The organism is Achromobacter sp. 77 (genome assembly GCF_020541125.1).
GTDB classification, from domain to species: domain Bacteria; phylum Pseudomonadota; class Gammaproteobacteria; order Burkholderiales; family Burkholderiaceae_B; genus Achromobacter; species Achromobacter mucicolens.
On record NZ_CP059848.1, the window covers coordinates 4,126,363 to 4,181,803 of the forward strand.

Sequence of the window (55,441 nt, forward strand, 5' to 3'; positions counted from 1 at the left end):
ACGTAGCACCATCCCGAATCCTGGCCCTGCGCTGCGACATCGCGGACGTCAGCGCCTCGCGGTCGGCCGTGGAACGCGTCGCTACGCACTGGGGCGCCATCGACACGCTGGTAAACAACGCCGCCACGGTCACGCCAGGCGTGAAGGTCGCTGACCTGACACCTGAACAATGGCGGCTCGCGCTGGACGTGAACCTGACCGGCGCATGGCTGATGAGCAAGTGGGCGATTGCGCATATGGCGCGCAATGGCGGCGGCGTCGTGCTGAACATTGCTTCGCAATTAGGAAGCGTGGCCGCGCCAGGGCGCGGCGCCTATGGCGCGAGCAAGGCAGGCATGATCGCGCTGGCGCGCGCCATTGCAGTGGACCATGCCGCCGACGGGGTCCGTGCGCTGAGCTTGTCGCCCGGCGCGGTCTTGACCAGCCGTTTAGTGGATCGCTACGGCGGCGAACACGCTGCCAGCGCTGCGTTAGCCACCAAATATCCGGTCGGGCGACTTGGCACCGCGGAAGAGATCGCAAGGACCGCAGTTTTTCTGATCAGCGAGGATGCCTCGTTCATCACCGGCACGGACATTCGTGCCGACGGCGGCTACACCGCGCAGTAGCGCGGTCACCGTCTTATTCACGCAGTGCTTACACCACATAACAAGGGGCTTGAATCATGACGCACTCGATTACTTCCGCAACGCACACGCGCATGTCGCGCCGCAGAGCCCTGGGCCTGCTGGCCACGCTTGCCGGGTCCGTCGGGCTTGTCGCCGCCCCTGCCTTTGCGCAGGGTACTGACAACTTTCCAACGCGACCGGTCACGATCGTGGTGCCGTTCCCGGCCGGCGGCGCCACCGACCTTACCGCGCGCCTGGTAGCCGAAGGCCTGTCCAAGAAATGGGGGCAATCCGTCGTCGTCGAGAACAAGCCGGGCGCGGGCGGCAACGTTGGCTCGGAATACGTCGCGCGCGCAGCGCCCGATGGCTACACCCTTGTGCTGGGCGTCACGGGGTCGCACGGCATCAACACCTCGCTCTACAAGAACATGCGCTACGACCCGATCAAGGATTTCGAAGCCATCACGCAAGCCACGCTCTATCCCAATGCCATCATCGTCAACAATGACGTGCCGGCCAACAACCTGCAAGAACTCATCGCCCTGCTGAAAAAGCCCGATGCGCACTATTCCTATGGCTCCGACGGCAACGGCACCGCTTCGCACCTGGGGATGGAGCTGATCAAGAGCCAGGGCAAGTTCGAGCTCTCCCACATTCCCTATCGCGGCAGTGCACCAATGGTGACCGACCTGCTGGGCGGTCAGATCCAGGTAGGCATCACCGGCCTGCCCGCCGTGCAAGCCTACGCGAAGAGCGGCAAGCTGAAGATCGTGGCGCTGACCACCGCTGAGCGTTTTGCAAGCGCCCCAGACTACCCAACCGTTGCTGAGCAGGGCTTTGCGGGCTATGCCGCGCCGCCCTGGTCTGGCTTCTTTGCGCCCAAGGGCACGCCCAAGCCGCTCGTGGAGAAGATCTCGGCGGACATACGCGAAGCCATGTCCGACCCGAAGGCGAAGGAAAAGATGATCGCCGCCGGTAGCGAGTTCACGCCTAGCACGCCGGAACAGTTCCAGGCCTTCGTGCAGAAAGAAATTGCGAAGTGGGCCGAGGCGGTCAAGATCTCCGGCGCCCGCATCGACTAATGCAGCATCCCGCCCACCCCGCAAGCGCGGGGCTGGGCAATTGGGTTGGAGGGGCAGCTCATTCCGGCTCGATTCCGGCCGCCTTGATGACATTGCCCCATTTTTGAATCTCGGCAGCCTGAAACTGTCTCAACTCGTCGGGGGTCGTTGTCCACGCCTGGGTTGCCGAGTTCCTAAAGAACGCCTGCGCGCCGTCGCTGCCGACTGCCTTGACCAACAGCTGTCCAAGCTTCGCTGCCATCGGCGCGGGTGTGCCGGCCGGAACGTAAGCGGCGAACCAATAGCCCATGTCATAACCTTTGATGCCGGCCTCGTCCAGGGTGGGCAACTCTGGAAGTTGAGGCAGGCGTTCAAGGGTTGACGCGCCGAGCGGACGCAGTTTGCCCGCTTCGATCTGCGACAAGCCCGTCACGGTGTCAATCACCATCATGTCGATGTGCCCCCCCAGCAGATCGTTGAGTGCATTGGGATTGCTGTTGTAGCCGACCCAGACGATATCGGTCCCGGTCAGTTGCTTGAGCATTTCGCCTGCCATGCGGCTGGACGAATTCCCGCTGCCGAAGCTCAGTTTTCCCGGGGCTTGCCGTGCCGCGCGAATCAACTCATCGGCGGTGCGGTACGGAGAATCGGCTTTCACCACCAGAATCTGGCCGCCGCGTCCCAATCCTGTCAGCGGCGTGAAATCCCCCACCGGGTCATAGGGAAGCTTCTTGAATAGGTGCGGATTGGCGGCTTGCGTCGTATTGCTGGTGATTAACACCGTATAGCCGTCGGGGGTAGCTCGGCCAACATGCTGCGCGGCGATCATGCCGCTCGCGCCGGGTCGGTTCTCCACGACGACAGCCTGCCCCGTTTGTTGTGTCAGCGACGCTGACAATGCGCGTGCCAGCAAATCGGTCGCGCTGCCCGCGCCGAAGGGCACGACAAATGTCAGGGGTTTTGCAGGGTAATCGGCCGCTTGCGCCGGTACGGCCCAGGCAAGACCGAGAGCGGCCGACAACGACGCTGCCACGCGGATGATAAATGCAGTGATGCGGATCATGATTTTTGTCTCCTGTGATTATTCCGTGCCGGCGTCGAGGACCCGCACGTTGCGTATGCCACCGTCCGCGGTTGCGCTGTCAACGCACGCCAGCGGGTTTCGGCTGGAGATCGCGTCGGGCGCGTTTTGCCAGAAACTCGCGCACGACGGTCTTGTGTTCATCGCCGCAGAGCAAAATCGCCTGCATGGCGGCTGCAGCCTCCAGCGCCATCGGCAAGGTGGATTCGGCGGCATCCAATACCAGGCGCTTGGCCATGCGCAAGGCCTGGGGTGGGTTCGATGCGATGCGGCGGCCCAAGGCGGCGCTTGTCTCGTCTAGCGCTTCCGGCGCCACGACACGGGAAACCATGCCTAATTGCAGCGCGGTCTGGGCATCAATGAACTCGCTGGTCAGCGTTAGCTCCAACGCCTTTGCCCTCCCCACGATGCGCGTCAAGAACCAGGCGCCGCCGATGCCGGATACCAGGCCGAGCCGCAGGAAGCTCTCGGCAAACGTCGCGCGTTCGCTGGCCACACGCAGGTCGCACATAAGCGCCAGGTCGCAGCCGGCTCCAACCGCGGCGCCGTTGACCGCGGCAATGGACGGCACCTGCAGTGCTTGCATTGCATGCGTGATTCGATGCAGCGTCGATTTCAGCCGGGCGCGTAGCTCTGTGACCGACCCCTGCATCAAGTCGGATCCTCGAGCCATGTCTTTCACATTGCCGCCCGTGCAGAAGTACTTGCCATTGGCGCGCAGCAATACGCAGTGAACGTCTGGCAGCGTATTGGCCTGCTCCAGTGCCTCGGCAAGGGCCTCAGCCATGCGCACCGACATGACATTGCCTGAGTCCGGGTCATTAAGGCTCAATGTGAGAACGCCGTCGGCGACATCTTGCCGGATCAGCACATCACCCGGGACGCAGGCACTTCCCGAGACGCTGGATTCATTGGTTTTCATCGGTGTCTCCTTGGCTTATGTAGAAAATCGTTCGGGCTTACCCAGCACGCCGCTACTGAACATGGCGTCTATCTCGGCTGTGTCATAGCCGCATTCATTCAGGATTTGGCGGCTGTGCTGGCCCAGCGTTGGCGCGGCGGTGATGGGGTCGTGCGCGCTTGCCGCGTGAGCAGGCCCAGGCGCAAAGCCCGGCATGCGCACTTTTCCAGCAACAGGATGGTCAACCCAACTGTCGATTCCGCTAGCGGCGTATTCCTGCGAGCGGACGACATCGTCGTAGTTCGCTACCGGCGCACACAGGATGTCCAGTCCGGACAGCCGACTTACCCACGCTTCGGTGGCTCGCTGCCGAAACAACGGCGTCAGCACCCGGCGCAGTTCTTCGCGATGCGCGACACGGCACTCATTACTGGCAAAGCGCGGATCATGTTCCAGCTCGGCCGCCCCCAAGGCGGCGCACAGCGCCTGCCAGCGCTGGGGATGGTAGGCGGCCACCATGATCCATCCATCGAGGGTCTGGTAGGCTTCATTGGGTGCGGCGTAGGGAGCGGCGCTGCCAGCCTTGGCGGGTACAGCGTCCGAGGCGAAGAACGATGCGTACCCGATCTGCTGCAGCATCAGCGTAGCGTTGTAGAGGCTGATGTCCAGGTATTCGCCTTGGCCGCTGCGCTGTGCCGCGTTGCACGCCGCCAGAATCGCAATCGTCGCGATATAGGCAGTGACCATGTCGGCGACGGGCGTTGCGACTTTTACCGGCTCTCCGCCCGCGATGCCCAAGGTGCTCATCAAGCCGCTGGCGGCCTGGATGATGCCATCCACACCAGGCCGGCCTCGCAGCGGGCCGGTTTGGCCATACGCGGAGATCGAGCAGTACACCAATCCGCGGTTGCTGTCGGCCAGCGTGTCGTAGTCCAGCCCAAACGATTGCATGACGCCCGGCCGGTAGTTTTCGACCACCACGTCCGCACGGTTGATCAAGCGACGGGCGACTTCTCGGCCGCCGTCGGACTTCAGATCCAGCGCCATGCCGCGCTTGTTGCGATTCACGCTCAAATAGACGGCGCTTTCTCCCGCGATCCAGGGAGGGCCGATCTGCCGCCCAAGTTCCCCGCCCGGCGGCTCGATTTTGATTACTTCCGCACCCATATCTGCGAGCATCATGGTGCAGACGGGCCCCGCGAGTACGTGCGAGAAATCCACGACTCGCACACCTTGCAAGCTGCGTTTGAACATATCCTGGCTCCTGCGCGACACGGCCTGATAGGTGGTCGTGATCACTTGTCATGCGGGCAGAATAGGCAGGGCCGATCTAGCCGGCAAACGACTTTATCGGCAGGACGCTTTGACTTTTTGTAAAGAGGTCAGTGCAGGCGCGCGCGGTTCAGAGGGCGACGAGGGTGACCAGCCAATCGCGGAATAGACGCAACGCCCTGGATTGGGGCTTGCCCGTAGGCCACGCGAAGTAATACGTGTAATCCTCACGATCCAGAACGCGATCCAGCGGCGCCACCAAAGTCCCGTCTGTCAGCTCTTTCTCGATCAGGGCCTTTTGGGCAATGGCAACGCCATGACCTTCGATGGCTGCCTGGTAGGCAAGCAAGGAGGTTTCGTACTTCATGCCCTGCGCGGGGTTGACGTTGCGCAAACCAGCGGCGCGCAGCCATAGCATCCAATCGTCGGGCCGGGCCATCGAATGCAGCAAGGTTTGCGTCGCCAGTTGTTTCTTTTGCGACAGCCGCAGCGTGGGGGCCACCACAGCAACCAACTCGTTGCGCACAAGCTGCAGGGTGCGCATCCCCGGCCAGCGGCCATCGCCCAGCTGTATGCCTGCGTCGATGTCTTCGCGCTGGAAATCCAGTGGTGCGAACGACGTCATGACTTGAACGTCGATGTCTTTATGCTTCTGATGAAAACTCGCCAGTCGCGGGATGAGCCATCGTACGGCAAAGGTGGCGGGCGACCTGATGCGCAAGGTATCCCGGCCCAAGTTGCTGCCGGAAACCGCCTGCGTGGCCTCGCGCAGGGTTGCGAACAACGGAATCAAGTCCGACAGGTAGCGTGCGCCCGCCGGCGTCAACTCCAGGCGGCCGCGTATGCGTAAAAGCAGCGGCGTGCCCAGATAGCTTTCCAGCGCACGCACCTGCCTGCTGACCGCCGCAGGCGTCACGCACAATTCATCGGCTGCCTTGGATACGCTAAGCAGGCGTCCAGTGGCTTCGAACGCTCGGGCAGGATTCAGTGGCGGAAGTAGATCGCGGCGGGCCATGGCAGTGAGAGTCTTACGTTGACGCGACGCTACTATAGCGCCGAGCCTACCCTCGCGACCGTAGCCTGAATGCTTGACGCCGCCGAAAGGCACAGAAGCGGTGCCAACCGAGCCGGCGTTCAAGCGCATGATGGCGCCTCGATATCGCCAGACAAGCTGCGCGTCCGGACAACATCGCGTGTGTAGGCCTACACGACTGAGCCTGACCTCGGCATCGCGGCTAAAGTGATGACTCGAACAAGCGTCACCCCCAAAGCGTTATCCGGCCTCGGCGGGCAAGCTCGCTGGTCAAGATCTTCCGTATCACGCGCTTATGCCGCCATCGACGAGGATTCCCGATCCGGTGACATAAGCAGCGCCAGGCCCCGCCAGGAACGCGACGGCTTCGGCGACCTCGCGGGTCTTTCCGTAGCGGGCAATAGACAGACTTGGCAGGATGGAGGCGGCGAGATGACCTTCGGCGGGGTTCATGTCCGTGTCGATGGGGCCAGGACGAACCAGGTTAACGGTGATGTGACGGTGACCCAGCTCACGCGCCAGCCCACGGGTGAAGCTCTCCATCGCCGACTTGGTCGCCGCATAGACCGCGATGCCCGCGAATGGCACAGACAGGCCGGCATTGCTTCCAATCGTGATGATGCGGCCGCCATCGGGAAGGTATTTCAGCGCGGCCTGGGTGGTCATGAATACGCCTCGCACGTTGACGTCCAGTTGCCGGCTTATCTGCTCGAGCGATTGTTCGGAGAATGGGCCTGAGATCAAAACGCCAGCGTTGTTGACAAGGATGTCCAGCCCTCCAAGTTCTTCCGCGGTGCGCGCAACCGCGGCCTTCACGGCATCGGGGCTTGCCGCATCGGCTTGGATGGCGATAGCTTCGCGGCCGAGGGCGCGAATTTCGGCAACCAGCGCCTCGGCCTTCTCAACCGATTTTTCGTACGTGATAGCAACGTCCGCGCCTTCTTCGGCCAGCTTGAGCGCGATGGCCGCGCCGATCCCACGCGCCGCGCCCGTTACAAGCGCGCGTTTATGGGCGAGACCAGGCAAGGGATTTTTCAAGGCATTTTTCATGACGGCGTGTTCTCTTGAAAGCATGCATCCACGATGCAAAAGGAATGTCGAATTCTCATGGTTCTTGGCGTCTCCAACTTAGTGCAGCGGCCAGCGCCAGCGACGCGCCTATCGCCAATGAAGCCACGGCAAACCCACGCTGAACGTCCTGAGCGCTTGCCCCATCCGGGGCGATCGCGATGAATAGGCCACCGAACAAGGCAACACTCACTGCGGCGCTGATCTGCAAGGTGGCGTTTACCAAACCCGAGGCCAGACCGGCCCAGCGTGTTTCCACATGGTCCACGTTCAGGCGCACGAGCGCAGGTAGGGCGATACCTTGCCCTGCGCCAATCAGAAACAAGGGCAACGTCAACCACGACGACGCACCGGCCAACGCCAGCGCTGCGACCATGACCAGACCGAGCACCTCCATGAGCATGCCAACGCCGGCGGTTCGTGAGCCCATTCGGCGAGCGATGTGCGGGCTGCAAAATGGGCCAAGGAAAAACCCGACGCCAAGCGGCAGGATGGCCAGGCCGGCTGTCAACGCATCGTGCCCCAGGCCGGCGTGTTCGTACACGGCGAATACCAGGAAGAACGCGGCGAGCGCATAGAAGAGGAACGTTGATGCCAGACTGCGTCGCAACCCGCGCCCGGCAAGAAGCGATGGCAGAACCAGCGGCGTTCTGCCGGCGCTCTCCTCTGCCTTTTCGTGCTGCCAGAAGCGCCATAACAACGGCATGCTCAACGCCAGCGGCACGATGCACCACCCCGGCCATCGATGTTGCTGCCCTTCGATCAGTGGCACCACGAGCGCCAGCAAGCCCATCGCCAGCAGCACCGCCCCCCGTACGTCCAAGCGTGGCGAATGTTCGGCGCGACTTTCGCGCAGCAACTTTGTTGCGGCCGGAATGGCAACGATGATGATCGGAAGGTTGATCAAGAACACACTGCGCCACCCCAATCCCCAAGGACTGGTGGAAACCAGCACTCCGCCGAGCAGTTGGCCGCCCACGGAGGCCAAGCCAAAGGTCGCGCCGTATCGGCTGAGCGCGCGATTCTTCTCACTTGGCGGAAACATGGCGTGGATCGATGCCAACGATTGCGGCGCCATGACCGCTGCAGATATCCCTTGCAGCAGCCGGCCGGCGACAAGCACGCCCGGTGACGGCGCCAGGCCGCACAACGCCGACGCGACGCCAAATCCGAGCATGCCAGCGATAAATACCCGCTTGCGGCCATAAAGATCACCCAGACGACCGCCCAAGATCAATGTGACGGCGTAGGCAGCGGCATACACCGATATCACCAATTGCGAGACGTCGGAAGAAGCTTGCAGGTCCGTCCTGATCGCAGGTAGCGCCACGTTGACCACGAAGAAGTCCAGAGGTGGCAGCAGTGTGCCGGTCAACAGGACGGCCAAGGCGAGCCAGCGACGGGGGTCAGGGGCTGGTTTCCCAGCGGCGTGTTCGGATGACGCCAGCGCGGCTTCGAACGCGCCTGCGACGTGCCGGGGTTGAACATTCATAGCGTGAGGCTCCAATTCAGATGTGCCTGAGCGTGGGCGCGAAGGTTCGCCAGGACATTTCATGAAGCGCATGATGCTCTGAACAATATTGTTCTAACACTGACATCAATGTATATTTTCCGTACATTTTTGTACGGCGGGATGGGCATGGATTGGAACGATGTTCGCATCTTTTTGGCGGTCGCTCGCAGCGGATCCTTGGGCGGCGCGGCCCGTGCACTGAACGTGAGTCATCCGACTGTGGGTCGCCGAATCAAGGTGCTTGAGGAGGAAGCCAAGCAGGCGCTCTTCCGGAGAACAAAGGATGGCCTGGTGCTCACGGATGCCGGTGACACTGTGCGGGCGCTGGCGGAGTCCATGGAGGATTCCGCGCTATCCATGGAAAGGCGTCTGACCGGCAACGACCAGCGTCTTGAAGGCATCCTGCGAATCTCCTCAGCGGATTGGTTCGCCGGCTATGTCCTGGCGCCGGTCCTGGTCGAGTTGACACACCGCCATCCCGCTGTCGTGCCGGAAGTGATTGCCAGCCATCGCTTGCTCGATCTCTCACGGCGGGAGGCCGACGTGGCCTTTCGCATCGTGCCGTTCAGCGAACCGGATATCGTCCAGCGCCGTCTGATGCGCATGTCATACGGGGTGTATGCGTCGGCGGCGACCGCCCACGCCTTGCAGGACAACCCCGCATCCGTGGGTGTCATTCTGATGAACACCGCACAGTCGCATTTCCCAGATGTGGCTTGGGTGCTGGAAAGGTTTCCGCACTGCCGGCGCGCGTTTACCAGCACGAATCGCTCGGTGCAGGCGCAGATGTGCTTGCGGGGCGTAGGCATCGCCGTACTGCCAAGGCCGCTGGGCGATGCAGTTTCCGGATTGCAGCGCCTGGACACGCCGGATCAACCGCCTACGCGGGATATATGGGTTGGCTACCACCAGGACCTGCGCCACATGGATCGCTTGCGGGTAATGCTGGATATCGCCGACGCGATGCTATCGAATTCCATCATTCCCACACCTTGAACGCTTCCTGCGGCCATTGAGCTGGACGCGGAATACCTTCTCTCAATGGGCCGGCCAAAGAAATCTTGACACCCTACCGACCAACTAGTAGATTGGTCGACAGTCGTCCAAGGACGCGCCTCTTTCACCCTGCACGCCGTCCTTTTCAAGGTCCCACCCAAATGAGCCTCGAGCTGTCCCCACGTGCCGCCGAAATCGTCGAACAGGCCAAGCAACTGCTTGCCGCCGGGGGTTACCACGGGTTTAGCTATGCCGACATATCCGAACGGGTCCGCATTGGCAAACCCAGTATTCACCACCATTTCCCCAGCAAGGCGGACCTGGTCCTCACCGTCGTTGTCCAGCACCGAAGTCAGTCGCGAGAAGGCTTGGCGGCACTGGACCAGCGGGTTCTTGATCCGCTCGGCCGCTTGACGGCCTACACCGAGTATTGGGCCCAGTGCATCCGCGAGGGCACGATGCCCCTTTGTATCTGCGCGATGCTGGCGGCGGAATTGCCCATGATTCCCACGACGATCGCGGACGAGGTGCGCGCTTATTTCGGTGAGTTGGCCGCCTGGATCGCGGCAGTGCTCGAGAGCGGCGCGGCAAAAGGGCAATTTCAGCTCCGTGACAACGTGCAGGCCGATGCCCAAGCCTTCATGTCCACCGTGTACGGCGCCATGCTGACTGCGCGAGCGTGTGGAGACCCCCAGGCATTCGCGGCCATTTCGCGGGCTGCCCTCCGTCAACTGACCAGCTCCGCCTGACACAACCATGGCGCGCACCCTGGTGTGTGCCCTTTTTTTGCGCCCATAACCGACCAACTAGTTGGTTCATTCGCCCAACGCTGCCACAGCCATGCAGCCTGCCTCGTGATGAACCCTCATCCATAAACCACAAGGACCATTGCCATGCCACACCCCATTTCCGCGCTCGGCGTCACCCACACCCTTATCAGTCTGGCAGCCGCGCTAGCCGGGCTGTACAGCTTTGCACGCTATCGCGAAATCAATGCAGCCACTGGCGCCGGCAAGCTATATCTAGGCGGCTTGGTGGCCGCCGTCCTGACATCTTTTGGGCTGTCCAGCTCCGGCGGGTTCAACGCCGGACACGCGCTCGGCATCCTGGCCCTGCTGTCGGTGTCAGCCGCCCTGCTCATCTCGCGCACGTCATTGCTTTCGCGAGCGCGGCCTTATCTGTCGCAACTGGGGTACTCATTCAGTTTCTTCCTGCTGTGGGTCCCAGGAATCGCGGAAACGTTGACGCGACTTCCCGTGTCCCATCCGCTTGCCGACGGGCCGCAATCTCACTTGGTTCGCAGTGTGCTGGCGGGATGGCTGGCTGTATTTGTCGTGGGGGCCGTGTCCCAGTTGATCTGGATTCGATCGCAGCGGCGCGTCCGCGGACAGCGCTCGTAGCCGTCCCAACCACCAATGCACTTTAAGACGCCTGAACCAGGAGCTCTCTTGCGCTTAGCTGCCCTAAACCCGCTGGCGCCGGCCCGCGCCGACGACGCCAGCAATCCTTACCGTGTTGAGCGCCTGCGCGCCCAGACGCAAACAGAGCGTGCGGCGCGATCACAGGCGCCGCGGTTCGTACCGCTACCGGCCGTGCGTAACGCCGCATCGGAGGCTATAGCCTCAACCCCCAAGCCGCCCATCGAACCCGTTACCAAGACTCGCTCTGCCATCAATCCGCTGGGCGAGGCGTACACGGCGCATTGCCTGAAACTTGCCATCGAGGCCTATCACGCGCAGCAGGCCAGGCAAGTGGCGCATGCGCAGGCGGCAAACCGGGCCGCCCAAGAAGAAATGTCCAAACAGCAGGCGCGCACGAACGCGGCCAATGACCTCGGCACAATACAGGGCCTCTTGCCTCAGCAAGCGTACCGGTACGCGGCGGGCGTCCCGCCGGTCGTTGCAGAGCAGATGAGCGCAGCCGCATTCGTTGCGCCGGACAGGGTCGGCCCCGTCGCCGCAGCCGCGAAAGCGCGTAGCAGCACGGATGAAGCGCATGGCCGTGAACTCGACCGAGCCGCGAAAGCCGCGCGCCGTACACCTGACTCGCGCTTCCTTTTACCCGCTCGCAGCAGCGCAAACTGACGGCATGAACACCGTGGCGAGTGGCGTGGTGTGGGAAAGCGCTGGTCTACAGCGTCTTCGGACAATCGCGGACGTGTCAGACCGCGTTGATGGTTGGCGCGGACTTTGGCCGCCCGGGCCGCGTTCAGCCCGGCCCGTCGCTCGCCGCAGCCAGCAAGGGCACGATGATGTCGCTGATCGGCGTGGATAGGCCATGGGCCTGTGCACGACGCGAGATCACGCCGTTTCGTATCTCCCATTCCAGTTGGCGGCCGGCTTCGCGGTCCGTCAGGATGGACGTGCTCAGGTCGGGGGAAGCGGCTTGAAACTTGGCGAGGATTTCCTGCGGGACCTCGTCTCCAAGTTTTGCGCCTTCCGCGCGCGCGACAGACAGGCACTCTTGCAAATACGCCAAGGAGAGCTTGGCGATGTCCGGCCGGGCAAACATGCCCGCGCGGCGATGCGTGAGGGCCATGAGGCCAGCGACTGCGTTTTGCAGCAGCTTGCGCCAAGCCACAGACTGGAAATCGTCGCTTATATCCACTGCGCACTGAGTCCCCTGCAGCGCATCGGCAACCACGTGAGCTGCCGGCACGTCGGGCAGGCTCAGGCGCGCATCCCCGCGCAAACGCACCGAGCCGTCGGCTTGCGCCTGCGCGGGGAACCACACGACAGCGGGGATGATCCGCGCGGGCGGCGCATGCGTTGCAACCGCTTCCAATTGCTCGACGCCATTCTGCAACACGCAGACCACGGTATCTGGCCGGCACAATGCCGCGAGCCATTCCGACGCAGCCTCGGTCTGCGTCGCCTTGACCGCGAGGAAAACGAGGTCCATCTTGCGACCGGTCTGACCCGGATCCGTCAGTACAGGGCCGGGAACGTCGACGCGGCGATCGCCATCCAGGAGCGTCAGCCGGTCTCGGGGCGTGCGGCCGCACAAGAGCGGTGTGCGGCCGGCCTGATGCAGCGCGGCGGCAACCGTGGTGCCGATGGCGCCTGGACCAACGATGGCGATTGCGGTGTCTGTTTCGGGTGTCATGGCATGGCCTCCTTAATGGCTTGCAAACGACACCTTAAAGCGAAAACGTTGTCTGCCGCCTGAAGGCAAGCGTGCTTGCCAAGGCTGCTTGCGTCCCGTTCCAGCATGATGTGGCAGGTCTGCCATTGGCTTGGCGCAGCTTCAATGCCGGATTTCCGCCAGGAATTTCTGCGCCCGGGGCGTCTGCGGCCGGTTGAAGAACGCGTCCGGGGTGCCGGTTTCGACGATCCGGCCGGCGTCCATGAACCAGACGCGATCGGCCACTTCCCGGGCAAAGCCCATCTCGTGCGTCACGCAGACCATCGTCATGCCGTCCTTTGCCAAGCCCTTCATCACCTGCAGCACTTCGCCCACCATTTCCGGGTCGAGCGCGCTGGTGGGCTCGTCAAACAGCATGACGGGCGGGCTCATGGCCAGGGCGCGCGCAATGGCAACGCGCTGCTGCTGGCCGCCGGACAATTGCGCGGGGAAGGCATCGGCCTTGTGCGCAAGACCCACGCGTTCCAGCAGTTGCATCGCGCGCTCGCGCGCTTCGGGGCGGCGGGCGCGCTTCAGTTGCAGCGGCGCCAGCATCAGGTTTTCCATCACGGACAGATGCGGGAAGAGATTGAACTGCTGGAACACAAAGCCAATATGGCTGCGCAATGCGTCCAGGTGCACGTCCTTGCCGTAGATGTCCTTGCCGTCGACTTCGATCACCCCTTTCTGGATGGGCTCGAGCCGATTGACAGTGCGGATCAGCGTGGACTTGCCGGACCCGGAGGGTCCGCACACCACGACGACCTCGCCCCGGGCGACCTGCGCGGTCACGTCGGCCAGCGCCTGATAATCGCCATACCACTTCTGCACTTCGGAAAATCGGATCATGTGGGCACCACTTTCTGGGTAGGCGCAGGTCCGGCGCGCCGGCGGCCGATGCGGCGTTCGGTCAGGTGCACCAAAAGACTCAGGCCAAAATTCAGGACGAAATAGGTCAGCGCGAGCAGTCCGAAGACTTCAAAGGGCTTGGTCAGCAGGACGCTGTTGATCTGGTTGGCGGCGTAGGTCAGCTCTTGCACGCTGATCACGTAGGCCAGCGACGTCTCCTTTACCGTGGACACGAACTGGCTCAGCATGCTGGGCAGCATGTTATAGAGCGCCTGCGGCAGGATCACCCTGCGCATCGTCTGCAGGTAGGACAGGCCCAGCGCGCGGCTGGCTTCCTGCTGGCCGGGCGGCAGCGCCTGGATGCCGGCGCGGATGATCTCGGCCAGATAGGCGCTTTCGTAGCAGACCAGCGCGACCACCATGGTGGTCGTGCCCGCCACGGGACGACCGATGATCAGGGGCACGAAGAAATACGCCCAGAAGATGAACATTAGCAGCGGCAGGCCGCGCACCAGGTAGACCACGGCCGACGAAGGCCAATAAAAGATGCGATAGGGGCTGATGCGGCCCAGCGCCAGCAGCACGCCGCACGGCAGCGCCAAGGCAAGACTGATCGCGGCCAGGCCCAACGTGGCCACCAGTCCGCCGATGGGGCCATGCGGATATTGGCCGATCAGAAGCAGCAGCCAATTGTCTTTGAGTATGTCCCACATGTCAGCGGACTCCCAGCGGACGATAGCGTCGTTGCAGCATTGCGCCTCCGCCCATGATGACGAACGAGAGCAAGAGGTAGATCACCGTCACGACCGCGTAGGCCTCGAACGTGCGGAACGTGTTGTTCTCGATCTCGCGCGCGGCCGCCGTCAGCTCGGTGACGCCGATGGCCATCGCCAGGCTGGTGTTCTTGAGCAGCAGCAGGGTCTGATTCAAGAGTGGCGGAATGGCGATGCGAAAAGCCTGAGGCAGCACGACTTTGCGCATGGTCTTCAGAAAACTCAGGCCCAGCGCGCGCGCGGCCTCGACCTGGCCGGGCGGAATGCCGCGCACCGCACTGCGCAGGTCTTCGCAGACATACGCGGACATCACCAGCCCGATCGCGATGCACGACAGGATGAATTCGCTGCCGTGGCTGTTGAGCCAGTCCGTGACGGGGGCCGGCAGCAAGGCCGGCACACCGAAATACCAGAACAGGATGTGCACCAGCATGGGCACGTTGCGGTGGAACGCGACGTACGTCGCGATCAATCCATTGGCAATGGGCGAGCCCGTCAGGCGGATCACCGCCAACAGGCTGCCCACAAAGAACGCCAGGATCCAGGCAAGCCCGGCCAGCGCCAGGGTGGTGATCAACCCCCTGAGCAGCCAGTCCGGATACTCGCCCTGGAAAATGGCGCCAAAGTCGAAGATGTAGTGCATCGAACCAGGCTCCAGGACGCTTGGCGCGTCAACCCTTGATTTCTTCGATGCGGAAGTCGCGCTTGATGTTGAACTGCGTGCCGGGGCCAAACCACTTGTCGAAGGTCTTGGCGGCCTGTCCGGACGCCTCCATGCCGTCCAGCACCTTGTTCACCTGGTTCAGCATCGCGGTGTCGCCCTTGCGCACACCGACGCCCCACGGTTCGATGAACAGCGCCGGCTCCAGGATCTTGACGGGCACCGCGCTGGAGGCGGCCTGGTGTTGCAGCTTGACCAGCATCAGTTCGGACCCGACAAAGCCGCTCACCTTGCCCTGCTGCAGCGCCAGGAACGCACCGCTGGGATCCTTGAACGTCACGGGATCCACGTTGGGGATGTTCTTGCGCGCGCCTTGCTCGGACGACGATCCGCGCACCGCGCTGACCCGCTTGCCCGCCAGATCGGCCGGCGCCTTCAGGTCCTTGTCCGACTCGCGCGACAGGATCTTCTGCGGGCTCACGAAGTGCTGGTGCGAGTAATCGATCTGCTTGGCGCGTTCGGGCGACCACCCCAGATTCGCAGCCACGACGTCCACACGCCCAGCAATCAGCTCGGGGATGCGGGCCTCGACGGCGATCAGCTTGAGCTCCAGCGGTACGCCCAGGCTGTCGGCCAGCGCCTGGCAGACATCCACTTCGTAGCCGACGATGCCGCGCGTCTTGGGATCCTGGAAGCTGAACGGCTCGGCAGTGCCCATGGTGCCGCAGATGAATTTGCCACGGGCCTTGATGTCCTGCAGCGTGTCGGCATTGGCGGCAGGCGCCAGCGTGGCCGCCAGGCCGACGATGGCAACGAAGGAGGAGATGAACGTCTTCATGGGATTCCCTTGATGTGTAGGTATGGGTGCTACTTAAAAACCCGGTTTCAGGCCAGCCGGGCGCAGGCTTCGCGGATCCGGCGGCAGCCTTCTTCGATGTTTTCCATCGACGTGGCGAAACTGAGCCGCAGGTAGGGCGACAGCCCATAGGCTGCGCCGTCCAGGCCCGCGACGCCGGCCTCGTCCAGCAGGAACATCACCACGTCCAGGTCGCTTTCCAGCTTGCGGCCGTTGGGCGTCGTCTTGCCGAGCAGGCCTTCGACCGACGGATATACGTAGAACGCGCCTTGGGGAACCGGGCAACGGATGCCAGGCACCTCGTTGAGCAGCGCCACAATGCGGTCGCGCCGGTCGTGGAACAGGGCCGCGGCATCGCGCACGCATTGCTGGTCGGCCGTCAGCGCGACACGCGCGGCCGACTGGCTGATGGCGCTGACGCAGCTGGTGCTTTGCGAAATCAGGGTAGCCATGGCCTTGATCAACGCCTTCGGGCCGCCTGCGTAACCCAGGCGCCAGCCCGTCATTGCGTAGGCTTTGGAGACGCCGTTGATCGTCAACGTGCGCGCGGCCAACGCCGGCTCGACGGCCGCGGGCGACGCGTGGCCCTCGCCGCCATAGGCCAGGTGCTCGTAGATTTCATCGGTCAGGAGCCAGACATGCGGATGACGCGCCAGCACCTGCGCCAACGCGCGCAGCTCGTCAGCGCTGTACATCGCGCCGGTCGGATTGCTGGGCGTGTTCAACAGCAGCCACTTGGTGCGCGGCGTGATGGCGCGCTCGAGCGCGTCGGGGGTCAGCTTGAATCCGTCGGCCTCCGGGCAGGCCACCACGACCGGCGTGCCGTCGTTGACCAGGACCATATCGGGATAGGACACCCAGTACGGCGCCGGAATGATGACTTCGTCGCCGGCCTGCACGGTGGCGGCCAGCGCGGTGAAGATCAATTGCTTGGCGCCCACGCCGACGATCAGTTCATCCAGGCCGTAGTCCAGTCCGTTCTCGTGGCGGAACTTGGCGCGCACCGCTTCAAGCAGGGGCTTGGCGCCGACCGACGCGGTGTAGCGGATGTCGCCGCTGTTCAGCGCGTCGATGCCGGCCTGCACGATGTGGGCAGGTGTGGGCAGATCCGGCTCGCCCACCGTGAAATCGATGATGTCGCGCCCCTGAGCGCGCAGTTGATCCACGCGGCTCTTGGCCATCATGCTGGGCGAAGGCTTGATGGCGCGCGCGCGTTCGGCCAGGAATTCGGGGGTGACGGCGTTCATGCCAGCCCCTTTGCCGCAAACGCGGCCTGCATCCAGCTCTGCGTTTTCTCGCCGGTGGCGATTTCGGCCATGATGCGCGCTTCCTTGTCGGCGTGCGCATGGGCTGCGGCAATCAGCGCGTCGGCGTCAGACGCGGCAAAGCTGACCAGCCCATCTTCGTCGCCCACCAGGATATCGCCGGGATTGATGACCTGACCGCCGATCGACACGGGCACATTGACTTCGCCGGGACCGTCTTTGTAGGGACCGCGGTGGATGTGGCCCCGCGCGTAGCAAGGAAAGCTGTCGGCTTCGAAGGCTGCCACGTCGCGGATGGCGCCGTCGACGACCACGCCCGCGCAGCCGTGGATCTGCAGATAGCGCTTCATGATTTCGCCGAGCACGGCGTTGGACAGATCGCCGCCGGCGTCCACCACCAGCACGTGGCCCGGCTGGATCTGCAGCATGGCCTTGTAGATCATGAGGTTGTCGCCGGGGCGGGTCTTGACGGTCAGCGCCGTGCCCACGAGCTTGCCCGCGCGGTTGTAGCGCCGCAGGCCGGTGATGCCCTCGCGCCGCGCAAGGTTGTCGCTCAGATGCGGCGTGACGATGCCTGCAAGCGCTTGCAGGATGGCGGCGGGCGCGACGGGAGATGCCGGCAGTATGCGTGCGCCGGTGGAAATGGTAGCCATGACGATCTGCTTGTCCTGAATCGAAGGCCGCTCGTTCTCCGGCTTTTTGAAGCGGATCCGATCGGCAGGAATTAAGTCAGAGCGAATGGTGCGAGCTTTTGCGATTCCGAAAAAGGGATTAAATTTCAGCGAACTTCATCACTTTTCAGAATATAGGGGTTACCCCTTAAGGGAAAATTCGGAATGAACTCTGCCCATTTCACGGGCGCCGCATGCTGACGTTCAAGCAAATCGAGGCGCTCTATTGGACGGTGCGGCTAGGCACGTTTTCCGCGTCTGCGCAGAAGCTGCACACCACGCAATCGGCAATCACCAAGCGCATCCAGGAGCTGGAAGCCGATTTCGACATCGCCTTGTTTGACCGGTCAGGCCACCGCGCCGAACTGACGGCGCGCGGTCATGAAATCTACGCGCTGGCCGAACAGATGCTGGGGCACCGCGACCGCCTGCTGGCGCGCCTGAAAGGCCAGCACACCCTGACGGGCACCTTCCGCTTCGGCATCACGGAGATCACCGCGATGACCTGGCTTCCCGCGCTCATCCGTCTGCTGCGCGTCCACTATCCGCGCATCACGCTGGAGCCCCATATCGATCTGGGTGGCGACCTGCACAAGCGGCTGCTGGCCGGGCAGCTGGACATGGCCTTTCTGCACGGCGAATTCGCCGAGCCGAACCTGCAGGTCGTGGCGTTGCAGCGCCTGGAATTTGCGTGGATGGGCAGTCCCGACCTGATCGACACGAGCCACGTCTACACGCCGGCCGACATCGCCCGCCTGCCGCTGCTGCGCCAGAGCCGCGAGTCCGGCCTGAACATGATCTATGACGAATGGCTGCGCCCCCACACGGCGCAAAGCAACATTTTCACCATCAACAGCCTGATCGCGATGGCCGGGTTGACCGCCGCGGGCTTTGGCGTGAGCTGCCTGCCGCGCGACTACTTTGCCGAGATGGTCAGCACGCGGCAACTGGTCATTGCGCGCACCAGCGTGGCGCCGCCGCAATCGGTGTACAGCGCGATGTTCCGCCGGGACGCGGATGTGGCGTTTTGCGAGAGCGTGGCGGAACTGGCGGAAAGTTGCTGCGAATTTTCCGTGGGCTGGCGTTTACGTTGAACCGCGGGCGCAACCAGCACCTGGCCAGGCCAGCCGAGGATGCGGCCCACTACAAGGCCGCCCAGGCTCGCCATGGAGCCGGGGAGGCTTGCACAGGAATCAAACCCCCGGCCGGATCGCAACCTTCAGCACGTTATCCCGCTGATTGGCGAACAGGTCGTACGCGTCCTCGATCTGGTCCAGCGCGAAGCGGTGCGTGACCATTTTTGCGAGATCCAGGCGTCCCGATTGCAACACGTTCATCAGCCGGCGCATGCGCTCTTTGCCGCCCGGGCAGAGCGCCGTGTTGATCTTGTGGTCGCCCAGACCGGCGGCAAACGCGGATACCGGGATCTTCAAGTCGGCGGAATAGACGCCCAGACTGGACAACGTGCCTCCCGGCTTCAATACGCGCAGGGCGGATTCAAAGGTGCTTTGCTGGCCCAGCGCTTCGATGGCCGAGTCCACGCCTTTGCCGCCGGTGAGACGCAGGATCTCCTCGACGACGTCGCAATCATGGAAATTCAGGACGATATCGGCGCCCCACTGGCGGGATATTTCCAGACGCCGCGCATTGCCATCCACGCCGATGACCGTGGTGGCGCCCAGCAACCGGGCGCCCGCCGCCGCGCACAGTCCGATCGGGCCCTGCGCAAACACGGCCACCGTGTCGCCAATGCGGATGTTGGCGTTTTCGGCGCCCTTGAACCCGGTGGACATGATGTCCGGGCACATTAGCACCTGCTCGTCGCTCAGGCCGTCTGGCACGGGCGCGAGATTGGCCTGCGCGTCGGGAACCAGCAGGTATTCGGCTTGGGCGCCATCGATCATGTTGCCGAAGCGCCACCCCGCGGTGGCGCGGTAGCCGTGACATCCGCACATGCCACTGGCCACCAGATAGCTGCCGTCCTGCGAGGGCGCACCGTCCTGCGCGGCGTAGGAATTGAAATTCGGGCAGATCGCGCCGGCGATCACGCGCTGGCCCTCGGAATACCCCGTCACGGCGCTTCCCAGCTTTTCGATGACGCCGACGGGTTCATGGCCGATCGTCAGGCCCGGCTGCACCGGATACTCGCCCTTGAGAATGTGGATATCCGTGCCGCAAATGGTGGTGGTGGTGATCTTGATCAACGCGTCATTGGGCCCGACGTCCGGAATGCGCTTTTCGCGTATTTCGATGCGGCCCGGGCTGGCAAAGACGACTGCTTTCATCGTGGTATTCATGCCCTACCTCCAACTGTTGACGAGTGGTTGAACGGCCTTTGGCGCAGCTTCGCGCACGAGCAGCAAGGGGACGGCCACGCCGCGCGGCAGGTTCGGGGCCGGGCTGGCCATCGGCATCCTGCGCACGTCGCGCGACCGGTGCGCCCCGATCACGATCAGATCGGCCTCCCAGGCCCGGGCCTCGGCCGCCAGGCATTCCTCGAACGAGCGTTCGCCTGCTTCGACGAGCGCGCTATCGACGGCAATGCAGTTGGCGCGCACCCTTGTTGCCGCGTTGCGCAGCAGTTCGGCGGCATGCTCAAACAATAGCGTCTGAATTTCCGCCGGGAAATAGCAATTTGCGCCTGGCGCGCCGGACGACGGCTGAGGCTGGACGATACAGATCAGCCGAATGACACCGTCATGGAGAAAGGCCAGGCGTATTGCCTCATCCAACCCCGATTCAGAGGTCGAGCTGCCGTCAATCGGTATGAGAATCCGTCTATACATGGCCGCGAGCATCAAGGGTGGAAGGGAATTCCGGTTTTTCCACGGCAGGCATCGGCTTCATCGGCGCACATATAAACCGGGACCTTGACGAACAGCATCCCCTGGAGCGACAGGCCTCGAACCAGTCCGGTGTCCGACAGGATGAAGCCCGCGATCGGTTCGACGACCAGCTCGCGCGCGGCCATGGCGGTTTCGTCCAGGATCTGGATGGTTCCGCTCGCGCCCTCTTCCCACCCCGGCCCGGCCTGGAACCCGCGCAGGGCCGCGTACGACGAGAAGACCAGGATCAGCGCCTTGTCGTTCAGCCCAAGCACCGAGCCGGGCGGACTGGCGATGACGTTGTAGTAATTGCGCCCCTCGGCGGCGTCGATCAGCACACCGCGCCCGTAGGCCAACCCCAGGATGCTTCCGTCGGCGTGCAAGGCCGGCACGACCAGTACGCCGAAGGATCGGCCAACCAGCGCCTTGGCCGCGGGCGACAGACGATAGAGGCGCAACAGCGTGGCCTCGGCTTCCTGATCAACGCGGTTCAACAGGGCGGGCGGTACCGGCATCAACGAATCCGCCGGCTGTCCGAGCGCGGCGCTAGCCGGCAGCAGAGCCAGAATCAGGTGAAGCAACACGGCGAGGACGCTTGTCTGCATGGATTTCATCTTGAACCTGTCTGGCAAGCGCTTGTTGACCAAAATCACGAATTCGACGCTGACCGGCGGCCCTTGCGCTGGGGTTTGATCGAACGATCCCTCGCACGCGTGCCGCATCCTGGCCAGCACGGACGTCGCAATTGGAAGAGAGATTGACCGGCGTCAATCGCGTCCGCGGCAGCCGCGCGATCATGCTTGCATGGCCAGGCCCCGCGGCCTGGCGCGCGAAAGCGCCGGAGGCACCATGAAAAACAAGCCGAGTTCCGTTGGGAGATCGGGCCATGGCCCCGCCACCGCCCGGGCTGCCGTGTGGTGCGCCGTGCTGTCGGCGATGATGACGGGCCCGGTACCGGCCCAGGTCACGCCGCAGGACGTCATGCAGACCTTTGCGCTGCGCGTTGCGCCCGCGCTGACGGTTCCGGCCGACGAGCAGATCCGTTATGCAAGCCTGGCGCTGGGGATGCTCAAGGAAGCGGGGCTCGGCCTGTTGGGCCCGCAGTACGCCCTCGTGGTCGACCGCAATCCCAAGGTGCAGGCGGTCTTCCTCTTTTGGCTGCCCCCCATCGGCATGCCCGTCCATGTGGGCGCGGCGCCGGTGTCGACCGGCAGGATCGGCCAGTTCGATCACTTTGAAACGCCCACGGGTGTGTACCCGCATACCTTGGCCAATCCGGATTTCCGCGCCCAGGGCACGAAGAACGCGAATGGCATCCTGGGCTACGGCGCCAAGGGCATGCGGGTCTATGACTTCGGCTGGCAGCAGGCCTTGCGGGGATGGGGCAATGGCGGCGTCAGCACGATGCGCCTGCAGATGCACGCGACGGATCCCGTCCTGCTGGAGTCCAAGCTGGGAACGCCGCAATCCAAAGGCTGCATCCGCATTCCGGCAACCCTGAACCGCTTGCTCGACAGCTACGGATTGCTGGACGCCGACTACGAGCTCGCGGCCGATCTGATCGCGCCGCCGTGGGTGCTGCAACCCGGCAGGACGCCCGCCGATGGCGCCGGACGCTATCTGATCATCGTCGACACCGAACGCGAGAGCCGGCCGGGCTGGGCCGTGCCGGCGCGCGCTGCCGCACATTGATTGACCGGTCCGATCCGCCTGCCTGGTGGATTCAGGACGAGTCGACGCGATACGCAAGCCTAGAGGCGATTTCGGCCTGACGCCCGCCGTGCACTGAGAGGCGTTGCGCTTTTCGCGCCGATTCGTGCACCAGCAGCATGGGCGCGGCGCGGCGGGCGCTCCTGGTCCCGGCGCCCCGGGGGATGGCGTTAAAGCCGTCCCCCCCGCGAGCGCCCATGACGATCAGATCCGCGCACCACGCGTCGGCCTCCTGGGCCACGCGCTCCTCGAAGGATTGTTCGCCTGCCTCGAACAGCGCGCTATCGACCGGGATGCAACGTGCGCGCACGCGGCGCGCGGCGTTGCGCAGCACTTGAACGCCAAGCTCGCGCGACAGCATGCGCACCTCTTTTGGGGAATAGCAATCCGCGCCGATCCGCGAGGACAGGGGCAGTTCCCCGACCACGCAGATCAATCGAATGCGAGCGCCGTTGCACACGGCCAGACGCATGGCTTCGTCCAGCCCCAGTTCGGCGGTCTGGCTGCCATCGATGGGAATGAGGATCCGTCTATACAGGGACATGGCTGTAAACCGCCGTCATTCGATCTGCAGCGTCTTGTTCCGGCTTCCGGCCGATTTGGGTAGTGTCAGGGTCAGGACGCCGTTCTCGCAGACCGCCTTGGCGGCCGCTTCATCGATGGGGCTGGCCAGCGACACAGAGCGTTGAACCTGGCCCCAGAAACGCTCCCGGCGGATGACGTTTCCCGCCTCTTTCGTTTCACTGTGCTTTTCCTTGTTGGCCGAGATCATCACCGTGTTGCCATCGATCTGCACGGTGATGTCCTTCTTGTCGATCCCGGGCACGTCGGCCTTCAGGACGTACTTGTCGCCTGCCTCGGTGACATCGATGTCCATCCGGGGGGCCTGATCCTCCCCGTTCTGCCGGATCGGCCGCAGGAACGCCTGGAACACGTCCGCGAAGGGTTCGCTCGAAAATGGGCTGTACTGCGTCAAGCGCGACATGGCTATCTCCTTTTCGTGAGGATGAGACGCGGGAGGCTCGCCCGCCTCTCCATGTTGCCCCCGTCTGAAATCGCCAAATTGACCTTTGTCATGCAGAAATCGGGGACAAACGTCTGGCCCCGCGCAGGCCTGGCCGCGCTCGCCCCCGCGATCGGGCGAAAGCTTGACTGACGTCAACTTCCACGACCGCATCGGCGCGATGATGGCATCACGCCCAAGCCATGCGGCCCGGGCAGATACTGCTATCGGAGGGGTCGTGAAAAACGTGCTTATCCCCGTTGACGGATCGGGCAATTCCCTGCGCGCCGTGCGCTATGTGGTCGACCAGGTCCGCGAACATGGCCCTTGCGCCATCCACCTGCTGAATGTGCAGCCGCCTATTGCTTCCGGCACGATACTGGCGTTCTTTGAGCCGGATGCCATCGAGGAATTCTATGAGGACGAAGCCAAGGCCGCCCTCGCGGAGTCGGAGGCCTTGCTGGATCGCTCGGGCATCATCTATCAAAAGGCGACGCGGGTGGGCAACATTGCCGAATGCATCAAGGCACACGCCACCGAACAAGGTTGCGACCATATCGTCATGGGGTCGCGAGGGCTGGGCGCGGCCGGCAGCCTGTTTCTGGGATCGACCACGCTGAAGGTGCTGCACACCGTTCACATTCCGGTGGTGCTGATCACCTAGGCCGACGCGCCATGCCTTCGCCGGACCATCAGCGCACCCTGGCCTCGATCAGCCTGGATCTGGTCAAGGATCCGATGTTCGCATTGCTGCTGGCCGGCGGCGGCCTGTACACACTTCTGGGCGCCTGGCAGGAAGCGGCGCTGCTGCTGCTTTTTGTACTGGTCATTTTTGCGCTGACGGTGGCGCAGTCATTACGTACCGCACGCGCCCTTGACGCATTGGATCGTCTGGCCGCGCCCCGCGCCCTGCTGCTGCGCGACGGCAAGCGCCACTGGGTGCCGTCGGCCGACCTGAAGCCTGGCGATGCGGTGCTGCTTGCCGAAGGCAACCGCGTCCCCGCGGACGGCCGGTTGACGGACGGCGAGGGTCTGCTGGTAGACGAGTCGCCGCTTACCGGCGAGTTCCAGCCCGTGTACAAGCGGCCATCGGGCACGGTTGAGGGCGATGCCGAGGTGCTGAGCGGGACGCTGGTGCTGTCGGGAACCGGCACCCTGCGCGTTCTTGCCGTGGGAGACGACACGCGGTTGGGCGCGCTGGGCCAGTCGATGCGGCAACTGACGCCGGAACGCGCGCCCCTGGAATTGCAGACCCGCCATTTCATTCTGCGGTTCATGTGGGTGGGGTTTTTCCTGTCGCTGGCCACCTGGGCCCTGTACGTCTACATGCGGGGAGGATGGTTCGAAGGAATGCTGGCGGGCATCGCGTTGGCGATGAGTCTGCTTCCGCAGGATTTCCCCGTCATCGTGACCATCTTCTCCGCGCTGGAAGCCCGGCGCATCGCGGGCGAAGGCGTGCTTGTCCGCAAGCTGAGCGTGGTCGAAACCCTGGGCAAGACCACTGTGTTGTGCGCCGACAAGACGGGCACCATGACGACAAACACCATGGTCGTTCGCGCGCTTTACGCTGGCTCAGTGCGCATCGATGCCGCCGATCTCGCGGGCGCGGCGGCGGCGGATTGCGCGGCCGAGGCCATGACCTTGGCCGAAACGCTTGCGCTGGCGAGCGTGCCCGATTCCGGCGATGCAATGGAGGACGCCTTTCGCATTTTTGCCGCGTCGCTTGGCGGACATCCACCAGCGGGCGGTCTTGCCCTGGTTAAAGCCTATCCCTTCTCGTCCGCACGGTTGGCTGTGATCCACGTCTGGGCTACGGCGCAAGCGGATGACGCCCGTCTCGCGTGCAAGGGCGCGCCGGAGGCGGTGTTCAAGCTTTGCCAGCTGTCCCCGGCGCGCACGGCGCAACTGCAGGCCGAGGTCCAGCGCATGGCCGCGGCGGGGCTGAGGGTGTTGGCGGCGGCCAGCGGGCGCTGGCCGAACGGGCGGCTTCCCGATCAGCCCGACGACCTGCCGCTGCAGTTCGCGGGCTTGGTGGGCCTGGAAAATCCGCTGAAGGAAGGCGTGGCCGAGTCGGTCGCCGCGTGCGATGCGGCGGGCATACGCGTGCTGATGCTGACGGGCGATCATCCGGAGACTGCCCGCGCCATTGCCCGCCAGGCGGGCATTCCGGCCGACTACGTGGCTGAAGGCGATGTGCTGGCGCGGGAAGGCGGCGAGCATCTGGCCGAGCTGGTCGGCCGCACGTGCGTGTACGCGCGCGTGAAGCCGGAACAGAAGCTGCGCCTGGTCCAGATGCTCAAGCGGCAAGGCGCCATCGTTGCGATGACCGGAGACGGCGTCAACGACGCCCCCGCATTGCGAGCGGCCCACGTCGGCATCGCCATGGGCGCGCGTGGCACCGATGTCGCGCGCGAAGCCGCCGACCTGGTCCTGACCCGCGACGATTTCTCGGACATCTTGAACGCGGTCCGGCAAAGCCGCCGCCTCTTCGACAACCTGTCCAAGGCAATCGTCTACATCGTCGCGGCGCACGTGCCGATCGCCGGGCTGGTTATCCTGCCACTGCTCTTTGGCTGGCCGGAACTGCTGCGCCCGGCCCATGTGGCGTTCCTGGAGATTGTCATCGGCCCCCTGTGCGGACTGGCCTTCGAGTCGGTCGCGGCAGAGCCGGACCTGATGCGCCGCCCTCCCCTGCCCGTCGAGAAGCCGCTGTTTTCACTACGAACCTTTCTGATTGGCCTGGCCCAAGGGCTGGCGCTGTTGGCATCCGCCGGCGTTCTTTACGGCTGGCTGCAGCAGACCCAGACGCGCGCGGATACCGCGCGCGCCACCGCCTTCTGTGCGCTGGTGCTGGGCAATCTGACCTTGATGGTCAACAACCGCTCGCCCCACCAGCGGCACACCGGCACTTGGGACGGCGCCACCCGGCTGGCGGTCGCGGCGACGCTGGCGCTACTGGCCCTGACGCTGCAATGGCCTGCCCTGCGCGGGCTATTCGAATTCGGCCCGCTGGGCATCCGGGAATGGGCGGCGGCACTGCTGGCCGCGGTGACGGTGTGGCCGGTGGCGCGAGGACTGCGGCCGCTGGGCCGGCCGCTGAGCGCGGCAGGCGCGCTGCCATGCGGGGCCGCTCGATAACGCCACGACGCGACTGGCGTCGCCACTGCCAGGCGCACGCGCCCACCGCGGCGGTCACCGCTGTGGCGTGGCCGAATTGAGTTGCTGCTGCAGCATCTGCTCCATCATCCGCTGCTGCATTCCCATGTATTGGTCGCGCATGTATTGATGCTCCCGGACCTGTTCAGGCGTCAGTCCGGAGTAATTGCCTCTCATGGCGTTCCATCCCATCATCGGGCCTCCCCGATGATGGGGGCCGCCGCCACCCTGCGCGCAGCAAGGTCCCATGCCGCCCGTCCACATCTGGCGCATCATGCCCATGGTGTTCTGCATGAGCTGCCGATGCTCAAGCAAGAGCTTCTGCCGCGCATCCGGATCGGTGGTCTTCTGGATCTCATCCATCTGCTTTTGCATGTTTTCCAGATTCTCCCTGACTTGCGCAGCCTGCTTGTCGAAGTTCTGGACATTGCCGCCCGGCGAGGCCGGCTGGGCCGGGCGCGCGGGCGCGTCGGTGGGCGGCGCGGCAAGCGCCAAGCCAGGGGCCGACAAGGCAAGCATCGCGGCAATGGCCGCAGTCTTCATGTTCATGATCGATCTCCACCCGATTGCCAATTGCACAAGGTTCACTGCGCGCAACGCCTGCGCAGCGCCAGCATAGATCGGCCAGAAACCCCGAAATTGACAATCGTCAACATCCCCGAGGCCCCTGCGCAGGGCCGCTGCAAGGGCACCGCGGCCCGTCTGGGCCGCTTGCGATAGACTCGTGGCCTGTTTCGACGAAGAAGTGAAAAGGAGTTCAAGCAATGCCCAGCATTTTTCCAGGCGATCTTTGGGCGGTGGGCGAAGCCCGCGTCAACGGACTGCCGGTCGTCATCCGCTTTCGCACCGGTCTGCCGGCCGAGGCCGACCGCCAGATCAACGAGAACCTGATCATCATCACGTGGCCGTACGAGGGCATCGAATCGGGCATGCCCAATGATGAAGACAAGCAGCGCACCAACCGTTTCGAAGAGGCCATCGAGCAGGGCTTTGAGAATTCGGACGCCGGCGTGCAGGTGGCTTGCCTGACGGGCAATCATCAGAAAGAGTGGCGCTACTACACGCCGAATGTCGAGGCGTTTCTGGATGCGTTCAACAAGTGCCTGGCAGGGCATCCCGTGTATCCGATTCAATTGCGCATGTTCCAGGATCCGGACTGGAAGGCGCTGTCGGAATTGCAGCCGGAAGGGTCCGACCAGCTGCATTGAACGCACGCCCGCGAACACCGGGCAGGCCCGCTCAGGGCTTGTCCGTGATTCCGGCGTCCTGGATGATCCGGCTCCAGCGCGCCTCTTCCTCCTTGACGTACTCGCCCAGCGCGGCGGGCGTGCCCACATCGGGCGCCAGGCCTTCCAGCTCCAGCGCCGCGCGGAAATCCGGGTCGCCGGATGCCTTCCTGATTGCCGCGTTCAACGTGTCGATGACGGCGGGCGGCGTGCCGTTCGGCACGAACACGCCATACCAGCTATCCACGAAATATCCCGCCTCGCCCGCTTCCGCGACGGTCGGCACATCGGGGTAAGCCGGCGAACGCTGCTTCGTGGTCACGGCCAGTGCGCGCAGCTGGCCGCTCTTGATGTGGCCGCTGACGCTGGCCGAGGTTGAGAAGATCATGTCGATCTGCCCGCCGATCAGGTCGTTGATGCCGGGGCCGGCGCCCTTGTAGGGCACGTGCAGGATGTCCACCTTGCCCAGGCTCTTGAAGAGCTCGCCCGCCAGATGGGCCGAGGTGCCATTGCCATAAGATCCAAACGTCAGCTTGCCGGGATGGGCGCGCGCGTAGGCAAGGATCTCCTGCACGCTCTTGAACGGCGAGTTCGGCGACACCACCAGCACGTTGGGCGATTTGCCGATCATCGCGACCGGCGCGAAGGCCCGCTCGGTATCGTAGGGCAGCTTCTTGTGGATCGCCGGATTCACCGCATGAGCAAACGTGGCCATCAGCAAGGTGTAGCCGTCAGGCGGACTCTTGGCCACGTTCTCCGTGCCGATGATGGTGCTGCCGCCCGGGCGGTTTTCCACTACCACGGTCTGGCCCAATTCCTGCGTCAGGCCCTTGGCCAACTGGCGCGCGATCAGATCGGTGCCGCCGCCCGGCGTAAACGGCACGACGATGCGCAAGGGCCTGTCCGGGTAGGCCGCGCGTGCCTGCGGCGCGGACAGTGCGCCCAGCGCCAGGACCGCCGCGGCCAAGGCGATGCCGCCACGCGTGAAGAAAGTTTGCTGTTTCATGGTTGTCTCCTGTTTTTATCCACCCGCCTGAACTAGTTCGGGCGGTTTTGCAGGACGGCCACGCCGTCCGCCGCGCAAACGCCCTGGCCCGCCGGCCGAACGAAGAGCGGATTGATTTCGGCTTCGATGAGGCGGTCGCCCAACGCGCCCGCCATTCTTGAAAACGCCACCACTGCGTGTACCAACGCCGGCACGTCGGCGCGCTCGCGCCCGCGGTAGCCGTCCAGCAAGGGCCAGGTCTTGAGCCGCCGCAGCCCGGCCATCACCTGCGCCGGCGACAGGCCGGTTCCGTCTTCGGGCAGCATCAAAAGCGTCGTATCCCGGACCAGTTCGGCGACCACGCCCCCCATGCCAAGCAGGATGGCCGACCCCAGGGGATCCCGATGCAGGCCGACGATCACTTCCGCCGCGCCGGTCACCATCTCCTGGACCAGGAAGGCGCGAGGCGTGTCGCCGGTATGGCGCAGGACGTCCTCGCGCATCTGCCGCAGCCGTGCGGACACGTCCTCCTGCGCCACGTTCACGGCCACGCCGCCCACGTCGCTCTTATGCGTGATGTCGCGCGACAGCAGCTTGAGGACGACCCTTGGGCCCAGCGCGGCCGCGGCCTGCGCGGCCTGCGCCTCGTCGTGCACGACGATTTCCTTGACGCCAGGCACGCCGAACCGGGCAAAGAGCGCCTTGGCCTGCGCCTCATCCAGCGATCCGCCTTCTCCAAGTTCCAGGCCGCCCGGCAACACGGCGTTCGGCTGCACGTCATTGCCCGCCGGCGCGCGCGCCTGTGCCTGCCACATCGCGGCCATGGCTGCGCTGACGCCTTCGGGCGTGTGAAACGCCGGTATGCCGTAGCGGCCAAGCACCTCGGCGGCGCGGGGCGCGTGCGGGCTGATGTAGGCCATCACGGGCTTGGTGGCGCCAGCCAACGTGTCCTTCAACGCGCCTGCCATCAGTTCGGGCTGCGCCACGCCGGACGAACCGACGATCACCACCAGCGCGTCATAGCTGCTGCTGTCGAGCAGGATGCGGATGGCCCCGCGCAGCAGTTCGGGCTGCAGGCCCGCCAGCGTGACGTCGATGGGATTGCGGTCCAGCGCGGCGGGCGTGCCGGGTTGCAGGGCGCGCAGCGCCGCGCCGGTGGCGTCGTCAGGCGCCGGCAGCTCGAACCCCGCGAGGCCCAGGCAGTCCGCCACCAGCGTGCCGGCGCCGCCCGTCGATGTCAGGATCGCAACGCGGCGTCCGGGGAGCTTGCGTGCGTGCGCCAGCGCAGCCGGAATATCCAGCAGGTCCGAGAAGGTCTGCGCCCGGATGACGCCCGTATCCTCGAAAAGCGCGTCGTACATGGCCTCGGCGCCGGCCAGCGCCCCGGTGTGCGACGCGGCCGCCCGCGCGCCCGATTCCGAACGCCCGATCTTGAACGCCACCACCGGTTTACCGGCGGCCCGCGCCTTGCGCGCGGCGGCGCGGAACTTGGCGGGATGGCGAATGCTCTCGACGTACAGCGCGATGACCCACGTAGCGGGGTCGTCGGCCAGCGCGTCCACGAAGTCGGCCAGTTCCAGGTCGGCCTCGTTGCTGGTCGAAATCAGCTTGGACAGGCCCACGCCGCGGGCGGCGGCGCGCGACAGCAGCGCGCCCAGGATGCCGCCGCTTTGCGAGACGAGCCCCACCGCGCCGGGCTGCAGGTCGTCGATTTCCAGGGCGCCGCTGGCCGACAACGTGACCCGGTCGGTCAGGTTGACCAGGCCGATGGTGTTCGGCCCCAGAATGCGCATGGCGCCGGCGGCCTCGCGCAGCGCCTGCTGGCGGCGCGCGCCCTCCTCGCCGCTTTCCGAGTATCCGCTTGCCAGCACGATGGCCGCGCCCGTGCCGACGGCGGACAGCTCGCGAACGGCCTGCTGCGTGCGCTCGGCGCCCAGCACCACGATGGCGACGTCGGGCGCCTGCGGCAGCGAGCGGATGTCGGGGTAGCAACGCAAGCCGTCGATCTCGGACGCCTTCGGATTGACGGGGTAGATGCTGCCCTGAAACCCGTGCTTGCGCAGGTAGGCCACGGGCCGGCCCGAGGTCTTGGCGGGGTCGGCCGACGCCCCGACCACTGCCACGCTGCGGGGCCGCAGCAGCTTGTCCAGGGCGCTCACGGCTTCTCTCCCTGGACGCGGGCCGCCTGCGCCTGCGCCATCTTTTTCAGAAACGCGGCCACGGCGTCGCGGTGCTCGGCGCTGGTGTAGCAGATGCCTTGCGCCTGGCTGCCCATGGCGAACACCTGGTCGGCCGTCAGTTCGAACGTCTGGTCCAGGATCGACTTGCCCAGCGCCAACGCCGTGGCCGAGCCCTGGCTCAATTCGGCCGCCCACGCCTGGGCCGCCTCCACTTCTGTACCGGCCGGCACCAGCCGGTCGGCGATGCCCAGTTGCAGGGCCTCCTGCGCCGCCACCTTGCGCCCGGAATAGATCAATTCCTTCGCGCGCGCCAGGCCGACGCGGCGCGGCAGGAAATACATGCCGCCACCGTCCGGGATCAGGCCGCGCGCAATGTAGCTCCACGTGAACGAGGCGCTGTCGGACGCCACGATGAAATCGCAGCTGAGCGCCGTGTCCGCCCCCAGCCCCGCCGCCGCGCCGTTCACCGCCGCGATCGTCGGCTTGGGCATGTTGAACAGCAGCCCTTGCGCGTGGTGCACGCGCTGCTGGCGCGACCATCCGTTGAATCCGACCTCGCCCGCCGGCGCGTCCATCCTGCGCTGCATGCCCGCGATGTCGCCGCCCGAGCAGAATCCCTTGCCTTCGCCTGTCAGCACCAGCGCGCGGATCGCGCGGTCCTGTGCGACGTGCTCCAGCGCCTGGATCAATTCGCTGCGCATGGCGTCGCTGATCGCGTTGCGCTTGTCGGGGCGGTTCAGTGTCAGCGTCGCCACGCCGTCCCGCGTCTGCAGTCTGATGAATTCGTAGTCAGCCATTTCCGTGCTCCGTCGTTTCCAGGGCCAGCCCCGGAATCCACAACGTCTGCCGGGCTGGCAACACCGACAAGGTAGGCGCTACAGTGTGCAAATGCACCGCCCTATTTCCAGCTAGTGGAATTGCACTGCCATGCCCGCCGCCTCCGAATCCGCTACCGCCGCCAGCCGCCGCTTCACCGGCGTCAGCCAGAACCGCTCGTTGGAACGCGGCCTGGAGATCCTTCGCGCGTTCAAGCCGGGCACGGACCTGCTGGGCAATGGCGATCTGGCCGAACGCACCGGCCTGTCAGCGGCGACGGTCAGCAGGCTGACGCAGACACTCGTGACCAGCGGCTTTCTGGAACACGACCGGCGCGCGCGCGCCTACCGCCTGGCCGCGCCGGTGCTCAGTCTGGGACACGCCATGCACGCCTCGTCGCCGGTGCTGCGCGCAGCCACGCCGCTGATGCGCGAGGTGTCCGTCAAGCAGCGTCTGAACGTGGGCCTGGCCAGCGCCGACCGGGCCGACATGGTCTACCTGGAATCCATTCGCTACAACCGCAAGGCGTCCCTGCGCACCATCGTTGCGGGCCAGCGGGTTCCGATCGAGCTGACGTCGCTGGGCCGCGCCTACCTGGCGACGCTGGACGCCGCCATGCGCGACGCGCTGCTGGACCAGATCCGCCAGGGCTATCGCAGCGCCACCTGGAAGCCGATCCGCGCGGACATCGACAGCGCCATCGCCAAGGTGGCGGCGCGCGGATACTGCGTGGCGTCGTGGCAGCCGGGCGTGGTGGCGCTGTCCACGCCGCTACGCCCGCTGGGCGGCCCGGCAATGGCGCTGAACATCAGCCTCACCACCGACGACGCGCCGTCCGCGGTGGCGCAGCGGCATGCCCCGCATCTGCTGGCGCTGAAAGCGGGCATCGAGCACGAACTGGAAAGCCAGCATCCCGCCTGACACCTGCCCCCCTCGGATTCCCTGATGCCGCCCCCGCAAACCGCTGATACAATAAGAACCATTCTCAATCTCGACACCTTCCGTCCGGGATTGCCAACGTCTCCCCTTTCGCCGCACTTCCATGACTCGCAGCCTGGCGCCGGATCACCATCATGTGGGCGCACTCTATGTGGACCATCACCGCTGGCTGGTGAACTGGCTGCGCAGAAAGCTGGGGTGCGGCTTTGACGCCGCCGATATCGCGCAGGACACCTTTCATCGGTTGTTGGCCGCGCCCGAGCGCGCCCGCGGCCTGCAAGAGCCGCGCGCCTATCTGACGACGCTGGCGCACGGCCTGGCCGTGGACCACATCCGCCGGCGCAAGCTGGAACGGGCCTATCTCGACGAGCTGGCCCTGCTGCCAGAAGCCCAGGCCCCGTCTCCCGAAACCCGTGCCCTGCTGCTCGAAACCCTGGTACGCATCGACCGCATGCTGGACGGCTTGAACGCCAAGGCGAAGGCGGCATTCCTGATGTCCCGGCTGGACGGCATGACCTATCCCGACATCGCGGCAACCTTGCGCGTATCGGTGAGCTCCGTCGAAAAATACATGGCCGCCGCCATCCGTCATTGCTACGAACTGCGCTATGGCTGATCGCGCCGTGGTGCTGGATCGCGCCATTTCCTTTGCGGTGCGCCTGAACTCGGGCCACGCCGATGCCGCCGAGCACGAGGCCTGCCGCCGCTGGCGCGAGGCCGACGCCGAGCACGAACGGGTCTGGCGCCAGTTGCAGGCGATCGAGACGGATCTGCGCACGGTGTCCGGCTCGGCGGCGGCGTCCGCGCTGCGCGCCGCCCCCGCCCGCGGCCGCCGCCGCGTCCTTGCCATGCTGGCGTTGGGAACGGTGGGCGCTGGCGCGACACTGGCGTGGCGCGACGGCGCCTGGGATCGCATGACCGCCGACTACCGCAGCGGCGTGGGCGAGCGCCGCCGGTTCGCGCTGGAGGGTGGGGCCGAACTGTGGCTGAACACGGGCAGCGCCGTGCGGACCGACCCGGGCGGCCGGCGCCTGACCCTGCTGGCCGGCGAGCTGCGCATGGACACGGGCGCGGCGCCCGCCCCATGGGAAGTGCGCACGCGCCAGGCGCGCTTCACCGCCACGCAGGCGCGCTTTCTGCTGCGCACGATCGAAGATGCCACGCTGCTGGACATGCAGCGCGGCGACTTGCGCATTGCCCCCGTGCGCGGCGCCGAATCGCGCGCCGAACCCGGCGGGCGCTACCGCGTGACGGACCGCGATGCACGGCGCGAACCCGCCGCACCGTTTGACGCCGATAGCTGGGCCGACGGCGTGCTGACCGTGCGCGGCATGCGGCTCGCGGACTTTCTGCAGGAACTGTCGCGTTATCAGCGCGGCTGGATCAGCTGCGATCCCGCCGTGGCCGATCTGCGGGTGTCGGGCGTCTTCCTGCTGGACGACCTGCCGGGCGCGCTCAATACGCTGTCCCGCGCGCTGCCCACGCGGATCGAGCGCTACGCGGGCGTGTGGACCCGCGTGCTGCCCGCCTGAATGCCGTTACAACTTTTTGGCGATTCCGTTTACGGGTTTTGGCGTCCTCGTTCGACATAGGGAATGACAACCCTCGTTTGAACCAGGATCGCCTACGTCATGTCCCGCTCTGCCCGCCCCACCCCGACGCGCCTTCTGCGCCTGCTTCCGCTATGCGCCGCGCTGGCGCTTGCCCCCGCCGTTCAAGCCCAGTCCGCGCGCGTGACGGTCGAACAGGCCGCCGCGCCGCTTGAGACCGCCTTGAACCAGTACGCCGCGTCGGCGCGGGTGACGCTGTCGTTCGATCCGTCGCTCACCACGGGCCGGCAGGCGCCGGCGCTGCGCGGGCCCTACGCCATCGCCGAGGGCTTTGCGGCGCTGCTGGCGGGCAGCGGCCTGGTCGCCGAACAGACGGGCGAACGCCACTTCGTCATCCGGCCCGCGGCACCGTCGGTCAGCACGCTGGCCCCCGTCACGGTGACGGGCGACTCGGCCGCCGAACGCTACAACCCGCCGACCACGGTGGGCTCCAAGACGCCGCTCACGCAACGCCAGATTCCGCAGTCGATCAGCGTGGTCACGCAGGAACGCATGCGCCAGCAGGCCATGCAGACGCTGGACGATGCGATGCGCAACACGGCGGGCGTCACCGTCGAACGCCGCGACAACAGCCGCTCGATCTTCCATTCGCGCGGCTTTGACATGACGTCGTATCAGATCGACGGCATTCCCACGCAATACGACTGGCGCATGCTGTCCTCGACGGACCTTGCCATCTACGACCGCGTCGAGGTCCTGAAAGGCCCCGCAGGCCTGTACAACGGCGCGGGCGGGCTGGGCGGCGCGATCAACCTGGTCCACAAGCGCCCGCAAAAGGAATTCGGCTTCGAAGGCAGCGTCTCGGCGGGATCGTGGGACAACTACCGCTCCGAAGTCGACCTGACCGGCGGCCTGAACGAGGATGGCTCGCTGCGCGGACGGCTGGTTGGCGTCTACCAGGACCGCCGCTTCTTCTACGACAAAACCAACGAGCAGCATTCCGTGCTGTACGGCGCGCTGGCGTATGACTTCACGCCGCGCACCACGCTGACGGTGGGCGGCGGCCGCCAGGAGCGCGACATCCACGCGTCGATGTGGTCGATCCCGGCGCTCATGACCGTGGGCCCCGGCGGCCAGCCCAGTTTTTCGTTGGCTGACATCAAGCGCTCCACCTTCATCGGCGCCGACTGGAACCGTGACCAGTTCACGTCCACCGAAGCCTTCGCCGACGTGGAGCACCGACTAGACAATGGCTGGACCGCCAAGCTGTCCGGCCGCTACGCCGAAAACAAGCTGGACCGCGAACAGGCGTACGGCTGGGGGCCGGCCAATACCTCGAACAACCTGATCCAGCTGCTGTCGGCCAAGGGCCCGACGCGGCAGGCGCAGACGTCCTACGACGCCTATGCCGACGGCCCCTTCCAGCTGTTCGGCCGTCAGCACAATCTGACGCTGGGCGCCAACTACACCGACTCGCGCTTTGATAACGCGTGGAACTATCCGACGCCGAACTGGGCGCCGCGCATCGACATCACGAACCCGCGTTCGGACTTCGACCGCCTGGACTATGCCTTCAACAACAGCAACCACGCGCGCACCAAGCAATGGGGCCTCTACAGCAACCTGCGCCTGCGTCTGGCCGAGCCGCTGACGCTGGTGGCGGGCGGGCGCTTCAGCTGGTGGGACCTGACGTCCAATCAGCGCACGCTCACCGCGGAAAAGGCGCAGCAGGCCAACTACGATGGCAAGTTCACGCCCAACCTGGGCCTGATCTATGACCTGAACGACACCTATTCGGTCTATACCAGCTATTCCGAGATCTTCCTGCCGCAGAACGGATACACCACGGCGGACGGCAGCATGCTCAAGCCCCTGGAAGGCAAGCAGATCGAGGCCGGCATCAAGGGCGAATACCTGGACGGCGCGCTCAATGCCTCGTTTGCAGTCTTCGAGATCCGCGACGAGAACCGCGCCACGCTCTCGCCGGATTCCACCACGGTCTACACGGCCAACGGCAAGACGCGCAACCGCGGTTTCGAACTGCAGGTCAACGGCGAGATCCAGCCGGGCTGGAACATCTACGCCGGCTACACGTGGCTGCAGACGCGCGTGGACCAAAGCGCCTCGTACGACTCGAACGTGACCGCCGTCGCGCCGCGCCATCTGCTGCGGCTGTGGACGGACTACCGGCTGCCCGGCGTGGCAAACCGGTGGACCATCGGCGGCGGCGTCAACGTGCAAAGCGGCACCTATGTTGCCCTGCCGCAGTACAACGGCGCACGGCTGGAGCAAGGCGGTTATGCGACGGTCGACATGAAGATCGGCTACGAGATCAACCGCAACCTGGATGTGGCGCTCAACGTCACCAACCTGTTCGACCGCAAGTACTACGCGACCATCAGCTCGCCGCGCTCGCAGAACATCTTTGGCGAGCCGCAGGCCTTCCTGCTGACGCTGCGCGCCAAGTACTGAGCGCGGCATGGCAATCGCAGCGCGCCCGTTCTGGGTCCGCGTGCACCGATGGGCGGGGCTGGCCACCGCCCTGTTCCTGTGCGTGGCCGGGCTGACGGGCAGCATCCTGGCCTTCAAGGAAGACCTGGACGCCTGGTTGAATCCGCAGCTGTTCCTGGCGCCCGCCGAGGGACGCGCGCCGCTGGATCCCTTCGTCCTGCGCGACGCGGTTCGCGCACAGTTGCCGTGGGCCGGCATCGAGCAGGTGCCGCTGCGGCGCGAGGCGGACCGGGCCGTGGTCTTTCGACTGACGCCGCGGCAGGACACGGCCGCCGAGCGCATGCTGCCGCTGCCCGCCACGCATGCCTTCGCGGATCCCTACAGCGGCAAGGTGCTGGGCTGGCGCAACGAGGGTGCGGTGTCGCTCGCGCGCGAGAACCTGCTGCCCTTCATCTACCGGCTGCATCTGGATCTGACGCTGCCCGGCGTCTGGGGCCGCTTGCTGTATGGCGTGATCGCGCTCATCTGGACGCTGGACTGTTTTATCGGCTTTTACCTGACCCTGCCGTCCAAGGGTGCGAAGCGCGCGGGATTCTGGCGCGCGTGGCGGCCCGCCTGGTCGATCAAGCAAGGCGCGGCGGCGGCGCGCGTCACGCTGGATCTGCACCGCGCCTTCGGCCTCTGGCTGTGGGTCCTGCTGCTGGTGTATGCGTGGTCCAGCGTCATGTTCAACCTGCGGGCCCAGGTCTACCAGCCGGTGATGTCGGTCATCATGCCGTTCGACACATCGTGGCGCGGCGCGCCCGTCCTGCCGCAGCCGCTGGCCACGCCCGCGCTGGAAGGCCCGGCCGCCCTGGTAGCCGCGCGCCGCGCGATGGACGAATTGGCAAAAGAACGAGGTTTTACCGTGGATGGCGAGGAGTCGCTGATGCTGGACCGGCGGCGCGGCGTGTACGCGTACCTGGCGCACAGCGACGCCGACCTGCGCCGCCATGTGGGCAACACCGCCATCCTGATCGACGCCAACACGGGCGAGCGGCGCGGCATGTACCTGCCCACGCGCGGCGCATGGGGCGACACGTTCAGCAACTGGCTGGGTGCGCTGCACATGGCGCACGTCTTCGGCCTGCCCTACCGGATCTTTGCCTGCCTGCTCGGGCTGATCGTCGTCATGCTGTCCGTGACCGGCGTGCTGATCTGGCGGCGCAAGCAGCGGGGCCGGTCGCATGCCGCATTGCGCCGGCCTGGCTGACACGCCGCCCAGCATGCCTCAAGGCGCGGACGGCCTGATGTTCTGGTTGTGCCGAAAGAGGTTGTGCGGATCGTAGCGGGTCTTTACCTGCACCAACCGGTCGAAGTTTTCACCATAGGCCGCGCCCACCCTTGCCGTCTCGTCCTGCGTCAGGAAGTTGACGTACACACCGCCCTGCGACCAGGGCTCGGTCGCCTTGAAAATGTCGCGCGTCCAGGCGATGCACCGCGCATCGTCTCCGGGATCGTCCCAGCGTCCGTGCACATTCATGGCGAACTGCGCGGACCGGTGCGGATAGGCCGTGGCGGACACGGGCACACGCATCGCCGCGCCGGCAATGTGGCCAAAGAAAATCTCGCAGTGCGGTGACGGCACGTTCTGGACCGCCGACACGACGGCGTCGATCAGCCCGTCCTGCAGCTCACCGATGTTGTGAGACTTCCAGTAGTTGCGCGCGCCGGGCGTCAGCAAGGGGTCGAACGCCTTCTGCCAGGCCGCATAAGGCATCGGCCCGAGGTGCTCGCCATAGGGTTCGCCCAAGGCCCGCACCGCCTCCAGCGCCTGCGGCCCCTTGTCCACCCCGCCCGTGTAGCACGCGGCGAAGGCGACGATGGGCTTTCCGTGCACGGACGCCGGCAAGAACGGCAGCGGCGGCGCCTGGCGCAGCACGGCCCACACCGTCAGCTCCGGCGGCATCGATGGCAATGCGTCGCGGTAGCGCGCCAGCGCCTCGCGGCCCTGTTCGAGCGGCAACACCACCAGACCGCCGTAAACCTCGGGGCCCACGGGATGCAGCTGGAATTCGAACATCGTGACCACGCCGAAATTGCCGCCGCCGCCGCGCAGCGCCCAGAACAGATCCGGATTCTCCGTTTCGCTGGCGCGCAGCGTCTGGCCATCGGCGGTGACGACATCGGCGGACACCAGATTGTCGATCGTCATGCCGAACCTGCGCGTCAGCCAGCCAAAACCGCCTCCCAACGTCAGGCCGGCAACGCCGGTGGTGGAATTGATGCCCAAGGGCACCGCCAGGCCGAACGCCTGCGCTTCGTGATCGAGGTCGGACAAGGTAGCGCCCGGTTCCACGTAGGCCCTGGCGCGCGCCGGATCGATGCGCACCGATTTCATGGGCGACAGGTCGATCATCATGCCGCCGTCGCAGACGGCGGTGCCCGCGATATTGTGGCCGCCGCCCCGCACGGAAATCACCAGGCCGTGTTCGCGCGCGTAGTCCACGGCACGGCGCACGTCGGCCGGCCCGGCGCATCGCGCGATGACGGCAGGCCGCCGGTCCACCGTGGCGTTCCAGATTTTTCGGGCCTCGTCGTAACCGGCATCGCCGGCCGACAGGATCTGACCCCGGGCCGCCGCCCGCAGATCGTCCAAAGTACTGCTGGACAGGTTGTTCATCACACATCTCCTTGATGGCGATGTCTTTACAAACCGCGTGTAAAGCCGTCTATCTGCTGGGGCGCGACATGGGAATTGCCTCCTTGGAAAAGGGGCCATGACCGTGTGCACATGAATGCCCGGCGAACGCCGCGCGGGGGGGAAGGCGGCAGACGCCCTGTGTCGTGCGCCGGAGCGTGCGTGATGGAAAAAGTATAGGCCTTTGGCCCGGCCGGCAGGCGCCCTATGAATCGTTTTTCAGAACGCCGCGCACGTTGAGCACGGCCAATCCTAGTTGCAGCGCAATAAGCGCCCAGGCGTCGTCGTGTAGCCCCCAGGCCACCCACAGCACGTTGCTGGCAAGAAATACCCAGAATCCGGCCGTGCGCCGGCCGGCACTTCGCGAGGCGACCAGCCAGGCGGCGGTAAGCGACGCCGCCATGGCCGGCCACTGCAGGAAGTCCCACAACGCGTCCAGCGTCATCGGCTACGGGTCCTGCTCAATGCACAGGACAGGATCAAGGCTTGGACCGGGCGCCCTGCCCGCGGTTGCGCTGGCTCTGCTGGTCCTGGCCGGTCCCGATCTGCGTGGTATGGCCCTCCTTCTTGGTGCGGTTCTGCGTGTCGCCGTGGCTCGCCTGCGATTGCCGGGGCGTGTCGTCCTGCGTGCGGTCCGCGCCGGTCTCGTTGTGCTTGTCGTCCTTCTGCTTGGTCATGATTTGCTCCCTTCGTTGACGCGGATCCGGTTGTCGACGTCGTTGACACCGGCGCACTCCACGGTGCAATCCTCGATGTGATGCTTGATGCGGCGGTTGGGGACGGTGCCCTCCAGCACGACCCGGCCATCGGTGACCGCAACCGACACGTCGCTCACGTCCAGGCCGCTATGGGCGAGCGCCTCGCAGACGTTCTCGCGAATCCGGTCGTCCGAACGGATGTAGCCCTTGGGATCGGTCCTGCGCGATGCGCGGTCGCGCCAGGCCGTCGGGCCGCGGTTGTAGCCGCCGCGCTCGGCGGTTTCGAAGGACATGGATTCCTCGCGCCAGGCCGGACGGTCGCCGTAGTAGCCGCCTTCGTCGTCGCCAAAGGACGTGGGGCCGTCGTAGGACTGATCGCGCCCGTAGGCGCTGTCGCGCCCGCCCGGATATCGGCCCTGGCCGCCCGTACCGCGGCCCTGCTCGCCATATCGGCCGCGTGCGTCATGGTGGCGGTCATCGCCGCCACGCCCGCGATCCGGCCCCTCAACCACCTGTTGACGCTGGAACGAGGGATCTTCGTTCGAGAATCCGCCGTAGCTGCTCTGGCCAGGATCCGCGCTGCGGCTGCGCACAGGCTCTCGTGTCTCGCGCGTGCCTGCCTGGCGGGTGCCTTCGCTCTGGTATCCGAACGAAGGCGCGGGATCCTGCCACGGTTCCCGCTCGCCGCGAAATGCCGGCGCGTTCCTCGGGTCTCTACTCATATCGTCTCTCCCGTTGCAAGTTGCACATCAAGCGAGCCGGCTTCGGGGGCAACTGCGCGCCCTCGCCCGCCCGCCTGGTCAGGGCAGCAAGTGCTGTGCCGGACGGACGCAGCCGGCCGGACCGCACAAGGTCCACGCTGTATGGCCGATAGGCCAAAGGCGGTCTCGGTGCTAAGAATGGGTCATGCGGTCAGAACGCCGTGGCAAGGCCCAACAACCGCATCCGGCAACACGACACACGACATTCAGGAGATGAAATATGGCTTCAGGATCCAGGCTGTCCGATGTAATCGTAAAACTCCCCGATCGCTCCACCTGCCGCGTAGAACGGCGTTTGATCGCAAGGAGAACGCAAGAAGCATCCGGTGTCCCCATCTACGTCTGCACCCTTCCGACCGGCGAGCCCGTCACGTGGCTGGGGGGAGGCAAATACCGGCTGCCGTGCGGGTCGGTGGGGGTGGCGGTGGCGCACAAACCACCTGACAGGTGACGGGGCAGGCAGTCGGCACGCGGGCGGCACGCAGCTTGCTGGCCGCCCGGGCATTCACGCCAGGAGGGACGCGAATGAATGCCATCGAACGGGTCGCCGCGTACATGCACGAGCACTCGCTGCAACTGGTGACCGCCGAATCGTGCACGGCAGGGCTGATTGCCGCCACGCTTGCCGACATACCGGGCACGGGCGCGTTGCTGGACTGCGCGTTCGTGACCTACTCGCCGCAGGCCAAGCAGAAGTGCCTGGGCGTGGCGGCGCGTACGCTGCAGCGCCACAATCTGACCAGTGAAGCGGTGGCCAGGGAAATGGCGCTGGGCGCCGCCCGCAACAGTCCGGCGAACGTCGCAATTTCAAACACGGGCGTCACCGACGGCACCGACCCCGACATTCCCGCCGGCACGCAGTGTTACGCATGGGTATTCAAGGCTGGCCCCGCCGATGGCGCGCCCGTCGTCTACACCGAGACGACGCGTTTCGACGGCGACCGCAACGCGATCCGGCGGGCCAGCGCGCAGCACGCGCTGGCCCGGATGATTGCCTATCACGAGCAGTGGCAGAACGGCGCCCCGGCCTCCCCGTCCGGCTCCGGGTCCGGCTGAGCGCCCTCGCTGACTGCCGCCGCGTCCCACCCTCTGCGCAGCGCGGTCGCGAATCCGCCTTCGACGCGTGAGTACGGCCGGGCGCTGGTGGTCACGCGCGGCAGGCAGGACCATGCGATGTGCGCGCCGCCGGCTTCCAGCTTGTCGACCAGGGCCTGGTCCTCGCTGCAGGTCAACGCCGCAAAGCCGCCAATGCGCCGGTACACGTGCGCCGCGACGCCCAGGTTCGCCCCGTGCACGTGCCGGTGGCCATCGCGGTCCTGGTAATGCGCGGCGAACGCACCGCGCGCCCGCTGCGCAAACGCGCCGTGTGCTTCCCATCCCGCGACCGATATCGTGCCGCACACCACCTCCGCGTTCAGGGAAAGCTGGTCGGCCAGCCAATCGGGCGACACGTTCGTGTCGGCATCGGTGAAGGCCAGCCAACGCGCGCCGGCATCCAGCAGATGATGCGCGCCCGCGGCACGCGCGACGCCCACGTTGCGCGCGTGGACCGTCAGCAGATCCACCGGCCATCCGGCGACGATGCCCGCGGTCCGATCCACGCAGTGATCCAGCACCACCGCGATCCGCACCGCTTCGCCGCCAAGCCGCGCATGGCGCGAGGCGCGCAGGACGGTACGCAGGCAGTCCTCGATATGGCGCTCTTCGTTGTGCGCCGGAATACACACGCCGATCATGAATCGCTTCCTTGAGGTTGTCTGCGCCATACATCCAGGCGGAACTCGGGCGCTTCGTGCCGCGCCGTGCACACCAGGCCGGGCAGCGCGCCGAGCGCAGCATGCAGCGCATCCGTGGGCTGCAGACGGTCATCGAAGTCGGGGCGCCAGTGGCAGGCCACCAGTTCGCCGCCGGCGCCCAGCGACGCGTCCAAGCCGTGCAGAAAAGCGCGAAGCGCGGCGTCGTCCAGGTAATACGCCACTTCCGACAGCACGATGAGGTCAAAGCCGTCTGGCGGCACGTCTGGCCACTGCCGCGGCAGGTCCAGCGACAGCACCGCGACGTGGTCCAGGCCCTCGCCCGCCATGCGCTCGCCGCAACGCGCGGCTGCCGCCGGAGCGACGTCGACGGCGCAGACCTGCGCGCACCGCAGCGCCAGGCATCGGGTCAACTCCCCCGTGCCGCAACCCGGCTCAAAGGCGTGGCGATAGTGTTCGCGGCCGAGCGCCGCCAGCAGCAGGCCGCGCTTGCGGCGTTCGTACCAAGCGCTTGCCACGCGCCATGGGTCGGCGTCGGCGCGGTACAGCCGTTCGAAGTGATCCGCGGCTACAGCGCCCATTGCGCGCCCTCATGGTTAAGCACCGCTTGCCCGTGCGCGGCCTGGTCGCGTTCGGCATGGCTCTGACGGATGAAGACGGGCAGATCGGCCATCACCTGCGCAAAGCCGGCGTCGCGGCACAACGGCCCCGCGCCCAGCGCGCGCGCCGCCCGTTCCACCACCACGGCCGCCGCCGCCTCCACGGCCAAGCGGGCTCGCGCGCAAGCCGTTGCGCACGACTGGCGCGGATGCGCATCGATCTCGGCAGCGGTCTCGCGCAGCACTGCCCGCGCCTGCGCCAGGGCGACGTCAACGGCGCCCAGATGCGCCAGGCGATGCGGATCGGCGGACGTCACGGGCAACGCCGCGCGCAGCGACTGTGCAATGTGCACCAGCCCGCCATACCAGCACGCCGCGACACCGGCGCCGCCGTGCAGGAAACCGGGGCGATCCACGTAGGCGCCCGACTTGCCCACCAGCGTGCACGGCACGTGGCTGAAGGCCACGTCGACGCTGGCCGACGCGCGCATGCCCACCGCGTGCCAGCCGGCGTCGGTCACCTTGACGCCATCCTGATCCATTGCCACCGCGACCAGACAGGGTTCTCCGGCCGGATTCCAGCCGCTGACGAGCGCGTGCGTCACGGATGCCGCGCCGGAGCACCAGGCCTTGACGCCGTGCAGCAGCGCCGAACCCTCGGCGCGCTGCGTGATCTGGACGCGGTGATCCGGGGGTTCGGCGCACCACACGGCCCAGCGGCTATTCGCCATCGAGGCCGCGGGCGACGCCTGCAACTCCGCCAGGATGGCGAGCGCATCGGTGTGACCCTCGAACAGTTTGGCCAGGCTGAGATCCGCTGCCGCCACGCGGGCCAGCGCCTGCCACCGTTCGCGCGTGCGGCCCGAAGCGGGCAGCGGCAGCCGGTCGCACCCCTGGTCGACAAGGATCCGCAGCCACCGCCCGGGATCGAGCGGCGCATGGGCATCTGAAAGTGCCTGATCGAGGATGTCCAGGCAGGACGGCTGAGCGGCAAGGCCGCGATGGTCTGTCATGAAAATTGGGGCACCAGGTGCGCAAGAAGATACGCCCTGTTCAGCAAACGTCGTGCCCGTCACGGCGGGGGTGGCGACCACCCCAGCGCCAGCGCGTCGCCTTCCACGCATGCGACTAACGACGCGCCCTGCCCGCCCCGCACCGGATGTCCGCCCGTGAAGTCGGAAAACGCCGGCAGCACGGTGATGCCGGGGCGCAGCCAGAAGGCCGGCCAGCTGCGCGGCACGCCCGGCACGCGCGTCTTCGGATGCACGTGGCCGGCAATGACGTGCCGGCCCTGCGTGTCCGGCGTTGGGAGATGCCGGAAGAGAAATGGGCCGTCGGCCCACGCCTGCCCAAGCTGGCGCATGCCCAGCGCCGGCGCGTCCAGGGCCCGGTCGTGGTTGCCGGCCAGCACCGCCACGTCCACGCCCGCATGCGCCTCGCGCCACGCGATCCACGCATCGCGCCAGGCCGCCTGCGCGGCGGGGCCGTGCAGCACGTCGCCCACGATCAGCAGCTCGGTTGCCTGCGTCGCCGCGATCAGCGCCGACAAGCGATTCAAGTCATCCATCGTCGCGCCGCGCGGCACGGCGATGCCCGCCTGGCGAAACACATGGCTCTTGCCCAGATGCAGGTCGGCAATCACCAGCCGGGACCGCGCCGGCCAGTGCATGGCGCGCGCGCCCAGCAGGACGACGCGTTCGCCCGCCAGCGCCATCGCCAGGCCTGCGTCAGGCGACGCGTGCATAACGCTTCTCCAGTTGCTCGGCGGCGCGCTTGACACGCGCCTGCCACGTCTCGGTGCTGAGCTGTCCGCGCAGGCTTTCGGTCCACAGCGGAAACGACAGCGGCGTGAGCGCGCGCGGTTCGCACAAAGCTAGTTCGCGGCGCTGGCAGTCTTGCAGCGCCGCCAGCAGGCGCGGCGCCTCCAGTTGCAATTCAAAGACTTCGCGCTCCGCCTGCGCCAGCAGAAGGTGATCAGGATCGTAGCGGCGCAGCACGTCATAGAGCAGACCGCTGGACGCCTGCACCTGCCGCAGCGAGCGCGCCGCCTGCCCCGGCAACGACGGCGTCAGCAGGCCGGCAACGCGGGCAATCTCCCGGAACTGGCGGCGCGCCATTTCGCCAAGATTCACGCCCTCGCGCAGGTCCTCGGCCATGTTGTCGGGACTGAGCAGCGCGCGCAGCAGCGCGTCGTCCAGCGCGGCAGGTTCGGCCAAGGTCAGCATCAGGCCGTAGTCATTGACGGTGTAGGAAATCGTGTTGGGCTGGCGCCGTCCCCAGCGCAGCGCGACCATTGCGGCGATGCCCTCGTGCACGGCGCGCCCGGCAAACGGAAACAGGAACAGGTGCGTGCCGCGCCGCGTCTTGATGCGCTCGGCCACCAGCCGGCCGTGGTCGGGCAGCGCGCTGGCCGCTTCCTGAATCCGCAGCAGCGGCCCGACCGCACGCATTTCCGGATGGTCGCCGGGATGGGAATACAGGCTTTCCACTTCGCTCGCCAACTGCGTCGACAAGGGCATGCGGCCGCCCTGCCACGTCGCGACGGGCCCGTCGCCGGCCTTTGCACGCCGCACATAGGCGACCATGCCTTCCAGCCGCACCAGCTCCAGCGTGCGGCCGGCAAACTGGAAGCGGTCGCCGCGCCGCAGACGCGCCAGGAACCCTTCCTCGACGGACCCCAGGCTGCCGCCCCGCAGATATTTCACCGCCACCGCGCCGTCGGACGTGATGGTGCCGATGGACAACCGATGCCGGAACGCGATGCGCCGGTCATGCACGCGGTAGCAGCCATCCTCGTCGCGCACCACACGGTGGTAATCCGGATACTTTGCCAGCGCGCGTCCTCCTTGCACGATGAAATCCAGCACGGCCTGCCACGTTGCGGCGTCGAGCGTGGCGTAGGCATGCGTGCCGCGAACTTCCTCGTACAGTTCGGCGGCGTCGAACCCGCCGCCCAGCGCCAGCGTCACGGCGTGCTGGGCCAGCACGTCCAGGCTGCCGATGGGCGGCATGCGCGATTCGATCTCGCCGCGCGCAATCGCCTGGCGGGCCGCGGCATACTCGATCAATTCCAGCGCCTGCGCGGGCACGCAGACGACGTTGCCCGATTCGCCCGGCCGATGCTTGGCGCGCCCGGCGCGCTGCAACAGGCGCGCCACGCCCTTTGGGCTGCCGATCTGCAGCACCTGATCCACCGCCGGGAAATCCACGCCCAGGTCCAGGCTGGACGTCGCGACCACGCAGCGCACCGTGCCATCGCGCAGACCTTGCTCGACCCCGGCGCGCAGCTTGGGATCCAGCGAGCCGTGATGCAGGGCCAGCGTGCCCGGGGCTTCCGGCCAGATCGATTCCAGCGCGCGATGCCACAGCTCGGCCTGCGCCCGGGTATTCGTGAACAGCAGCGTCGCGCGCACGTCGAACAGGCGCTTGAAGACGCGTTCGAGCTGCGACAGCCCCAGGTGGCCCGCCCAAGGCAGGGCGCGGCTGCGTTCCGGCAGCAAGGTCGAGATCTGGATCTTGCGCGGCTTGGCGCCCGCCACCAGCGCGCTGTCCGGCGCCTGCGGCAGCAGCACCGCGCGCGCCTGCTCCAGATTGCCCAGCGTGGCGGACAGCCCCCACGTCCTGGCGGCCGGTGACAGCTTCCGAACGCGCGCCAGGCATAGCTGCAACAGCACGCCCCGCTTGTTGCCCAGGAGCTCGTGCCATTCGTCCACCACGATGCAGCGCAACGCGCGAAAGCGCAGCGACGCATCGGCGTACGACAGCAGCAGCGCCAGCGATTCGGGCGTGATGACCAGCACGTGCGCCTTGCCCTGCCGCGCCAGCCGCTTGTCACGCGCGCTGGCGTCGCCGGTGCGCAACGCGACCGTCCAGTCGATGCCCAATTCGCTCGCCGTCTGCGTCAATGCCCGCGTGGTATCGGCGGCCAGCGCGCGCAGCGGCGTCACCCACAGCACGCGTGGTCCCTCGCCCGCTGCCGCGCGCAACGGTGTGTCGTCTTCAAGCGCTTCGAGCAGCGGGCCGCCAAATGCCGCCAATGTCTTGCCGCTGCCCGTCGGCGTGTGCAGCAACCCCGACTCGCCATCCAGATAACGGCGCCATGTTTCGCGCTGAAAAGGCGCGGGCTTCCAGCCGCGTGTCTTGAACCACGCGATCAGCGGCGCGTCCCTGCCCCGGGCCCCGCCACTCATCGCGCCAGCGCCTTCAGGGTGACAAGCTGATCGGCCTCGCCCGCAGGCTTGTCGTGCCGCCAGCGCAGGATGCGCGGAAAGCGCACCGCCACGCCGGACTTGTGCCGTTTGGACAGGTTGACACCCTCAAAGCCCAGTTCGAAGACCTGCACCGGCTCGACCGAGCGCACCGGCCCGAAGCGCTCGCGCGTGTGGGCGCGCAGCCAGCGATCCAGTTCCAGGATCTCTTTATCGTCCAGCCCGGAATAGGCCTTGGCGATCGGCACCAGCGCATCGCCATCCCACAGCCCGAAGGTGTAGTCGGTGTAGAGCGTGCTGCGCCGGCCATGACCGGATTGCGCGTACAACAGCACGGCGTCGATGGTGAGCGGATCGATCTTCCACTTCCACCAGTCGCCGCGCCGCCGCCCGCTTTGATAGGGCGCGCTGCGGCGCTTGAGCATGAAGCCTTCGACACCGCGCTCGCGCGATTCCGCGCGCAGTGCGTGGGCCTCGTCCCAGTCCGTGGGCGCCACGGCCGGCGACATGCGCAGCCGCGGATCGGGGTGGCGGCGCAGCAGCGCTTCCAGACGCTCACGCCGCTCTGCCTGCGGCAATTCGCGCAGGTCCTCGCCTTCCAGTTCAAGCAGGTCGTAAGCCAGCATCTGCACCGGCGCCTCGGCCAGCCACTTGGGGCCGGGCTTTAAGCGCTGGATACGGGTTTGCAGCGCTGAAAACGGCATGGGGTCCGTTTGGCCATCCTGCCAGGCCAGCAACTCGCCATCGATGACCCAGTCCACGTTCAGCGCGGCGGCGGCCGCTTCCACTTCCGGAAAACGCCCGTCCAGCCGCTCTTCGCCGCGCGACCACAGCGACACTTCGCCGTGGCGCCGGATCAGCTGCGCGCGGATCCCATCCCACTTCCATTCCAGCAGCCACTCGTCGATGGGGCCCAGAATGGCGGGCTCGCCTTCAAGCGGCGAGGCCAGGAAGAAGGGGTAAGGCTGCTGGCGATCGCCGGGCAGCTCTTCGACGCTGAGCAAGTCGCGCAGGAACGCCGGGCTGGGGGACCACGCGCCCAGCATGCGCTGCGCGATGCGGGCGATGGGCACCCCCGACATCTCGGCCAGCGCCTGCTGCACCATGCGCTGCGACACCCCGACGCGCAGCGCGCCGGTCAGCAACTTGTTGAACACGAGACGTTCGGCATAGGGCAGGCCCAGCCACGCCGACACGACGACCTCGCGCCGCTCGGTCTCGTCGCGATTGGCCACGGGCAGCAAGACCTCTTCGATCCAATCGGCCAGCCCGCGATCGGGCGCGGCCTGTACCGGATCAGGCACCAGCAACGCCAAGGTCTCGGCCAAGTCGCCGACCTGGTCATAGCAGGCGTCCAGCAGCCACGGCGCCGTGCCGGAGGCGTCGGCCGCCCAGGCGCGCAGCTCGCCCACGCCGGCAATCTTCTTGCGCGCGCTGGTGATCTTGCCGCCCGCCAGCAGATACAGCGCCCAGACCGCGTCGCGCGGCGGCGCATCGCGGAAGTACGCCACCAGCGCCGCGCGCTTGTCCAAGGTGGCGGTGCTGCGGTCAAGCTCCTGATACAACCCCGCGAATCGCTTCATGCCTGCGTCCGTTCCCCTGTCGATGATCCAGGATGTTCGTGTCCGTCCTAGTCGTCTTCTCCGTACTGCGTCACCAGCGTCTCCGCGGCGATGCCCGAATCATTCAGCGTCCGCACCAGCGCCTCGGTATCGCCGTGCGTGGCGATGACCCGCTTGGCGCCGGTGTCGCGGATCGTGCGCACCAGATCGGGCCAATCCGCATGGTCCGACACCACGAAGCCGCGATCCATGTTGCGCCGCCGCCGATTGCCCCGCAGCCGCATCCACCCGGACGCAAACCCATGCTGCGCCTTGCGAAAGCGCCGCAGCCACGGGCTGCCGGTAGCTGACGGCGGCGCAAGGATCAGCTCCCCAGCAAATCCCGTGCCCGAGGCGGCGGGGCCGTCCGCGTCGATGACCAGCCGCGTCTCGGCCAGCGGCACGCCCGCCTTGCGGTATACGTCCACGCCCGCGGCGATCGCGCCATGCAGGTAGACCGGGCGGTCGATGAACGGGATCAATTCCGCCAGCACGCGCTGCGCCTTGCCTAACGCATAGCAATACAGAATGGCCGCCTCGCCGCGTGCGGCGCAGTGGTCGCGCCACTGCACGATGTCGCGCGCCACGTCCGAGGCGCTGGGCCAGCGATAGATGGGCAACCCAAAGGTGGCCTCGGTGATGAAGGTGTCGCACGGCACGACTTCAAAAGGGCTGCACGTGGGATCGGGCTGGCGCTTGTAGTCGCCGGACACGACCCAGACTTCGCCCCCGACTTCGATGCGCACTTGCGCCGATCCAAGCACGTGGCCGGCCGGATGCAGCGACACGCGCGCGTCGCCCAACGTGAAGGTTTCGCCGTACGCATGGACCCGGTAATCCTGGTCGCCCAGGCGCCATTGCAGAATGGGCAAGCCTTCGGCGCTGGTGTGATAGCGGCCCATGCCCGAACGCGCATGATCGCCGTGACCATGCGTCAGCACGGCCACGTCCACCGGCCGCCAGGGATCGATATGAAAGCCGCCGGCCGGACAGTACAGCCCTTCCGGACGCAATTGCACGATGTCGCGCATGGCACCTCCCGATCGGCGCGGCGCAAAGGGTTCGCGGCCGCTTGCCTTGGTTATACCCCGCGCCGCCGCGCGAAATCCGCGCCAAACGCGCGCCGCTAACATCCGATGAGAATTTAAAACTTCAGTTGCAGACGAGGGGCGTCGCAAGCAAGTAGTGTGTAGCGGTGGCTCAAAGGAGAAAATATGCGTACAAATCACATCCTCACCATCATTGCCCTGGTCGTCGTGGTTTCGATCGCCGTGTCGGTCGTTCCCTGGTAGGTATCTAGCGACGAGGCCGGGCATGCCACGGAACCTTCATGCCCGCTGCCTTACCACCCGCCTTGATCGAACAGACGCTGCGCGCCGTGGCGCGCCGCTACCGCGTCGCGGCGATGTCCGCACCCACGCGCGGACTTGAAGATTCCGACCCGGCGGCGGCGCTTGCCGCCGCCATCGAAGCGGGCCGCGCGGCGTTGATTTCCGGCGCCGAGCCCCAGCGCGAGCATCAGCATCTTTTTGTCGATGCGCTGTCGCAGTTGATTCGCGACGCCCTGCGGGACCCGGGCGGAGATCCCGTTTTCCAGGCCATGGTCCTTCGCCATCAGAGTGCGCAGGTGCGCGAACATGCTTCGCTATCGGCGCACGCGGGCGCGGACCGGCGCGCCGTGCGCACGGCGGTGGCTGCGTTTGCGCATGCAGGCAAGCGTCGCCGGATGCCCGCCGGGCCGTTGGCCGATGCGCTCGCGGACTTGGATGGCGCCTGCGCCGCCGGCGAATGGCGCGCGCTGACGCAAGGCGTGCAAGCCCTGCATTGCGCACTGGCGTCCGATGAGAAGGCGGACCCAGCGCTTGCCGGTCAACTGGAGGGGTTGCTTCGCGATCCCGCCTTGGCGCGTCTTCGGCGTCAAGATGACTTGGCGTCGGATCCCCTGGTTCAACGCTATCAATCCCTGTGGCAGCGCCAAGGCCCACGCACCGGCACGCCCGAGGCCGCCGCCCAGGGGCTGCACGCCCGGCGCCGCGGTGGGGCCGTCGAGGCGCGCGCGCAAGCGTCAATTGCCGCGCTGGCCCAACACCTTGCGCAGGCGGCTGGCGAGACCTATCGGGTGGCGACGTCGCTGCGCGTGCCGGCATCGATACCCGGCAATGCCGACCGCGCCAAGAGCGAATGGGACGTGGCCCTGCTGCGCCAGTCGGGTGGCGATGCGGCGGACCCGGTCTGGGACGTGTGTCTGCTGGTGGAGGCCAAGGCTTCCACGGATGCCGCCACCACGGATCTGCCGCGGTTGCTGCGGGGCCTGCGGCTGCTCAAGCATGCCGATGCGCAGACCACTTATGTGTTCGACAGCCATCAGGGGCCCCTGCGGCTGCGCGGCGCGGCGCTGGAAGCGCTGCCGGCGGACCCTGACGAACTGGCCAGCACGATCCTGTATTTCTCGGACGCGCCCGCAGAACCCGCGCCCCGGCTGCTAAGCGCCGCGAGCCGCATGCAGCTGCTGTCCGCGCAAGAAAGTCTGGACTATGCCAGCCAGACGATTGCGGGCGAAGCGCCAGATTCGCAGACGCTTGCGCGGCTATGGCATCAACTGCTTGCGCAGCCACGCTGGAGCCCCGTGCTCAATCAGTTTCCGTGCTTGCAGCAGGTGCGGGCGTTGATGGTGCATGCCGACGATCTTGAGGCGGCCATAGCGCGGTTGGGTCAGGACGGCGTAAAAGCCTGATCGCTCGCGGCGGGAAGCGTCCCGCCCCAGTCCCGCGCATGCCGCTCGATGTGCTCGCGGATGAAGTCGGCAAGCACGCGCGTGGCCATCGACGGAAAGCGGTTCGGTGCAGTCAGCAGATAGATGGCATCGCCCACGCCCTCGGGCTCGAACGTGGGCAACACCTGAACCAGCGTCTGATCGCGCAGCATTTCCCACACGGCGTAGCGCGGCAGCAGCGCCACGCCCAGGCCCGCCAGCACCGCGTCGCGCAGGAACGGATAATCGCCCGACTGCAGCCGCGGCGCCACACGCAGGATCAACGGATCGCCGTGCGCCTGCTTGAGCCGCAGATCGAAGCGCCGGCCCAGCGATTGCGGCGCGATGAGGTCGCAACGGCCCAACTGTTCGATGTGCCGCACCGGCCCGTTGCGCGCCAGAAAGCCGGGCGATGCGCACAGGCACCACTGGATGCCGCATAGCCGCCGCGCCACGTGATCCTCGGGCGGAGACGAGGTGATCTTGAGCGCAATGTCGACCTCGGCGGAGATCAGGTCGCCGATGCCGTCGTTGATGTGCACGCGCAGCGCGATGTCGGGATGGGCGCGCGCGAATTCCAGCAGCACCGGCGCCAGATAAAGATGGCCCAGTCCCGTAGGCAGGCGGATGCGCACGTCGCCGCGCACCGCGCCATCAAGGCTGTCGATGGCCGCCTGCACCGCGCGCATCTCGTCCAGCAGCCGGATGCCGTGCTGGTACAGCAACTGCCCCGCCTGCGTCAGTTCGACATGGCGGGTGGTGCGCCGAAACAGTTGCGCGCCCAGATCGAGTTCCAGCCGCTTCAACCGGTGCGACATGTTCGACCGCGTCATGCCGCAACGCTGGGCGGCCGCGCTGAGATTGCGCGACTCGACCATCGCGACAAAAAGCCTGACGAGGTTCAGGTCCGGCATATTGTCAATCATGATTCACCATTCCCGGCACAAACCGATGGATTGTCCAATGCGTCGGCCGAGTCTAGCATCGTCTTCATTGCCCAAGACCCCTTGCCGAGGAGCGCCCGATCCCCATGCCGACCCCGCCCATTGACGCTTCTTGCGGCCCCTACGCCGGGCTGCGTGTGCTGGACCTGAGCCAGGGCATCGCGGGCCCGTACTGCGCGCAGATCCTGTGGCAGCAAGGCGCCGACGTCATGAAGGTGGAGCCGCCCGACGGCGACTGGGGCCGGCACGTGGGCGTTGTGCGGGACGACCAGAGCGCGCTGTCCATCGCCTACAACGCCGGCAAGCGCGGCGTGTGCGTGGACGCGCGCCAGCCGCGCGGCAAGGCGCTTCTGGCGGAGCTGGCGCAACGCGCGGACCTGGTGATCCAGAACTTCCGGCCGGGCGTGGCCGAGCGCATGGGGGTGGGCTACGACAGCCTCGCGGCGCGTTGCCCCGGTCTCGTCTACGTGTCCATCAGCGGTTACGGACCGGACGGCCCCTATGCCAACGCGCCGGCTTCGGATTCGGTGATGCAGGCCGACAGCGGCCTGATGTTCGCCAACCAGACGCCCGCGGGCGAGCCCCGCCGCATCGGCCTCTTGATGGCAGACATCGCCACCGCGCTGTACGCCGTGCAGGCCGCCAGTGCGGCGCTCTACCAACAGGCGCGCAGCGGCCGCGGCCAGCATGTGCAGCTCAGTCTGCTTGCCGCCTGCGCGGCCTTGCAGGTGAACGACATTCTTGCCTACGGCATCGCGGGGCAGCGCGAGGCGGTGGCGGTCAGCGCGCCCAATGGCGTGTTCGACACCGCCGACGCGCGCCTGTCGGTGCTGGCGCTGAACAACGATCAGTTCGCGCGCTTGTGCCGCGCGCTGGAGCGGACCGATTGGCTTGCCGATCCGGCCCTGTCCACCAACGCGGGGCGCATGGCGCAGCGCGATCGCCTGCATCGGGAAATGGCCGAGCAACTGGCGCTGCATCCCGCCGCGCACTGGGTGGAACGCCTGACGCGCGAAGACGTGCTGCATGCCCGCGTGCGCGATTACGACGGTCTGGCCGCGCATCCGCAGGCCGCGCACCTGGGATTGCTGGAACCGCTGGCGCAGCCGGGCGGCGAGCCGCTGCCCTATGCGCGCGCAGCCGGCGCCTTGTCGCGCCGGCCCCTTGCCGCCGCGCCCGCGGTCGGTGAGCACACGGTCGAGGCGCTGACCGATTGGGGCGTGCCGCCCGGGCAGATCCAGGCCCTGCTTGAGGCCGGCGTGCTATGCCAGGCTGCTTGCAGCAAGGAGGCCGTCTGATGCGCGCCCTGGTCTGCCATCGCCACGGTCCGGTCGAGGACGTCGTGCCCGGCGAGCTTGCCGACGCGCCCGCCCCCGCCCCCGACGAGGTCACCATCGCCATCGAGCATGCGAGCGTCAGCCATGCAACCAAGCTGCTGATCGAGGGGCGCTATCAAAGCCGTCCGCCCCTGCCCTTTGCGCCCGGCACGGAGGCCGCCGGCCGCGTCATCGCCTGCGGCGCCAAGGTCACGCGCCTCAAGCCCGGCGACAGGGTGGTGGCGCTGGCGCGCTGGGGCTGCTACGCCGAACGCCTGACCGTGCCCGAATACACCGTCTATCCGGTGCCCGAGGACTTGCCGCTCCTGAGCGCGCTGCCCATCCCGATTTCGTACGGCACCGCCTGGACAGCGCTGCTCTGGCGCGCCGCCATGCAGCCCGGCGAGACGGTGCTGGTGCTGGGCGCCGGCTCCGGCGTGGGGCTGGCGGCCGTCGAGATTGCGTCGGCACTGGGCGCGAACGTGATCGCCTGCGCCAGCACGCCGGAAAAGCGCCAGGCCGCGCTGGACGCCGGCGCGGCCCATGCGTTCGCCGCCGACGCGCACATGCCGCAGGCCGTCAAGGCAGCCAGCCAAGGGCATGGCGCGGACGTGGTGCTGGACGCCGTGGGCGGCGACGCTTTCGAACACAGCGTGCGCGCCGCGGCGGCCAACGCGCGCATGGTGTCGGTGGGTTTCGCCAGCGGCCGCATTCCCGACGTGCCGCTGAACCTGCTGCTTGTGAAGAACATTGCCCTGCATGGGTTTTTCTTTGGCCGCTACATCGGCTGGACGCCCGCGGACGAACGCATCGTCCACGCGCCCGCCGTGCAGCGGACCATGTCCACCCTCTTCGACTGGGCCCGCCGCCAGCGGATCCGGCCGGCTGTAACGGCGATCTATCCGATCACCGGTCTTGCCGCAGCACTCGCCGCCCTGGAAAGCCGACAAGTCGTCGGCAAGGTGGCGATCACAATAACGACGGAGACAACCCCATGCGTACCCACGACTTCCGGCGCGCCGCCTGGCCGCGCCGCGCCCGCGCAGCGATCGATGTAGCGCCCCGCATTCGCCAGCTTGCTGCCTTGGCCCTGGCGGCCAGTTGCGCCTGCTTTACGGTCGCGGCGCAGGCTGCCGATGCCTACCCCAGCAAGCCCATCACCATGGTGGTGCCCTACCCGCCGGGCGGCCCGACCGATATCGTGGCGCGGCTGGTGGCCGCGGAAATGTCCAAGACCATCGGCCAGAACATCGTCGTCGACAACAAGCCGGGCGCCAGCGGCATGATCGGCGCGGACCTGGTGGCGCGCGCCGCGCCCGACGGCTACACGTTCCTGGCCAACGCCTCGCTGCATGTCATCAACCCGTACATCTACGCGTCGATGCGCTATGACGCCTTCAAGGATTTCGTGCCCATCACGCAGCTGGCGGACGTGCCGCTGGTGCTGGTGGTGCCGCAGACGTCAAAGGTGCGGACCGTGCAGGACCTGGTGGCGCAGGGTAAGACCCAGCCGCTCAACTTCGGTTCGGCCGGTTCGGCGTCTGCGCAGCAGCTTG

At 66.4% G+C, this 55,441-nt stretch carries 55 protein-coding genes (2 of these 55 running past the window's edge); 21 read left to right on the forward strand and 34 right to left on the reverse strand.

What is annotated here, in order from left to right; all coding sequences use genetic code 11:
• Both H4P35_RS19120 and H4P35_RS19125 read left to right on the forward strand, forming a co-directional pair.
• A protein-coding gene (locus H4P35_RS19120; protein ID WP_226846566.1) for an SDR family NAD(P)-dependent oxidoreductase crosses the window boundary here: on the forward strand, positions 1–608 show its 3' portion. Its footprint begins 166 nt before the window's first position; only the last 608 of its 774 coding nucleotides appear in the window; its start codon lies off the left edge, out of view; its stop codon occupies positions 606–608.
• Between the two features lie 56 nt (positions 609–664).
• Entirely contained in the window at positions 665–1,690 is a 1,026-nt protein-coding gene (locus H4P35_RS19125; RefSeq protein ID WP_180100627.1) for a tripartite tricarboxylate transporter substrate binding protein, read from the forward strand.
• Between the two features lie 58 nt (positions 1,691–1,748).
• On the opposite strand, the gene H4P35_RS19130 is transcribed toward H4P35_RS19125, so the two are convergent.
• The 6 genes from H4P35_RS19130 to H4P35_RS19155 all read right to left on the reverse strand — a co-directional run bounded on the left by H4P35_RS19130 (position 1,749) and on the right by H4P35_RS19155 (position 8,516).
• Complete coding sequence (locus H4P35_RS19130) at positions 1,749–2,732, reverse strand: tripartite tricarboxylate transporter substrate binding protein (RefSeq protein WP_226846567.1); 984 nt, start codon at positions 2,730–2,732, stop codon at positions 1,749–1,751.
• A gap of 79 nt (positions 2,733–2,811) precedes the next feature.
• On the reverse strand, positions 2,812–3,672 hold the full coding sequence (locus H4P35_RS19135) for an enoyl-CoA hydratase-related protein (RefSeq protein WP_180100629.1): 861 nt from the start codon (positions 3,670–3,672) through the stop codon (positions 2,812–2,814).
• Positions 3,673–3,687: 15 nt separating this feature from the next.
• The gene (locus H4P35_RS19140; protein WP_142054047.1) at positions 3,688–4,905 is read right to left on the reverse strand and encodes a CaiB/BaiF CoA-transferase family protein; all 1,218 of its coding nucleotides are present in this window, start codon (positions 4,903–4,905) and stop codon (positions 3,688–3,690) included.
• Positions 4,906–5,053: 148 nt separating this feature from the next.
• Positions 5,054–5,938, reverse strand: coding sequence for a LysR substrate-binding domain-containing protein (locus H4P35_RS19145; protein ID WP_175236380.1), 885 nt, complete (start codon positions 5,936–5,938; stop codon positions 5,054–5,056).
• Between the two features lie 303 nt (positions 5,939–6,241).
• Positions 6,242–6,982 carry an SDR family NAD(P)-dependent oxidoreductase gene (locus H4P35_RS19150; RefSeq protein WP_370638985.1) on the reverse strand — a complete coding sequence of 247 codons (741 nt, stop codon included), beginning with the start codon at positions 6,980–6,982 and terminating at the stop codon, positions 6,242–6,244.
• Between the two features lie 79 nt (positions 6,983–7,061).
• Positions 7,062–8,516 carry an MFS transporter gene (locus H4P35_RS19155; RefSeq protein ID WP_226846569.1) on the reverse strand — a complete coding sequence of 485 codons (1,455 nt, stop codon included), beginning with the start codon at positions 8,514–8,516 and terminating at the stop codon, positions 7,062–7,064.
• Between the two features lie 147 nt (positions 8,517–8,663).
• Here H4P35_RS19155 and H4P35_RS19160 point away from each other — a divergent pair, with 147 nt between their 5' ends.
• The 4 genes from H4P35_RS19160 (at position 8,664) to H4P35_RS19175 (ending at position 11,617) form a co-directional block, all read left to right on the forward strand.
• Positions 8,664–9,533 (forward strand): LysR family transcriptional regulator, encoded by an 870-nt coding sequence (locus H4P35_RS19160; protein WP_226846570.1) that lies wholly within the window; start codon positions 8,664–8,666, stop codon positions 9,531–9,533.
• 161 nt (positions 9,534–9,694) lie between these two features.
• Complete coding sequence (locus H4P35_RS19165) at positions 9,695–10,282, forward strand: TetR/AcrR family transcriptional regulator (RefSeq protein ID WP_226846571.1); 588 nt, start codon at positions 9,695–9,697, stop codon at positions 10,280–10,282.
• Between the two features lie 144 nt (positions 10,283–10,426).
• Entirely contained in the window at positions 10,427–10,933 is a 507-nt protein-coding gene (locus tag H4P35_RS19170) for a hypothetical protein (protein WP_226846572.1), read from the forward strand.
• A gap of 48 nt (positions 10,934–10,981) precedes the next feature.
• On the forward strand, positions 10,982–11,617 hold the full coding sequence (locus H4P35_RS19175) for a hypothetical protein (RefSeq protein WP_226846573.1): 636 nt from the start codon (positions 10,982–10,984) through the stop codon (positions 11,615–11,617).
• A gap of 124 nt (positions 11,618–11,741) precedes the next feature.
• On the opposite strand, the gene H4P35_RS19180 is transcribed toward H4P35_RS19175, so the two are convergent.
• The 7 genes from H4P35_RS19180 to H4P35_RS19210 form a co-directional block, all read right to left on the reverse strand.
• Positions 11,742–12,638, reverse strand: a complete 897-nt coding sequence (locus H4P35_RS19180; protein WP_226846574.1) for an oxidoreductase — start codon at positions 12,636–12,638, stop codon at positions 11,742–11,744.
• A 141-nt stretch (positions 12,639–12,779) separates the two neighbouring features.
• Positions 12,780–13,505, reverse strand: a complete 726-nt coding sequence (locus tag H4P35_RS19185) for an amino acid ABC transporter ATP-binding protein (RefSeq protein ID WP_226846575.1) — start codon at positions 13,503–13,505, stop codon at positions 12,780–12,782.
• The gene (locus tag H4P35_RS19190) at positions 13,502–14,218 is read right to left on the reverse strand and encodes an amino acid ABC transporter permease (RefSeq protein ID WP_226846576.1); all 717 of its coding nucleotides are present in this window, start codon (positions 14,216–14,218) and stop codon (positions 13,502–13,504) included. The genes H4P35_RS19185 and H4P35_RS19190 overlap by 4 nt, the downstream gene beginning before the upstream one ends.
• Position 14,219: 1 nt before the next feature.
• On the reverse strand, positions 14,220–14,921 hold the full coding sequence (locus tag H4P35_RS19195; RefSeq protein ID WP_062842220.1) for an amino acid ABC transporter permease: 702 nt from the start codon (positions 14,919–14,921) through the stop codon (positions 14,220–14,222).
• A gap of 28 nt (positions 14,922–14,949) precedes the next feature.
• Positions 14,950–15,777 (reverse strand): ABC transporter substrate-binding protein, encoded by an 828-nt coding sequence (locus H4P35_RS19200; protein WP_056322942.1) that lies wholly within the window; start codon positions 15,775–15,777, stop codon positions 14,950–14,952.
• A 47-nt stretch (positions 15,778–15,824) separates the two neighbouring features.
• On the reverse strand, positions 15,825–17,042 hold the full coding sequence (locus tag H4P35_RS19205) for an aminotransferase class I/II-fold pyridoxal phosphate-dependent enzyme (RefSeq protein ID WP_226846577.1): 1,218 nt from the start codon (positions 17,040–17,042) through the stop codon (positions 15,825–15,827).
• On the reverse strand, positions 17,039–17,713 hold the full coding sequence (locus H4P35_RS19210; protein ID WP_056322936.1) for an RraA family protein: 675 nt from the start codon (positions 17,711–17,713) through the stop codon (positions 17,039–17,041). Before H4P35_RS19210 ends, H4P35_RS19205 begins: the two co-directional genes overlap by 4 nt.
• Before the next feature lie 212 nt (positions 17,714–17,925).
• On the opposite strand from H4P35_RS19210, the gene H4P35_RS19215 reads away from it, so the two are divergent.
• Positions 17,926–18,825, forward strand: a complete 900-nt coding sequence (locus H4P35_RS19215; RefSeq protein WP_056322933.1) for a LysR family transcriptional regulator — start codon at positions 17,926–17,928, stop codon at positions 18,823–18,825.
• A gap of 99 nt (positions 18,826–18,924) precedes the next feature.
• On the opposite strand, the gene H4P35_RS19220 is transcribed toward H4P35_RS19215, so the two are convergent.
• Genes H4P35_RS19220 through H4P35_RS19230 form a run of 3 tightly spaced genes read right to left on the reverse strand, consistent with a single transcriptional unit; the run spans position 18,925 to position 21,290 of the window.
• Positions 18,925–20,028 carry an NAD(P)-dependent alcohol dehydrogenase gene (locus H4P35_RS19220; RefSeq protein WP_180100640.1) on the reverse strand — a complete coding sequence of 368 codons (1,104 nt, stop codon included), beginning with the start codon at positions 20,026–20,028 and terminating at the stop codon, positions 18,925–18,927.
• Between the two features lie 3 nt (positions 20,029–20,031).
• Positions 20,032–20,529, reverse strand: coding sequence for a universal stress protein (locus tag H4P35_RS19225; protein ID WP_226849498.1), 498 nt, complete (start codon positions 20,527–20,529; stop codon positions 20,032–20,034).
• Complete coding sequence (locus H4P35_RS19230) at positions 20,529–21,290, reverse strand: hypothetical protein (RefSeq protein ID WP_226846578.1); 762 nt, start codon at positions 21,288–21,290, stop codon at positions 20,529–20,531. Before H4P35_RS19230 ends, H4P35_RS19225 begins: the two co-directional genes overlap by 1 nt.
• A gap of 115 nt (positions 21,291–21,405) precedes the next feature.
• On the opposite strand from H4P35_RS19230, the gene H4P35_RS19235 reads away from it, so the two are divergent.
• On the forward strand, positions 21,406–22,248 hold the full coding sequence (locus tag H4P35_RS19235; protein WP_226846579.1) for a L,D-transpeptidase: 843 nt from the start codon (positions 21,406–21,408) through the stop codon (positions 22,246–22,248).
• A gap of 31 nt (positions 22,249–22,279) precedes the next feature.
• Here the strand turns inward: H4P35_RS19235 and H4P35_RS19240 are convergent, their stop codons facing one another.
• Positions 22,280–22,810, reverse strand: a complete 531-nt coding sequence (locus tag H4P35_RS19240; RefSeq protein WP_226846580.1) for a universal stress protein — start codon at positions 22,808–22,810, stop codon at positions 22,280–22,282.
• Positions 22,811–22,825: 15 nt separating this feature from the next.
• On the reverse strand, positions 22,826–23,251 hold the full coding sequence (locus H4P35_RS19245; protein WP_056322922.1) for an Hsp20/alpha crystallin family protein: 426 nt from the start codon (positions 23,249–23,251) through the stop codon (positions 22,826–22,828).
• 163 nt (positions 23,252–23,414) lie between these two features.
• On the opposite strand from H4P35_RS19245, the gene H4P35_RS19250 reads away from it, so the two are divergent.
• The gene (locus H4P35_RS19250) at positions 23,415–23,933 is read left to right on the forward strand and encodes a universal stress protein (protein ID WP_226846581.1); all 519 of its coding nucleotides are present in this window, start codon (positions 23,415–23,417) and stop codon (positions 23,931–23,933) included.
• Positions 23,934–23,944: 11 nt separating this feature from the next.
• On the forward strand, positions 23,945–26,407 hold the full coding sequence (locus H4P35_RS19255; protein WP_226846582.1) for a cation-translocating P-type ATPase: 2,463 nt from the start codon (positions 23,945–23,947) through the stop codon (positions 26,405–26,407).
• Between the two features lie 54 nt (positions 26,408–26,461).
• On the opposite strand, the gene H4P35_RS19260 is transcribed toward H4P35_RS19255, so the two are convergent.
• A complete protein-coding gene (locus H4P35_RS19260; protein WP_226846583.1) occupies positions 26,462–26,974 on the reverse strand; it encodes a hypothetical protein in 513 nt (170 codons plus the stop codon).
• 215 nt (positions 26,975–27,189) lie between these two features.
• On the opposite strand from H4P35_RS19260, the gene H4P35_RS19265 reads away from it, so the two are divergent.
• Positions 27,190–27,633 carry a DUF695 domain-containing protein gene (locus H4P35_RS19265; RefSeq protein WP_226846584.1) on the forward strand — a complete coding sequence of 148 codons (444 nt, stop codon included), beginning with the start codon at positions 27,190–27,192 and terminating at the stop codon, positions 27,631–27,633.
• 31 nt (positions 27,634–27,664) lie between these two features.
• Here H4P35_RS19265 and H4P35_RS19270 read toward each other — a convergent pair whose 3' ends face one another.
• Genes H4P35_RS19270 through H4P35_RS19280 form a run of 3 tightly spaced genes read right to left on the reverse strand, consistent with a single transcriptional unit; the run spans position 27,665 to position 31,613 of the window.
• Complete coding sequence (locus tag H4P35_RS19270) at positions 27,665–28,657, reverse strand: tripartite tricarboxylate transporter substrate binding protein (protein ID WP_226846585.1); 993 nt, start codon at positions 28,655–28,657, stop codon at positions 27,665–27,667.
• A 32-nt stretch (positions 28,658–28,689) separates the two neighbouring features.
• Positions 28,690–30,795, reverse strand: coding sequence for an acetate--CoA ligase family protein (locus H4P35_RS19275; RefSeq protein WP_226846586.1), 2,106 nt, complete (start codon positions 30,793–30,795; stop codon positions 28,690–28,692).
• Entirely contained in the window at positions 30,792–31,613 is an 822-nt protein-coding gene (locus H4P35_RS19280) for an enoyl-CoA hydratase/isomerase family protein (RefSeq protein ID WP_226846587.1), read from the reverse strand. Before H4P35_RS19280 ends, H4P35_RS19275 begins: the two co-directional genes overlap by 4 nt.
• Positions 31,614–31,743: 130 nt before the next feature.
• Between H4P35_RS19280 and H4P35_RS19285 the strand changes: the two genes are divergently transcribed.
• The 5 genes from H4P35_RS19285 (at position 31,744) to H4P35_RS19305 (ending at position 37,824) form a co-directional block, all read left to right on the forward strand.
• A complete protein-coding gene (locus H4P35_RS19285) occupies positions 31,744–32,553 on the forward strand; it encodes an IclR family transcriptional regulator (protein ID WP_226846588.1) in 810 nt (269 codons plus the stop codon).
• A gap of 121 nt (positions 32,554–32,674) precedes the next feature.
• Positions 32,675–33,187 carry a sigma-70 family RNA polymerase sigma factor gene (locus H4P35_RS19290; RefSeq protein WP_062842238.1) on the forward strand — a complete coding sequence of 171 codons (513 nt, stop codon included), beginning with the start codon at positions 32,675–32,677 and terminating at the stop codon, positions 33,185–33,187.
• Complete coding sequence (locus tag H4P35_RS19295; protein WP_226846589.1) at positions 33,180–34,103, forward strand: FecR domain-containing protein; 924 nt, start codon at positions 33,180–33,182, stop codon at positions 34,101–34,103. The genes H4P35_RS19290 and H4P35_RS19295 overlap by 8 nt, the downstream gene beginning before the upstream one ends.
• 99 nt (positions 34,104–34,202) lie before the next feature.
• Positions 34,203–36,593 (forward strand): TonB-dependent receptor, encoded by a 2,391-nt coding sequence (locus tag H4P35_RS19300; RefSeq protein WP_226846590.1) that lies wholly within the window; start codon positions 34,203–34,205, stop codon positions 36,591–36,593.
• Positions 36,594–36,600: 7 nt separating this feature from the next.
• Positions 36,601–37,824 carry a PepSY domain-containing protein gene (locus H4P35_RS19305; protein ID WP_226846591.1) on the forward strand — a complete coding sequence of 408 codons (1,224 nt, stop codon included), beginning with the start codon at positions 36,601–36,603 and terminating at the stop codon, positions 37,822–37,824.
• Positions 37,825–37,842: 18 nt separating this feature from the next.
• Here H4P35_RS19305 and H4P35_RS19310 read toward each other — a convergent pair whose 3' ends face one another.
• The 4 genes from H4P35_RS19310 to H4P35_RS19325 all read right to left on the reverse strand — a co-directional run bounded on the left by H4P35_RS19310 (position 37,843) and on the right by H4P35_RS19325 (position 40,672).
• A complete protein-coding gene (locus tag H4P35_RS19310) occupies positions 37,843–39,234 on the reverse strand; it encodes an FAD-binding oxidoreductase (protein WP_226846592.1) in 1,392 nt (463 codons plus the stop codon).
• Between the two features lie 223 nt (positions 39,235–39,457).
• Positions 39,458–39,697, reverse strand: coding sequence for a hypothetical protein (locus H4P35_RS19315; protein ID WP_370638935.1), 240 nt, complete (start codon positions 39,695–39,697; stop codon positions 39,458–39,460).
• Positions 39,698–39,731: 34 nt separating this feature from the next.
• A complete protein-coding gene (locus H4P35_RS19320; protein WP_152385122.1) occupies positions 39,732–39,929 on the reverse strand; it encodes a hypothetical protein in 198 nt (65 codons plus the stop codon).
• Positions 39,926–40,672 (reverse strand): BON domain-containing protein, encoded by a 747-nt coding sequence (locus H4P35_RS19325; RefSeq protein WP_226846593.1) that lies wholly within the window; start codon positions 40,670–40,672, stop codon positions 39,926–39,928. The genes H4P35_RS19320 and H4P35_RS19325 overlap by 4 nt, the downstream gene beginning before the upstream one ends.
• Before the next feature lie 564 nt (positions 40,673–41,236).
• Here H4P35_RS19325 and H4P35_RS19330 point away from each other — a divergent pair.
• Complete coding sequence (locus H4P35_RS19330) at positions 41,237–41,767, forward strand: CinA family protein (RefSeq protein ID WP_226846594.1); 531 nt, start codon at positions 41,237–41,239, stop codon at positions 41,765–41,767.
• Here the strand turns inward: H4P35_RS19330 and H4P35_RS19335 are convergent.
• From H4P35_RS19335 to H4P35_RS19365, 7 genes are read right to left on the reverse strand one after another with little or no spacing between them, the layout of a single operon-like run.
• On the reverse strand, positions 41,710–42,447 hold the full coding sequence (locus H4P35_RS19335; protein ID WP_226846595.1) for a glycosyltransferase family 2 protein: 738 nt from the start codon (positions 42,445–42,447) through the stop codon (positions 41,710–41,712). The genes H4P35_RS19330 and H4P35_RS19335 overlap by 58 nt on opposite strands.
• A complete protein-coding gene (locus tag H4P35_RS19340; protein ID WP_226846596.1) occupies positions 42,444–43,046 on the reverse strand; it encodes an SAM-dependent methyltransferase in 603 nt (200 codons plus the stop codon). The genes H4P35_RS19335 and H4P35_RS19340 overlap by 4 nt, the downstream gene beginning before the upstream one ends.
• Positions 43,034–44,077, reverse strand: a complete 1,044-nt coding sequence (locus H4P35_RS19345) for an acyl-CoA dehydrogenase (RefSeq protein WP_226846597.1) — start codon at positions 44,075–44,077, stop codon at positions 43,034–43,036. The genes H4P35_RS19340 and H4P35_RS19345 overlap by 13 nt, the downstream gene beginning before the upstream one ends.
• A gap of 59 nt (positions 44,078–44,136) precedes the next feature.
• Entirely contained in the window at positions 44,137–44,808 is a 672-nt protein-coding gene (gene pdeM / locus H4P35_RS19350; protein WP_226846598.1) for a ligase-associated DNA damage response endonuclease PdeM, read from the reverse strand.
• Positions 44,792–47,254 carry a ligase-associated DNA damage response DEXH box helicase gene (locus H4P35_RS19355; protein ID WP_226846599.1) on the reverse strand — a complete coding sequence of 821 codons (2,463 nt, stop codon included), beginning with the start codon at positions 47,252–47,254 and terminating at the stop codon, positions 44,792–44,794. The genes pdeM and H4P35_RS19355 overlap by 17 nt, the downstream gene beginning before the upstream one ends.
• Complete coding sequence (locus H4P35_RS19360) at positions 47,251–48,855, reverse strand: ATP-dependent DNA ligase (protein WP_226846600.1); 1,605 nt, start codon at positions 48,853–48,855, stop codon at positions 47,251–47,253. The genes H4P35_RS19355 and H4P35_RS19360 overlap by 4 nt, the downstream gene beginning before the upstream one ends.
• 47 nt (positions 48,856–48,902) lie before the next feature.
• Positions 48,903–49,904: a ligase-associated DNA damage response exonuclease gene (locus H4P35_RS19365; protein WP_226846601.1), complete on the reverse strand. Its 1,002-nt coding sequence runs from the start codon at positions 49,902–49,904 to the stop codon at positions 48,903–48,905.
• A 299-nt stretch (positions 49,905–50,203) separates the two neighbouring features.
• Here H4P35_RS19365 and H4P35_RS19370 point away from each other — a divergent pair, with 299 nt between their 5' ends.
• Complete coding sequence (locus tag H4P35_RS19370) at positions 50,204–51,607, forward strand: 3-deoxy-D-arabino-heptulosonate 7-phosphate synthase (protein ID WP_226846602.1); 1,404 nt, start codon at positions 50,204–50,206, stop codon at positions 51,605–51,607.
• Here the strand turns inward: H4P35_RS19370 and H4P35_RS19375 are convergent.
• Positions 51,586–52,551 (reverse strand): LysR family transcriptional regulator, encoded by a 966-nt coding sequence (locus H4P35_RS19375; RefSeq protein ID WP_226846603.1) that lies wholly within the window; start codon positions 52,549–52,551, stop codon positions 51,586–51,588. The two genes, H4P35_RS19370 and H4P35_RS19375, sit on opposite strands and share 22 nt — an antisense overlap.
• Before the next feature lie 104 nt (positions 52,552–52,655).
• Between H4P35_RS19375 and H4P35_RS19380 the strand changes: the two genes are divergently transcribed.
• The 3 genes in view from H4P35_RS19380 to H4P35_RS19390 are tightly spaced (each overlapping or abutting the next) and all read left to right on the forward strand, a layout consistent with a single transcriptional unit that may run on beyond the window.
• Positions 52,656–53,867: a CaiB/BaiF CoA-transferase family protein gene (locus H4P35_RS19380; protein ID WP_175157050.1), complete on the forward strand. Its 1,212-nt coding sequence runs from the start codon at positions 52,656–52,658 to the stop codon at positions 53,865–53,867.
• A complete protein-coding gene (locus H4P35_RS19385) occupies positions 53,867–54,943 on the forward strand; it encodes an NADPH:quinone oxidoreductase family protein (RefSeq protein WP_226846604.1) in 1,077 nt (358 codons plus the stop codon). Before H4P35_RS19380 ends, H4P35_RS19385 begins: the two co-directional genes overlap by 1 nt.
• On the forward strand, positions 54,880–55,441 hold the 5' portion of the coding sequence (locus H4P35_RS19390; RefSeq protein WP_180100667.1) for a tripartite tricarboxylate transporter substrate binding protein. The gene runs 473 nt beyond the window's last position; the window shows 562 of its 1,035 coding nt (coding positions 1–562); its start codon is at positions 54,880–54,882; its stop codon lies beyond the right edge, outside the window. The genes H4P35_RS19385 and H4P35_RS19390 overlap by 64 nt, the downstream gene beginning before the upstream one ends.

Excerpts from the sequence above, each read along its gene's own strand:
- H4P35_RS19125 (WP_180100627.1), top strand. The coding sequence starts at position 665 with ATGACGCACTCGATTACTTCCGCAACGCACACGCGCATGTCGCGCCGC.
- H4P35_RS19130 (WP_226846567.1), bottom strand. The coding sequence starts at position 2,732 with ATGATCCGCATCACTGCATTTATCATCCGCGTGGCAGCGTCGTTGTCG.
- H4P35_RS19135 (WP_180100629.1), bottom strand. The coding sequence starts at position 3,672 with ATGAAAACCAATGAATCCAGCGTCTCGGGAAGTGCCTGCGTCCCGGGT.
- H4P35_RS19140 (WP_142054047.1), bottom strand. The coding sequence starts at position 4,905 with ATGTTCAAACGCAGCTTGCAAGGTGTGCGAGTCGTGGATTTCTCGCAC.
- H4P35_RS19145 (WP_175236380.1), bottom strand. The coding sequence starts at position 5,938 with ATGGCCCGCCGCGATCTACTTCCGCCACTGAATCCTGCCCGAGCGTTC.
- H4P35_RS19155 (WP_226846569.1), bottom strand. The coding sequence starts at position 8,516 with ATGAATGTTCAACCCCGGCACGTCGCAGGCGCGTTCGAAGCCGCGCTG.
- H4P35_RS19160 (WP_226846570.1), top strand. The coding sequence starts at position 8,664 with ATGGATTGGAACGATGTTCGCATCTTTTTGGCGGTCGCTCGCAGCGGA.
- H4P35_RS19165 (WP_226846571.1), top strand. The coding sequence starts at position 9,695 with ATGAGCCTCGAGCTGTCCCCACGTGCCGCCGAAATCGTCGAACAGGCC.
- H4P35_RS19170 (WP_226846572.1), top strand. The coding sequence starts at position 10,427 with ATGCCACACCCCATTTCCGCGCTCGGCGTCACCCACACCCTTATCAGT.
- H4P35_RS19180 (WP_226846574.1), bottom strand. The coding sequence starts at position 12,638 with ATGACACCCGAAACAGACACCGCAATCGCCATCGTTGGTCCAGGCGCC.
- H4P35_RS19185 (WP_226846575.1), bottom strand. The coding sequence starts at position 13,505 with ATGATCCGATTTTCCGAAGTGCAGAAGTGGTATGGCGATTATCAGGCG.
- H4P35_RS19190 (WP_226846576.1), bottom strand. The coding sequence starts at position 14,218 with ATGTGGGACATACTCAAAGACAATTGGCTGCTGCTTCTGATCGGCCAA.
- H4P35_RS19195 (WP_062842220.1), bottom strand. The coding sequence starts at position 14,921 with ATGCACTACATCTTCGACTTTGGCGCCATTTTCCAGGGCGAGTATCCG.
- H4P35_RS19200 (WP_056322942.1), bottom strand. The coding sequence starts at position 15,777 with ATGAAGACGTTCATCTCCTCCTTCGTTGCCATCGTCGGCCTGGCGGCC.
- H4P35_RS19205 (WP_226846577.1), bottom strand. The coding sequence starts at position 17,042 with ATGAACGCCGTCACCCCCGAATTCCTGGCCGAACGCGCGCGCGCCATC.
- H4P35_RS19210 (WP_056322936.1), bottom strand. The coding sequence starts at position 17,713 with ATGGCTACCATTTCCACCGGCGCACGCATACTGCCGGCATCTCCCGTC.
- H4P35_RS19215 (WP_056322933.1), top strand. The coding sequence starts at position 17,926 with ATGCTGACGTTCAAGCAAATCGAGGCGCTCTATTGGACGGTGCGGCTA.
- H4P35_RS19220 (WP_180100640.1), bottom strand. The coding sequence starts at position 20,028 with ATGAATACCACGATGAAAGCAGTCGTCTTTGCCAGCCCGGGCCGCATC.
- H4P35_RS19225 (WP_226849498.1), bottom strand. The coding sequence starts at position 20,529 with ATGCTCGCGGCCATGTATAGACGGATTCTCATACCGATTGACGGCAGC.
- H4P35_RS19235 (WP_226846579.1), top strand. The coding sequence starts at position 21,406 with ATGAAAAACAAGCCGAGTTCCGTTGGGAGATCGGGCCATGGCCCCGCC.
- H4P35_RS19240 (WP_226846580.1), bottom strand. The coding sequence starts at position 22,810 with ATGTCCCTGTATAGACGGATCCTCATTCCCATCGATGGCAGCCAGACC.
- H4P35_RS19245 (WP_056322922.1), bottom strand. The coding sequence starts at position 23,251 with ATGTCGCGCTTGACGCAGTACAGCCCATTTTCGAGCGAACCCTTCGCG.
- H4P35_RS19255 (WP_226846582.1), top strand. The coding sequence starts at position 23,945 with ATGCCTTCGCCGGACCATCAGCGCACCCTGGCCTCGATCAGCCTGGAT.
- H4P35_RS19260 (WP_226846583.1), bottom strand. The coding sequence starts at position 26,974 with ATGAACATGAAGACTGCGGCCATTGCCGCGATGCTTGCCTTGTCGGCC.
- H4P35_RS19265 (WP_226846584.1), top strand. The coding sequence starts at position 27,190 with ATGCCCAGCATTTTTCCAGGCGATCTTTGGGCGGTGGGCGAAGCCCGC.
- H4P35_RS19270 (WP_226846585.1), bottom strand. The coding sequence starts at position 28,657 with ATGAAACAGCAAACTTTCTTCACGCGTGGCGGCATCGCCTTGGCCGCG.
- H4P35_RS19280 (WP_226846587.1), bottom strand. The coding sequence starts at position 31,613 with ATGGCTGACTACGAATTCATCAGACTGCAGACGCGGGACGGCGTGGCG.
- H4P35_RS19285 (WP_226846588.1), top strand. The coding sequence starts at position 31,744 with ATGCCCGCCGCCTCCGAATCCGCTACCGCCGCCAGCCGCCGCTTCACC.
- H4P35_RS19290 (WP_062842238.1), top strand. The coding sequence starts at position 32,675 with ATGACTCGCAGCCTGGCGCCGGATCACCATCATGTGGGCGCACTCTAT.
- H4P35_RS19295 (WP_226846589.1), top strand. The coding sequence starts at position 33,180 with ATGGCTGATCGCGCCGTGGTGCTGGATCGCGCCATTTCCTTTGCGGTG.
- H4P35_RS19300 (WP_226846590.1), top strand. The coding sequence starts at position 34,203 with ATGTCCCGCTCTGCCCGCCCCACCCCGACGCGCCTTCTGCGCCTGCTT.
- H4P35_RS19305 (WP_226846591.1), top strand. The coding sequence starts at position 36,601 with ATGGCAATCGCAGCGCGCCCGTTCTGGGTCCGCGTGCACCGATGGGCG.
- H4P35_RS19310 (WP_226846592.1), bottom strand. The coding sequence starts at position 39,234 with ATGAACAACCTGTCCAGCAGTACTTTGGACGATCTGCGGGCGGCGGCC.
- H4P35_RS19315 (WP_370638935.1), bottom strand. The coding sequence starts at position 39,697 with ATGACGCTGGACGCGTTGTGGGACTTCCTGCAGTGGCCGGCCATGGCG.
- H4P35_RS19320 (WP_152385122.1), bottom strand. The coding sequence starts at position 39,929 with ATGACCAAGCAGAAGGACGACAAGCACAACGAGACCGGCGCGGACCGC.
- H4P35_RS19325 (WP_226846593.1), bottom strand. The coding sequence starts at position 40,672 with ATGAGTAGAGACCCGAGGAACGCGCCGGCATTTCGCGGCGAGCGGGAA.
- H4P35_RS19330 (WP_226846594.1), top strand. The coding sequence starts at position 41,237 with ATGAATGCCATCGAACGGGTCGCCGCGTACATGCACGAGCACTCGCTG.
- H4P35_RS19335 (WP_226846595.1), bottom strand. The coding sequence starts at position 42,447 with ATGATCGGCGTGTGTATTCCGGCGCACAACGAAGAGCGCCATATCGAG.
- H4P35_RS19340 (WP_226846596.1), bottom strand. The coding sequence starts at position 43,046 with ATGGGCGCTGTAGCCGCGGATCACTTCGAACGGCTGTACCGCGCCGAC.
- H4P35_RS19345 (WP_226846597.1), bottom strand. The coding sequence starts at position 44,077 with ATGACAGACCATCGCGGCCTTGCCGCTCAGCCGTCCTGCCTGGACATC.
- pdeM (WP_226846598.1), bottom strand. The coding sequence starts at position 44,808 with ATGCACGCGTCGCCTGACGCAGGCCTGGCGATGGCGCTGGCGGGCGAA.
- H4P35_RS19355 (WP_226846599.1), bottom strand. The coding sequence starts at position 47,254 with ATGAGTGGCGGGGCCCGGGGCAGGGACGCGCCGCTGATCGCGTGGTTC.
- H4P35_RS19360 (WP_226846600.1), bottom strand. The coding sequence starts at position 48,855 with ATGAAGCGATTCGCGGGGTTGTATCAGGAGCTTGACCGCAGCACCGCC.
- H4P35_RS19365 (WP_226846601.1), bottom strand. The coding sequence starts at position 49,904 with ATGCGCGACATCGTGCAATTGCGTCCGGAAGGGCTGTACTGTCCGGCC.
- H4P35_RS19370 (WP_226846602.1), top strand. The coding sequence starts at position 50,204 with ATGCCCGCTGCCTTACCACCCGCCTTGATCGAACAGACGCTGCGCGCC.
- H4P35_RS19375 (WP_226846603.1), bottom strand. The coding sequence starts at position 52,551 with ATGATTGACAATATGCCGGACCTGAACCTCGTCAGGCTTTTTGTCGCG.
- H4P35_RS19380 (WP_175157050.1), top strand. The coding sequence starts at position 52,656 with ATGCCGACCCCGCCCATTGACGCTTCTTGCGGCCCCTACGCCGGGCTG.
- H4P35_RS19385 (WP_226846604.1), top strand. The coding sequence starts at position 53,867 with ATGCGCGCCCTGGTCTGCCATCGCCACGGTCCGGTCGAGGACGTCGTG.